This window comes from Bacillus sp. FSL L8-0528 (genome assembly GCF_038593085.1).
GTDB classification, from domain to species: domain Bacteria; phylum Bacillota; class Bacilli; order Bacillales; family Bacillaceae; genus Bacillus; species Bacillus paralicheniformis.
Genome location: NZ_CP151961.1, coordinates 1,485,146 through 1,542,665, shown reverse-complemented (window position 1 = coordinate 1,542,665; position 57,520 = coordinate 1,485,146). Strand labels below are relative to the sequence as shown.

The 57,520-nt window shown below is 44.5% G+C and carries 62 protein-coding genes (2 of these 62 cut by a window edge); 17 read left to right on the top strand and 45 right to left on the bottom strand.

The window, feature by feature from the left end:
• Both MHI30_RS07870 and MHI30_RS07865 read right to left on the bottom strand, forming a co-directional pair.
• Positions 1–881, bottom strand: partial view of a molybdopterin-synthase adenylyltransferase MoeB gene (locus tag MHI30_RS07870; protein WP_075753063.1) — the 5' portion only. Its footprint begins 133 nt before the window's first position; the window shows 881 of its 1,014 coding nt (coding positions 1–881); it begins with the start codon at positions 879–881; its stop codon lies off the left edge, out of view.
• A 105-nt stretch (positions 882–986) separates the two neighbouring features.
• Positions 987–1,574, bottom strand: coding sequence for a molybdenum cofactor guanylyltransferase (locus tag MHI30_RS07865; RefSeq protein ID WP_075753064.1), 588 nt, complete (start codon positions 1,572–1,574; stop codon positions 987–989).
• Positions 1,575–1,726: 152 nt separating this feature from the next.
• Here MHI30_RS07865 and MHI30_RS07860 point away from each other — a divergent pair, with 152 nt between their 5' ends.
• Entirely contained in the window at positions 1,727–2,683 is a 957-nt protein-coding gene (locus tag MHI30_RS07860) for a sporulation protein (RefSeq protein ID WP_075753065.1), read from the top strand.
• A 144-nt stretch (positions 2,684–2,827) separates the two neighbouring features.
• Here the strand turns inward: MHI30_RS07860 and rok are convergent, their stop codons facing one another.
• The 18 genes from rok to fadH form a co-directional block, all read right to left on the bottom strand.
• Positions 2,828–3,415 carry a transcriptional regulator Rok gene (gene rok, locus MHI30_RS07855; protein WP_020451209.1) on the bottom strand — a complete coding sequence of 196 codons (588 nt, stop codon included), beginning with the start codon at positions 3,413–3,415 and terminating at the stop codon, positions 2,828–2,830.
• Between the two features lie 546 nt (positions 3,416–3,961).
• Positions 3,962–4,420 carry a redoxin domain-containing protein gene (locus MHI30_RS07850; RefSeq protein ID WP_075753066.1) on the bottom strand — a complete coding sequence of 153 codons (459 nt, stop codon included), beginning with the start codon at positions 4,418–4,420 and terminating at the stop codon, positions 3,962–3,964.
• An 89-nt stretch (positions 4,421–4,509) separates the two neighbouring features.
• Positions 4,510–5,052, bottom strand: coding sequence for a biofilm-specific peroxidase AhpA (gene ahpA / locus MHI30_RS07845; RefSeq protein WP_020451207.1), 543 nt, complete (start codon positions 5,050–5,052; stop codon positions 4,510–4,512).
• 293 nt (positions 5,053–5,345) lie between these two features.
• Positions 5,346–5,591, bottom strand: a complete 246-nt coding sequence (locus MHI30_RS07840; RefSeq protein WP_003181323.1) for a YkuS family protein — start codon at positions 5,589–5,591, stop codon at positions 5,346–5,348.
• 62 nt (positions 5,592–5,653) lie between these two features.
• Positions 5,654–6,778 carry an N-acetyldiaminopimelate deacetylase gene (locus MHI30_RS07835; protein WP_075753067.1) on the bottom strand — a complete coding sequence of 375 codons (1,125 nt, stop codon included), beginning with the start codon at positions 6,776–6,778 and terminating at the stop codon, positions 5,654–5,656.
• A gap of 69 nt (positions 6,779–6,847) precedes the next feature.
• Entirely contained in the window at positions 6,848–7,558 is a 711-nt protein-coding gene (dapD, locus tag MHI30_RS07830) for a 2,3,4,5-tetrahydropyridine-2,6-dicarboxylate N-acetyltransferase (protein ID WP_075753069.1), read from the bottom strand.
• Positions 7,559–7,663: 105 nt separating this feature from the next.
• Positions 7,664–8,116, bottom strand: coding sequence for a flavodoxin (locus MHI30_RS07825; RefSeq protein WP_075753071.1), 453 nt, complete (start codon positions 8,114–8,116; stop codon positions 7,664–7,666).
• Positions 8,117–8,135: 19 nt separating this feature from the next.
• Positions 8,136–9,029, bottom strand: coding sequence for a sialidase family protein (locus MHI30_RS07820; RefSeq protein WP_075753073.1), 894 nt, complete (start codon positions 9,027–9,029; stop codon positions 8,136–8,138).
• Positions 9,019–9,498, bottom strand: coding sequence for a flavodoxin (locus MHI30_RS07815; protein WP_075753075.1), 480 nt, complete (start codon positions 9,496–9,498; stop codon positions 9,019–9,021). Before MHI30_RS07815 ends, MHI30_RS07820 begins: the two co-directional genes overlap by 11 nt.
• A gap of 130 nt (positions 9,499–9,628) precedes the next feature.
• Positions 9,629–10,504: a LysR family transcriptional regulator gene (locus tag MHI30_RS07810; protein WP_075753077.1), complete on the bottom strand. Its 876-nt coding sequence runs from the start codon at positions 10,502–10,504 to the stop codon at positions 9,629–9,631.
• Between the two features lie 141 nt (positions 10,505–10,645).
• Entirely contained in the window at positions 10,646–11,089 is a 444-nt protein-coding gene (gene cbpB, locus MHI30_RS07805; protein ID WP_003181307.1) for a cyclic-di-AMP-binding protein CbpB, read from the bottom strand.
• Between the two features lie 180 nt (positions 11,090–11,269).
• Positions 11,270–11,449, bottom strand: coding sequence for an antirepressor AbbA (abbA, locus tag MHI30_RS07800; RefSeq protein ID WP_006638386.1), 180 nt, complete (start codon positions 11,447–11,449; stop codon positions 11,270–11,272).
• A gap of 138 nt (positions 11,450–11,587) precedes the next feature.
• Positions 11,588–12,106 carry a ribonuclease H-like YkuK family protein gene (locus MHI30_RS07795; RefSeq protein ID WP_020451199.1) on the bottom strand — a complete coding sequence of 173 codons (519 nt, stop codon included), beginning with the start codon at positions 12,104–12,106 and terminating at the stop codon, positions 11,588–11,590.
• Between the two features lie 57 nt (positions 12,107–12,163).
• Positions 12,164–12,313: a hypothetical protein gene (locus MHI30_RS07790; protein WP_167564569.1), complete on the bottom strand. Its 150-nt coding sequence runs from the start codon at positions 12,311–12,313 to the stop codon at positions 12,164–12,166.
• Positions 12,314–12,324: 11 nt separating this feature from the next.
• Positions 12,325–12,567, bottom strand: a complete 243-nt coding sequence (locus MHI30_RS07785; protein WP_003181299.1) for a DUF1797 family protein — start codon at positions 12,565–12,567, stop codon at positions 12,325–12,327.
• Positions 12,568–13,024: 457 nt separating this feature from the next.
• Positions 13,025–13,651: a DUF3993 domain-containing protein gene (locus tag MHI30_RS07780; RefSeq protein WP_075753079.1), complete on the bottom strand. Its 627-nt coding sequence runs from the start codon at positions 13,649–13,651 to the stop codon at positions 13,025–13,027.
• Positions 13,652–13,760: 109 nt separating this feature from the next.
• Entirely contained in the window at positions 13,761–14,981 is a 1,221-nt protein-coding gene (locus MHI30_RS07775) for an EAL-associated domain-containing protein (RefSeq protein WP_020451196.1), read from the bottom strand.
• Between the two features lie 68 nt (positions 14,982–15,049).
• Positions 15,050–15,814, bottom strand: a complete 765-nt coding sequence (gene fadH, locus MHI30_RS07770; RefSeq protein WP_075753081.1) for a 2,4-dienoyl-CoA reductase — start codon at positions 15,812–15,814, stop codon at positions 15,050–15,052.
• Positions 15,815–15,959: 145 nt separating this feature from the next.
• Between fadH and MHI30_RS07765 the strand changes: the two genes are divergently transcribed.
• The 4 genes from MHI30_RS07765 to MHI30_RS07750 all read left to right on the top strand — a co-directional run bounded on the left by MHI30_RS07765 (position 15,960) and on the right by MHI30_RS07750 (position 19,485).
• Complete coding sequence (locus MHI30_RS07765) at positions 15,960–16,817, top strand: metallophosphoesterase (protein WP_065644032.1); 858 nt, start codon at positions 15,960–15,962, stop codon at positions 16,815–16,817.
• 177 nt (positions 16,818–16,994) lie between these two features.
• Complete coding sequence (locus MHI30_RS07760) at positions 16,995–17,492, top strand: L,D-transpeptidase family protein (protein WP_081303567.1); 498 nt, start codon at positions 16,995–16,997, stop codon at positions 17,490–17,492.
• 88 nt (positions 17,493–17,580) lie between these two features.
• Entirely contained in the window at positions 17,581–18,882 is a 1,302-nt protein-coding gene (locus MHI30_RS07755; protein ID WP_075753083.1) for an MFS transporter, read from the top strand.
• Between the two features lie 141 nt (positions 18,883–19,023).
• Entirely contained in the window at positions 19,024–19,485 is a 462-nt protein-coding gene (locus MHI30_RS07750) for a YkyB family protein (protein ID WP_003181285.1), read from the top strand.
• 29 nt (positions 19,486–19,514) lie between these two features.
• On the opposite strand, the gene MHI30_RS07745 is transcribed toward MHI30_RS07750, so the two are convergent.
• From MHI30_RS07745 to MHI30_RS07735, 3 genes are all read right to left on the bottom strand, one after another.
• Positions 19,515–20,432 carry a chemotaxis protein gene (locus tag MHI30_RS07745; RefSeq protein ID WP_075753085.1) on the bottom strand — a complete coding sequence of 306 codons (918 nt, stop codon included), beginning with the start codon at positions 20,430–20,432 and terminating at the stop codon, positions 19,515–19,517.
• A 73-nt stretch (positions 20,433–20,505) separates the two neighbouring features.
• Positions 20,506–21,825, bottom strand: a complete 1,320-nt coding sequence (locus MHI30_RS07740; RefSeq protein WP_075753087.1) for an MFS transporter — start codon at positions 21,823–21,825, stop codon at positions 20,506–20,508.
• Between the two features lie 96 nt (positions 21,826–21,921).
• Entirely contained in the window at positions 21,922–22,446 is a 525-nt protein-coding gene (locus MHI30_RS07735; RefSeq protein ID WP_075753089.1) for an RDD family protein, read from the bottom strand.
• 171 nt (positions 22,447–22,617) lie between these two features.
• Between MHI30_RS07735 and MHI30_RS07730 the strand changes: the two genes are divergently transcribed.
• Entirely contained in the window at positions 22,618–22,776 is a 159-nt protein-coding gene (locus MHI30_RS07730; protein ID WP_165583461.1) for a hypothetical protein, read from the top strand.
• Between the two features lie 191 nt (positions 22,777–22,967).
• Positions 22,968–24,137 (top strand): aminotransferase A, encoded by a 1,170-nt coding sequence (locus MHI30_RS07725; protein ID WP_075753091.1) that lies wholly within the window; start codon positions 22,968–22,970, stop codon positions 24,135–24,137.
• A gap of 30 nt (positions 24,138–24,167) precedes the next feature.
• Here MHI30_RS07725 and MHI30_RS07720 read toward each other — a convergent pair whose 3' ends face one another.
• Complete coding sequence (locus MHI30_RS07720; RefSeq protein ID WP_075753093.1) at positions 24,168–25,976, bottom strand: PAS domain-containing protein; 1,809 nt, start codon at positions 25,974–25,976, stop codon at positions 24,168–24,170.
• A gap of 160 nt (positions 25,977–26,136) precedes the next feature.
• A complete protein-coding gene (locus MHI30_RS07715) occupies positions 26,137–28,245 on the bottom strand; it encodes a penicillin-binding protein 2 (protein WP_075753095.1) in 2,109 nt (702 codons plus the stop codon).
• Between the two features lie 345 nt (positions 28,246–28,590).
• Between MHI30_RS07715 and MHI30_RS07710 the strand changes: the two genes are divergently transcribed.
• On the top strand, positions 28,591–29,337 hold the full coding sequence (locus MHI30_RS07710) for a CAP domain-containing protein (RefSeq protein WP_075753097.1): 747 nt from the start codon (positions 28,591–28,593) through the stop codon (positions 29,335–29,337).
• 44 nt (positions 29,338–29,381) lie between these two features.
• Here the strand turns inward: MHI30_RS07710 and MHI30_RS07705 are convergent, their stop codons facing one another.
• The 3 genes from MHI30_RS07705 to MHI30_RS07695 form a co-directional block, all read right to left on the bottom strand.
• Positions 29,382–30,254 carry an NAD(P)-dependent oxidoreductase gene (locus MHI30_RS07705; RefSeq protein ID WP_142238610.1) on the bottom strand — a complete coding sequence of 291 codons (873 nt, stop codon included), beginning with the start codon at positions 30,252–30,254 and terminating at the stop codon, positions 29,382–29,384.
• 13 nt (positions 30,255–30,267) lie between these two features.
• A complete protein-coding gene (locus MHI30_RS07700; RefSeq protein WP_075753100.1) occupies positions 30,268–31,053 on the bottom strand; it encodes an SDR family oxidoreductase in 786 nt (261 codons plus the stop codon).
• Between the two features lie 371 nt (positions 31,054–31,424).
• A complete protein-coding gene (locus MHI30_RS07695; protein WP_075753101.1) occupies positions 31,425–33,395 on the bottom strand; it encodes a methyl-accepting chemotaxis protein in 1,971 nt (656 codons plus the stop codon).
• A 119-nt stretch (positions 33,396–33,514) separates the two neighbouring features.
• On the opposite strand from MHI30_RS07695, the gene MHI30_RS07690 reads away from it, so the two are divergent.
• Positions 33,515–34,207 (top strand): GNAT family N-acetyltransferase, encoded by a 693-nt coding sequence (locus tag MHI30_RS07690; RefSeq protein WP_075753102.1) that lies wholly within the window; start codon positions 33,515–33,517, stop codon positions 34,205–34,207.
• 7 nt (positions 34,208–34,214) lie between these two features.
• Here the strand turns inward: MHI30_RS07690 and splB are convergent, their stop codons facing one another.
• The 8 genes from splB to MHI30_RS07650 all read right to left on the bottom strand — a co-directional run bounded on the left by splB (position 34,215) and on the right by MHI30_RS07650 (position 42,960).
• A complete protein-coding gene (gene splB / locus MHI30_RS07685) occupies positions 34,215–35,243 on the bottom strand; it encodes a spore photoproduct lyase (RefSeq protein WP_075753103.1) in 1,029 nt (342 codons plus the stop codon).
• 73 nt (positions 35,244–35,316) lie between these two features.
• Positions 35,317–35,550, bottom strand: coding sequence for a transcriptional regulator SplA domain-containing protein (locus tag MHI30_RS07680; protein WP_075753104.1), 234 nt, complete (start codon positions 35,548–35,550; stop codon positions 35,317–35,319).
• A gap of 120 nt (positions 35,551–35,670) precedes the next feature.
• Entirely contained in the window at positions 35,671–37,389 is a 1,719-nt protein-coding gene (gene ptsP / locus MHI30_RS07675; RefSeq protein WP_075753105.1) for a phosphoenolpyruvate--protein phosphotransferase, read from the bottom strand.
• Positions 37,389–37,655, bottom strand: a complete 267-nt coding sequence (locus MHI30_RS07670; RefSeq protein ID WP_003181247.1) for a phosphocarrier protein HPr — start codon at positions 37,653–37,655, stop codon at positions 37,389–37,391. The genes ptsP and MHI30_RS07670 overlap by 1 nt, the downstream gene beginning before the upstream one ends.
• 100 nt (positions 37,656–37,755) lie before the next feature.
• Positions 37,756–39,852, bottom strand: a complete 2,097-nt coding sequence (ptsG, locus tag MHI30_RS07665) for a glucose-specific PTS transporter subunit IIBC (protein WP_075753106.1) — start codon at positions 39,850–39,852, stop codon at positions 37,756–37,758.
• Positions 39,853–40,074: 222 nt separating this feature from the next.
• Entirely contained in the window at positions 40,075–40,920 is an 846-nt protein-coding gene (locus MHI30_RS07660; RefSeq protein ID WP_003181243.1) for a transcription antiterminator, read from the bottom strand.
• Between the two features lie 132 nt (positions 40,921–41,052).
• Positions 41,053–42,024 (bottom strand): LacI family DNA-binding transcriptional regulator, encoded by a 972-nt coding sequence (locus MHI30_RS07655; RefSeq protein ID WP_075753107.1) that lies wholly within the window; start codon positions 42,022–42,024, stop codon positions 41,053–41,055.
• 210 nt (positions 42,025–42,234) lie between these two features.
• Positions 42,235–42,960, bottom strand: a complete 726-nt coding sequence (locus MHI30_RS07650; RefSeq protein ID WP_075753108.1) for an NPP1 family protein — start codon at positions 42,958–42,960, stop codon at positions 42,235–42,237.
• A gap of 478 nt (positions 42,961–43,438) precedes the next feature.
• On the opposite strand from MHI30_RS07650, the gene MHI30_RS07645 reads away from it, so the two are divergent.
• Positions 43,439–43,573, top strand: coding sequence for a hypothetical protein (locus MHI30_RS07645; protein WP_003181237.1), 135 nt, complete (start codon positions 43,439–43,441; stop codon positions 43,571–43,573).
• A gap of 68 nt (positions 43,574–43,641) precedes the next feature.
• On the opposite strand, the gene MHI30_RS07640 is transcribed toward MHI30_RS07645, so the two are convergent.
• The 6 genes from MHI30_RS07640 to MHI30_RS07615 form a co-directional block, all read right to left on the bottom strand.
• Positions 43,642–44,736: a Xaa-Pro peptidase family protein gene (locus tag MHI30_RS07640; protein WP_075753109.1), complete on the bottom strand. Its 1,095-nt coding sequence runs from the start codon at positions 44,734–44,736 to the stop codon at positions 43,642–43,644.
• Between the two features lie 202 nt (positions 44,737–44,938).
• Positions 44,939–46,846: a heavy metal translocating P-type ATPase gene (locus MHI30_RS07635; RefSeq protein WP_075753110.1), complete on the bottom strand. Its 1,908-nt coding sequence runs from the start codon at positions 46,844–46,846 to the stop codon at positions 44,939–44,941.
• A gap of 254 nt (positions 46,847–47,100) precedes the next feature.
• Positions 47,101–47,592 (bottom strand): endospore biogenesis thiol-disulfide oxidoreductase StoA, encoded by a 492-nt coding sequence (gene stoA / locus MHI30_RS07630; protein WP_023857302.1) that lies wholly within the window; start codon positions 47,590–47,592, stop codon positions 47,101–47,103.
• A 63-nt stretch (positions 47,593–47,655) separates the two neighbouring features.
• Positions 47,656–48,996: a polysaccharide biosynthesis protein gene (locus MHI30_RS07625; protein WP_075753111.1), complete on the bottom strand. Its 1,341-nt coding sequence runs from the start codon at positions 48,994–48,996 to the stop codon at positions 47,656–47,658.
• Positions 48,997–49,176: 180 nt separating this feature from the next.
• A complete protein-coding gene (locus tag MHI30_RS07620) occupies positions 49,177–49,785 on the bottom strand; it encodes a cell wall hydrolase (protein WP_075753112.1) in 609 nt (202 codons plus the stop codon).
• A gap of 229 nt (positions 49,786–50,014) precedes the next feature.
• Positions 50,015–50,209: a hypothetical protein gene (locus tag MHI30_RS07615; RefSeq protein ID WP_075753114.1), complete on the bottom strand. Its 195-nt coding sequence runs from the start codon at positions 50,207–50,209 to the stop codon at positions 50,015–50,017.
• Between the two features lie 166 nt (positions 50,210–50,375).
• Here MHI30_RS07615 and MHI30_RS07610 point away from each other — a divergent pair, with 166 nt between their 5' ends.
• Positions 50,376–50,564 (top strand): DUF2187 family protein, encoded by a 189-nt coding sequence (locus tag MHI30_RS07610; protein WP_003181225.1) that lies wholly within the window; start codon positions 50,376–50,378, stop codon positions 50,562–50,564.
• 317 nt (positions 50,565–50,881) lie between these two features.
• Here MHI30_RS07610 and MHI30_RS07605 read toward each other — a convergent pair whose 3' ends face one another.
• The 3 genes from MHI30_RS07605 to MHI30_RS07595 form a co-directional block, all read right to left on the bottom strand.
• Positions 50,882–51,736, bottom strand: coding sequence for a DUF1672 family protein (locus tag MHI30_RS07605; protein ID WP_075753116.1), 855 nt, complete (start codon positions 51,734–51,736; stop codon positions 50,882–50,884).
• 423 nt (positions 51,737–52,159) lie between these two features.
• On the bottom strand, positions 52,160–52,474 hold the full coding sequence (locus MHI30_RS07600; RefSeq protein WP_075753118.1) for a hypothetical protein: 315 nt from the start codon (positions 52,472–52,474) through the stop codon (positions 52,160–52,162).
• Between the two features lie 169 nt (positions 52,475–52,643).
• Positions 52,644–52,985 (bottom strand): DUF1433 domain-containing protein, encoded by a 342-nt coding sequence (locus MHI30_RS07595; protein WP_065644023.1) that lies wholly within the window; start codon positions 52,983–52,985, stop codon positions 52,644–52,646.
• A 50-nt stretch (positions 52,986–53,035) separates the two neighbouring features.
• On the opposite strand from MHI30_RS07595, the gene MHI30_RS07590 reads away from it, so the two are divergent.
• The 6 genes from MHI30_RS07590 to MHI30_RS07565 all read left to right on the top strand — a co-directional run.
• Positions 53,036–54,463, top strand: coding sequence for a lipase (locus tag MHI30_RS07590; protein ID WP_075753120.1), 1,428 nt, complete (start codon positions 53,036–53,038; stop codon positions 54,461–54,463).
• Between the two features lie 11 nt (positions 54,464–54,474).
• Positions 54,475–54,807 (top strand): hypothetical protein, encoded by a 333-nt coding sequence (locus MHI30_RS07585; protein WP_075753122.1) that lies wholly within the window; start codon positions 54,475–54,477, stop codon positions 54,805–54,807.
• A gap of 599 nt (positions 54,808–55,406) precedes the next feature.
• Positions 55,407–55,889, top strand: a complete 483-nt coding sequence (locus MHI30_RS07580; RefSeq protein ID WP_075753123.1) for a DUF2975 domain-containing protein — start codon at positions 55,407–55,409, stop codon at positions 55,887–55,889.
• Positions 55,890–55,899: 10 nt separating this feature from the next.
• Positions 55,900–56,121 carry a helix-turn-helix transcriptional regulator gene (locus tag MHI30_RS07575; protein WP_020451161.1) on the top strand — a complete coding sequence of 74 codons (222 nt, stop codon included), beginning with the start codon at positions 55,900–55,902 and terminating at the stop codon, positions 56,119–56,121.
• 110 nt (positions 56,122–56,231) lie between these two features.
• Entirely contained in the window at positions 56,232–57,023 is a 792-nt protein-coding gene (locus MHI30_RS07570; RefSeq protein WP_075753125.1) for a DUF817 domain-containing protein, read from the top strand.
• Between the two features lie 424 nt (positions 57,024–57,447).
• A protein-coding gene (locus MHI30_RS07565) for a tetratricopeptide repeat protein (RefSeq protein ID WP_081379904.1) crosses the window boundary here: on the top strand, positions 57,448–57,520 show its beginning. It continues 1,058 nt past the right edge of the window; 73 of the gene's 1,131 nt are visible here — the first part of the coding sequence; its start codon is at positions 57,448–57,450; its stop codon lies beyond the right edge, outside the window.

Below are 57,520 nucleotides of genomic sequence, written 5' to 3'. Positions count from 1 at the left end.
GCATCCACTTTTCCGATGCCCGAAAGTTTTTTCATGAGTTCCTCTTTAGGCAGCCGTTTTAACATATCGCTGCGAATTTGGACGGTCTCTCTTCCGCACAGCACGTCGGCTTTTTTTTGGCTCATGTTGCTGAGAAAAGGATAAACCGGCGTTTCTCCGCACGAAGGACATGTCTCATTGCGGCCGATCTCCATTCGGAAGTGGGTGTTCGCCCATAAATCAAACGTGACAAAAGCGGTTTCAAGCGCATCTTGGTTGTCCGTTAAGATTTTTAAAATTTCAGCTTGCTGATAAGCCGACACCATTTGAACGGCCGGCGAAATAATCCCCGACGTGTCGCATGTAGCCCCGCCAATCGGAACATCTTCAAACAGGCAGGCAAGGCATGGCGTTTTTTTAGGAATAATCGTCATATACATGCCCTGACTGCTGACACAAGCGCCGTAAACCCACGGAGTGCCCGTCTCTTGCGCAAGGTCATTGATGATCATGCGGGTCTCAAAGTTATCCGTTGCATCGATGACAGCATCCGCTTCTTTGATCAGCGGTCTGAGTGTTTCCACGGTGCCGTCTGCAACATATGTACGAAGCTCAACATCGCGATTGATCTGGGAAAGACGTTCTTTGGCGGCTGCCGCTTTCGGAAGCCTTTTCTCCGCGTCTTTCTCTGTGTAGAGCTGCTGCCTTTGCAGGTTGCTCCATTCCACATAATCGCGGTCTATAATAGACAGTGTACCGATGCCTGCGCGCACTAGCCCCTCGGCAGCCGACGTGCCGAGCGCCCCGGCTCCGACGATCAAAACATGGCTCTGCCTGATTCTGTCCTGACCCGCCTGTCCGATGTTTTGATATCTGATTTGTCTTGAATACCGTTCATGCATCAGGATGATCCCCTTTACTTCCTTTTCTATATCATATCATTTTTCCGTCTGCTGTTTTTTGAAAAACACTTTCCGAAAAACCCTTGCAATCTATAATAAAATATTTCATCCCGGAAAGAACGGTTCTATTTTATCTAAATCCGACTTTTTATTGACATTTATAAATTCCCACGGCTCTGCCCCGACCGTATCAGCTTCAATGTACTTGACGCGGATGCGGTCGAGGAAACTGCTGATCTTCAGCTCGTTCTGCTGAAGCTGTTCGAGGAGGACGGATTTCACCCTTCTGCTGTAGACAGCAACAAGCGGCTGCGCCCTTCCGTCTGCAACCGGCACGACGGCGTCATCCGCTGGGGTCATCTGCCGTTTTAAAGCCGAGATTGTCTCCTTCCGGACAAGCGGAGTATCACAAGCCGAAAAAATATAGCATTCCCCTTCCGCCCGCTCCATGGCCGTGTACATACCGGCAAGCGGCCCTTTTCCTCTGAACGGTTCGAGATCTTCCAGCACCGCTTTTTCCCCGAGTTCTATAAACCGCTCCGTCAAGCCCGGACGGCTCAATATCAGGACGTCGTCTCCCAGCGCCTGTTTGCACCATTGATAAAGCGGCTTATCTTTCCAGCGGGCAAACGCCTTCGGTTCCCCAAAACGGCGCGAAAGTCCCCCTGATAATATGACATGTATTTCTTTCATGCAGCTCAACCTTCCTTCACGTGTTCCTGCCTGCGAACATCATAGCAAAACTTTAGAAATCCGAACAAGTCTGTAAAATCTCTTTTTCAAAAGGCATGCCGGGTTTCATTTATGCATATTGTAGTTGTAACATCAATAGGGGGCTGGTCACCATGAAAAAAACATCGGGTTCGCTGCCTTATTTTCATGATTTATCACAGGAAAACCTTTTTTTAAAAGGGGAGCTGGCAAGGTCACATCAATTGATACACGAGCTTGAAGCAAGCTATTTTCATCAGAAAAATCATAAGCTCAGCCGGGAAAACGCAGCGATGAAGCAGCAGCTTCAGCAGCTGTCAATCGAACTGGAGCGGGTTTCGGCAAACAAGGAAGATGAGTCGGCCGAAACGCTCAACCGGATAAAAAGCGAACTGCTGGGTAAAATCGTTGTTCTTCAGGAGCTCCTTCAAAAAGAAACCTATGCAAGAAAACAAGAGATAGAAGAAAAGCACCGCCTTCATTTAACAAATGTAAAAGCCGAAGAAGAGAAAAAAAGCTTACATAGCCAAATAGAATATGAAAAGCTTCATGCGGAAAAAGAAAAAACGCTGAGGGAAAAAAAGGAGCAGGAGCTCAAAAACGCTGCACACGAAAATGCCCGCCTGAAAGACGAACTTCATGCTAAAAGTCTTCAGCTCAAACAAATCGAAACAGATGTTGCGGTATTAAAAGAGCGGGTGACAGAAACGAAAAACCGCCTTTTGAAGGCTGAAAAAACAAAAGAAGCGCTGTTTTACGAAACGATTCTATCCTATAAAAGGCAGCTCGATGAAAGTGATAAGTGGATCGCTTCTCATTTTGCCGATATTGATACATCTCAGCAGACGGAGAAAGCGCTTGAACAAAACGAAGAGCTTTTTGAACGGTCAGAACAGATCGAGGCGGTACTTCAAACAGTTACGGAGCAAGTTGATCAGCTCCAACAGCAATTGAGCGTCATCAAACAAAATGATGCGAAAATGGATCAGAAAATAACTGAATGGAAAAAACAGACGAAAGAAGAAACAACCCCGCAAAAATGGGTCTATCAAATTAAACGTAAAGACAAAGAAACAAAACCTTTAAATTGAATGCCACTTTAAGGGATAATTTGGATTTTACAAAAAACCGCTTGAGTCGATTGTCTCAAGCAGTTGATTAGGGCGGCGGCGTATATAGCGGCCGCCTTAGTGTTCCTCAAAATGGAAACGCTATCTGGAAAAGCAAGGGTTTGACTATTGCTGCTCTGTCTCGGTAGAAATCTCACCCTCTAATATATATTGACCGCGGTATGGTTTTTTGACTTCCGGGTACATTTTAATCAGGCTTTGCATAAAGGTTGTCATATTAGGGATCTCAAGTCCGCTCTCTTTTTCGATTTCTTTTTGAAGTTCGGAGCTTTTGATGGCCGCATTATGGCGTTTTAATGTTTTAATCGCCGCTTCACGCAGTTTTGCAGCTTTTGAGCCTGGACGTGCTGTACCCCTTCTGCGCCTTGTCGTTCCATCTGGAATTCCGGCAGGCAGTGAGGAGGTTTGCGGAGAAGTCTGCTGCTGATTCTTTTGAGATGCTTGCGGCTGCTGCTGTTGCTGCTGATAGCTCTTCATCTCCTGCGCAGCTAATTCAGCTAAAACAGGGAGAGATTCCGTTTTACGCTCCGGGCGAAAATCTTTTTTTGTATCATTAAAGCTGGATGGACGATCCAATTCACGCAGCTTTGCATATATATTATCCCGCTCAATTTGATACTCCCTAATCACCTTAACCTCAGCCTCATTCAGCTGCTCCAATCTTAAACGCAATGCTTCCCTCTCGTTAAACATACCGTTTATACCCTCCTATCAGAATAAATAAACCTTCCAATAAAAATATTAGATTACCAAACTAATTTTATCAACTATTTTTTCGTTTTTCTACTGTTGCTTTTCGTTAAGAAAATAGAACTAAATTTCCGGAAAACTTGAAGCCTAAGGAGTTTTTGAAGCATTTCGGCCTACTCTAAACCCATTGTCGAAAAATGGTAAATAATGAAGGAACATAGAAAATTACTTTTCAATGAAACATAATTTAGGAATAGACTCTACTGTTTAATCATGATGGAAAGTGTGAAATATCAATGATTAATCCGGCTTATAAATCCAGAATATTCAAAATTTCCAGATTTTACTTGTCGAATTCACAGTCTGTTGTGTACGGGGAAAGTCAGAAATACTCCTGAAACAAAAACAGGACATAAGACTCATCAAATGAAATAAACAGTGTCTAATGATCCATTTGTCGAAAGAGGCGGATAGAGGAAATTTTTTTGTTTTTTTTGCGATGAGGAGCCGAATAAATAAAAAACCCCATGAAAACGGGGCTTTTCAATTTTATTCAGCAGACTGTTCTGTTTCGGCAAGAACACGGTTTACACGTTTTTCGAGCATTTTCATCCCGCTTCCTCCAGCTTGAAAATGGCGAAGCTGGCCTGTTTTATCAAAAACGTAATAAGCCGGGACATATTCATTTTCGAAAGCGTCAGTCAGCTTATGGTCGCTGTCAACAAAAACAGGCTGAGTAATATCATGTTCAGCGGCAACCTCTTTGATTTTATTCAGGTCTAAATCGTCTTCTGAACGCGGCATATGCACGGCCACCACGTTTAGTTTATCGCTGTAGCGGTCGCGGAATTCATTGACTTGCGGCATCGCCTCTTTGCACAAGTGGCAGCTGATCGACCAAAAATGAATTAATGTCGGCTTTTCTCCGATAAGCTGCTTTTTTGTCACTTCTCCGTTTAACCACTCTTTTGCGCCGGTCAGTTCCGGCATAGGCTGGCGTAATTTCATGATTTTTCCTCCATTGTCATTTTTGTCGATTAAAAAGGTCTAACAAATGTTAGACCTTTCCAATCTGATTTCTAATTTGAGAATAAAAATTAAAGAGTTGCTTGACCCGGTTTCCAGTTTGCAGGGCAAAGACCGCCTGTTTGCAGCGCTTGAAGCACGCGCAATGTTTCGTCTACATCACGGCCGATGTTGTTATGGAACACTGTTTGATATTGAAGTTCGCCTTCCGGGTTAATGATGAACAATCCGCGAAGCGCCACACCTTCTTCTTCAATCAGTACGCCGTATTCACGGGATACTTCATGGTTTGTGTCGGCAGCAAGCGGGTATTTCAGCTGGCCGAGACCATTTTCTTTGCGGTCTGTGTTAATCCATGCCAAGTGAGTGTGGATGGTGTCAGTTGAAACGCCGATCACTTCTGCATCAAGGTCTTCAAACTCGTCATAGCGGTCAGACATTGCTGTAATTTCTGTCGGGCACACGAAAGTAAAGTCCATAGGATAGAAGAATAGAACCGTCCACTTATCATTTTTCATGTTTTCTTCAAGGCTTACTTTTCCAAATTCTTTGTTTGCAAGAACCGCTTCCATTTCAAAGCGCGGCGCTTGTTTACCTACCATGCGTTCTGCCATTTTATGTACCTCCAATTGTGATTTTTGGGTTCTGCTACCCATATCAAAATGAGAATTTAAATATTAAATTCTCATTTAGTTAATAACATCACATACATCATTCATTATAATACTTACCATATTTTTAGTCAATATTAATTGATAATAAATTTAAATTAGCGGTTGTTCTTTTCTAAGCCTTTAAAAAAAGTGTAACATGCCTCCGGATAATGAAACAACCGTTTAACACCCGGCAGCCGATTTTTTGGAAAAACAAGTTAAAACCGAAGCTGGAACTTCGGTTTTATGTCTAATTACTGAAGTTTTTGCTCAACCTGCTGACAGATTTCATCGGCAGTTAAACCCGTCGCCTGAATGACAGATGCTCCGGTCATCGTATCTGAAATCCCGAGCATGTCAGTGTCCAGACCAGTGACAACACAGCAGTCGCAGCCTTTTGCATCGTCTTCGGTTTTCATCGTTACAACCTCATACCCTTTTTCCTTCAAAGCAGCCTCGACATCAGAAAGAGATTGTTCGATTCCGATTTTTTTCGACATGAAGAAACACCTCCACCAATTAAGATGCCACGTTTGCCGATTTTTTATACCAGCCGCTTGGTCTAATTGGCTTTGCAAGAAAAATAAGCCGTCATGACACGGACTGCCGTCTCAAGCGCTTCCTCTTTCGGCTGCAGTTTGGCATGGTGAAGTCCGTATGGTGAATCGACGCCGAGCCAAAACATGAAGCCCGGATACTTTTTCAGCATATAGCCGAAGTCCTCTCCTGTCATCGCTTCTTTTGAACGGACGACCTCTGCAAGGCCGTTTTCAGAAACGAACTGCATAAAGTCTTCAACTAAACCGCTTGAATTGTAGACCTGATAATATGCTGCAGGATAGCTGACTTTACCGCTGCATTGATAAGCTGTTTCCAGCCCTCTTACCATGGCCTCGATCCTTTTCTTCACCTGTTCCATTGACGCTGGGGACAGCGTCCTGATCGTCCCTTCAAGCCTTGCTTGCTGAGCGATGATGTTTTGTGCCGATCCGCCTGTAATCGTCCCGATCGTGATGACAGCACTGTCCAGCGGATCGACATTCCTGGCTACGATCGACTGCATTTGCGTAACGAGCGAACTGGCGGCGACCACCATATCTTCTGCAAGGTGGGGATATGCGGCATGCCCGCCCTTTCCTTCAAGTTCGATTACAAGCTCTGACGTATTGGCAAAGAGCAGCCCGCTTTTCGTTCCGATCGTTCCGACCGGGAGCTCAGGCGCGATATGCAGCGCTGTGATCATACTCGGCTCCCACTTTTTAAACAAGTCGCTTTCAAGCATCGGCTCAGCGCCGCCCGGTCCTTCTTCAGCCGGCTGGAACAAAAACAGCAGATCTTGTTTAACCGGGTGGCTGACGAAATGATCGATGATGCCGAGGGCAATCGTCATGTGGAAATCATGCCCGCACGCATGCATCCTGTCCTGATGAACGGAAGAAAAAGGGTATCCGGTATCTTCCCGAATCGAGAGCCCGTCCATATCCGCCCTGTACGCCAAAATCTTTTCAGGGGCTGTCCCTTTAACCTTTACAAACAGTCCGGTTCTCCACTTTTCAATTTCAATCCGGTCTTCCGGATGCTTTGCTAAGTGGTTCAAAAGATAAGCCTGTGTCTTATATTCCTGAAAACCGAGTTCAGGAATTTGGTGCAGCTCTCTGCGAATCGCTGCTAATTCGTCCAATTTCATCTTTCTAACCTCCCCGGCGATATGAAAATGCGTGGATTGTCACATCCACGCACTTTTCGCTGCCGCTTCTTAAAGCTGGCGCAATTCCTGTTTGATTTCTGTTTTGCCTTTTGTTTTTTCATCGATGTCTTTGATTTTTTTCGCAGGCGTTCCCGCGACTACTGTATAAGGCTCAACATCTTCCACAACGATCGCGCCGGCAGCAACGACGGCTCCTTTTCCGACAGTCACGCCTTCAAGTACGACGGCGTTTGCACCGATGACGACATCATCTTCAATAACGACAGGTTTTGCTGAAGGAGGCTCAATGACACCGGCAAGCACGGAGCCGGCTCCGATGTGGCAGTTTTTGCCGACGGTAGCTCGTCCGCCCAGCACGACATTCATATCGATCATCGTTCCTTCGCCGATCACAGAGCCGATGTTGATGGAAGCCCCCATCATGATGACGGCGTTGTCGCCGATTTCCACTTGATCGCGGATGATCGCACCCGGCTCGATGCGCGCTTTAATATTTTTCAAATCGAGCGTTGGGATCGCCGAATTGCGGCGGTCGTTTTCGACAACATAGTCTTCAATTTTACCTTTGTTTGCTTCGAGCGCAGCTTGAATCTCCGCCCATTCACCGAATACTACCCCAGTATGCCCTGTAATAAAAGGCTTGGCTGAAGCGCCGAAGTCAATTCCTTCAAGGTCGCCTTTCACATACACTTTAACAGGTGTTGATTTCTTACTATTTTGAATAAATGAGATAATCTCATTTGCATCCATCATTTTCATTATGTAAGTCCTCCTTCTCTTTTTCTCCTCATTACTGTATCAAAGGAAAGATTTAAAAACAAGAAAAAAAGGAAAGGGGCGTCCCGTTTCCTTTTTTATCAAATGTCATGCCGGCACTTCACATTTCTTTGCAAAATCCTTGCCGAATTGAAGCAGCATATCTTCTTCTTCATCCTCCGGATTCATTTCGATTTTGACGGACGGAAGCACCGTGTCTCCGCCAAGCTCTTTGATTTTGTCCTCAAGAATGTCGACGGCACCGCAAAAATGCTCGTAAGAAGTATCTCCGGACCCGAAAACAGCAAACGTCTTGCCTGTGAAATCCATCCCTTCCATATCATCGTAAATATCCAAAAACTCATCCGGGAGATCCCCGTCACCCCATGTATAGGCGCCAAATATCATGTGCTGATAATCGTTAAAGAGCGCCGCATCTACATCCATCGCTTCATGGCGGTCCACTTCAGCCCCGCCCTCAAGAAGGCCTTTCTCGATTAAATCAGCCATCGCTTCTGTATTTCCAGACATGCTTGCATAAACCAGCAAAACTTTCCCCATCGTTATTCCTCCTATAAAATCAGTGGGCTGCAGCAGGCTGTTCATAAGGCCTGACAAATTTGCATTCATAAAGACCTGCGCAAAAGAAGTTCTCCTTTTGATTGGCCACTCTGAATCCATGCCCTTTAATCGTGTCAAACCATTTCAGCTCTCTTTCAAAGAAATCAAGCCGGTAGATTCTTGAAAAGCCGTCTCGGTCTTGAGCCGATGTGACATAGATGATTCCGTTGTCTTCGGACACATCCAGGAATGATTCTTCATGCTCAACAAGGCCCTGCCTGATTTGGATTTCATCATTCGTGTGGATGTTGACCAAATTGACGGCACCGTGATTTCCTTTTTTGGATCCCATCGCACAAACCAGCCATTCGCCTTCAAATGCGATCATCGAGGCGGTCATGCGTCCGGTTTCTTTTTTGATCAAAAAAGCCGATTCTGCTGCCAAATCGTATGCCCAAACACCGCCGTGCACTTCATGAATCTGCGTTCCGATGTAAAGGCGCTCCTCATGGAGGCACAGAGAGCGGATCACTGGCGGATGACTCAAACCGGAAAACGGCTTGACGATTTTCCATGAGACGCCGAAATCCTCTGATATGTAAATGCAATGCTTCCCATGAGCACAAACAAAGCCGTCCCTTCTCCCTGTGATCGACCAAATCGTAGCGTTTGTCGGAAAGCTTGAGATTGACCAGGTTGCTCCTTGGTCAGACGATCTGATAATCGCTCCCCTCTCCCCTGCGCCGAATAAATAATCGCCGATATAGGTGATGGAACAAATCTTGCTTTTTAATTGAAAAAGCTTTGTCCAGCCTTGTTCAAGTGAATAGTGAAAAATCCCTTCCCTCTTGATGGCGACAAAATAACCGGAATGCTTTGCCGAAGCGACGGCCGTCGCACCTTTATGAAACATGGGTCTCAGCCTGCCGCTTTTCCTGTTCTGCCCATCTTATAAAACCTTCGGCAAATTCCTTGCAGCACTCGGCATCTTCATCCGTTTCGGGGGCAAGTTCTATTTTCAAGGTCTCTCGATAAAGATCGGCGCCGGTTCGTTCGAGCATGCTGTAAAACGTGTTGACCGCTTCACAAAAGCGGGGGTATGCATAATCTCCGGACCCGAAGCATGCCGCTTTCTTTCCTTTAAGGTCAAGCGAAGAGACCTCGTCGTAAAACGATTCCGCTTCATAAGGAAGATCCCCGTCTCCCCATGTGTAGGTGCCGATTAAAAGAAGATCGTATTCAGCCAAAGAGTCGGTATCGACATCATCCATTTCCTGAATTGCGACATCAAAACCGTTGTCCCTCAATGTATCTTTGATGATCATCGCGATATCCTCCGTGTTGCCGGACATGCTGGCATATGCAATCAATGCTTTAGACAACAGAATCACCTCTATTATTGATAATGATTTTCATTATTATATAGATACACTTTAAATGATAATGATTATCAATGTCAATAAATCATATAAAAAAAGCAGCCCTCTTTTTGGAGTCCTGCCTTTCTGGTGTTCATTCCATTGCCGTACATTTTTTCACAACCTCTACAAACGCCTGTACTTGCTTCAGCTGAAAAGCCGGCTCATAACCGAGCAGCCACGTATCTCTGCCGATTGCTTTTCCTTTAGCGTCAAGCAAAGGGATTTGATGAACATGGCTTGCGCTTCCGTGAAGCGTCACAGATGGAAGGATCGCATACCCGATTCCGTGGAAAGCCATCTGTTTGCATGTTTCAATTTGGTCGACAATAATGGTCTGTTTCGGCGATGTTTTGAACTTTTGATGCCACCAGTGCTGAATTTCCTGATAGTATGTGCTGTCGCTTTTGAACTGGATGAACGGCCGTTCCGTGTTGGCAATGTCCTCAATGTTTCGGATCTCTGTATCGACAAGGTACAATTCATCCCGCATCAAGTAGTGCTTCGGCCCTTTCCATTCCGGGTTTCCTCTGATAATGCCGATATGAACATGGTCTTCATAGAGGCTTTTCAGCATTTCGCTGCTCCAGCCGGTGACGAGTGAAATTTTCACGTTTGGATATTGTTTGACATAGGTTTTCAGAACGTTGGGAAGCCAATGCTGCCCGATGATCGAAGCGGCCGCCAATTTGAGCGTACCGTGAATCTCGCCCTCCAGCTCATCGATATTCTCTCTCACTTTTTCCTGTTCCAATGTCACATCTTTTGCAAACTGGATGATTTTTTCTCCGGCAGACGTAACGGTCAGCCCTTTTTGCGATCTTAAAAAAATTTTCGTTCCCCATGATTTCTCAATGGTCTGCAGGCGCTGGGACAAAGCCGGCTGGGAAACAAACAGGCGTTCAGCCGCTTTCCGCATATTTAATTCTTCCGCCAGAACGACAAGCATGTGGAGCTCTTGAAGCTGCATGGACATTCCTCATTCCAATAAGTTTTTCTTATCATAGATTTAATCAAACGGCTGTTTTTTAATCAAGCGGGAAGTCTGCTTCGGAGAATGTGCGGAGGGTTTGGTGGAGCGCTGCAAATAAAAAATAGGCCGCTGCCGCGCCTATTTATTCAACGTTCTCAAATGCTTATTCAGCTGTTTTAACACGACACGCCTTGTAAATATGCCTTCGAAAACCTGCTCTTCATTTTCGACACATACAAACGCGTTGTTGATGACCAGTCCGAATCCTTTTAAGATCGGGTCGTCAATTTTCAAGCGCGGGATGTCTGTCAGCATGACTTCTTCAACATGAATCTTGTCAAGCTTCTCAAATTCGATTCGTTCCAAGCCGAAGATTTTATCCATGATCATATTCGTTCCGATTAATCCGTGCAAACGGAAAGAAGCATCAAGTACAGGGATCGCGGTATATCCGGTTTTCGTCAATACGAGAAGGGCATGTTCCAGATTATTTCCGACTTGAACATGGGCTACTTTATCAGCATCGATCATAAACTGACCTACTGTCGTTTCAAGAAGTTCATCTGATTGCAAACTAATCATGATTTTTCGACTCCTTTTCAGCTTTAATCCATCAACGCATATTTTCCCTATACTACAATAATATAAACGATATCAATATTTGTCGAAAACTTTCCTTTCTTCCAAGGTCAGTTTATCATTCCATATCCTTTTAGGAAACAAAAAAGATACTCTAATGAGTATCAATTGATATAATCTGACCTAATTTTCAGACCGGACACGGTCGTATAAGGTAACCAGTTTTTTATATGTCAGGCTATCCACATTTTTGGTACCCGTTTCTATATCATTGATCTCACTGCTTAGTAGCTCTACGGCATACTCATGGTTCAAAAGTACGTTCAGCAAAAGTTTTCTCTCTTCTTCTGAAAAGCGTTCCATTCTTAACCAGCCCCCTAATTGATTTAGCTAGAGTCAGAAACGATATGTTCTCTCTAGTTTCTATAGGGCTAGAATATGAAATTGCAATTCAAACGTCAACCGCACATTTCGACATCTGTTGGATTTTCTTTCAAACAATTATTTTGTATACCGGTTTGCATAGCTTGAAGCTGTGTAGGAGTCAGGTTTAATTTTGGCGCAGATCCCCATCGAGGTGATCCGGCCCGTCATTTCCTGGATTAAATCCTTTGTCATTCCTTTTTTTCCGATATCCAAATGAACTTCAAGGGTTAAATCTGCTCCCTCGTCTGTAAACGGAAGAAGCAGATCCATAATTTCATTAAAGTAATCATTTAAAAGATATGCGGCAATCTCTTGGCTGTAAGCTGTTTCAAGCGATATTTTCTCCCTGAGGCTATGTATCGGTCTGTTGACAACCGTGTTTTTCAGACAGCCCCACGCTCCTTTGCCCTTGCGGTGCAAATGGATAGCCGTGATAAACTTTGTGCAGTTCTGATGGATTTGCGAGTCTGTTCCGACGGACAGCAGATAGCTTGCCCGCGGATCTTGGCGTATGAACGCCTTCAGTCTCCCGATCACTTCAGGAAATGTCATTTGATCTTCAGAAAGATTATAAAAAAGAAAAGAATCAGCCATTGGAATGCCCCTTTTCATTTTTGATCTGCACCGAAGATGGAACGATTCGTCTGTCTGCTATCCTTTTTTGGTCGGTATATTTTTCAAGCTGAACCCGCAGCTGTCACATCTGTAAATCACATTCTGATTGGACTGGGCTGTCAGAACTTGATCCATATGCTCGATTGTTTTGCAATGCGGACAAATAACGCTTGGAAAAGCTTTCATGCCATATCCTCCTATTGCTGAAGCAGTTCAAAGATTTCGATTGAAATCATATCGATGTTGTCAAACGGAAATGTGGTAGGCTTATCGCCTTTTTGATAAACTGTCAGCTCAAATGTTTGGTTTTTTTCAAAATATTTTACGCTGCAAATTTTTTCTCCGTTTACTTCAAAATTGCGCTGTGTCGGTTCTCCGGCAGCCTCTGCAGTCTCCTGCAGGCTCTGCAGTCTCGTGATGATACCCATTAATTGTGACATTCTAAAAAAGACTCCTTTCAAAAAAACAACTTCAGGATCAACAAGTATTAATTATAATACAAGTTCTACAAAGCATCATACCACAAAGTATCAGCCGATGACATTTTTCCTTTCTGATCATGAAAAAGAAAAACCGCTTTTCATAGTTTGAGTTTTCTTTTTTCATGTCATACATGAAAAATATTTTTTTGACTGCAGAGGAGCCTATTTTAACCACCAATTTAGATTTATGGAGGAACAGGATTGTCTTATTCCTGTCCCACACCTAAAGCCCAAAAATCCCGCAGCCATTTGCAGTGCGGGATTCCATGCAAATAAAAAACTTGGCGGGGGCAGCGCCAAGTTTTTTAAATCTTGATCTGATAGAGGGGTTGGGGAACAGAGAGGTTCATCTCTCTTAATTAAATGATAATGATTATCAGTATCATTGTCAATGAATTTTTTTAAAATTCTTTTTCTAGCTGAAAAGTTCGGACAATGTCCAGTTAATATCGATGGCAAACAGCGGGAATACAGCGTGGTCCGCTTCCTTGTTATCCGCAAAATTCGAGTTTGTTTCTTTCTCATCCGGTTGTTCGGACATCATGTCTTCTCCAGCCGGTTTTGTATCAGATTGGCCGATAGCCATTACTTTGAAGCTGCCGCCGATATTCTCCAGCGTCACCGTCTGATAATTTTTTTGATATGAAACAGGACCGCCGTCTTGATCTCCAACACATTCATATACGGTATAGCTTCCGTCTTTCACCGCCACTTTTGTGTTTTCATCATAGCTGAAGAAAGGGATTGCAACTTCCGGCGCGTCTGTCCCGTAAAAAATCCACCCCGCTTGTTCGGGAAAGGCGTTCGCCTCTACATACTTCTCTGCCATGGCGTGTTCCATATAAGGTTCCAAGAGGGATAACATGTCTGTTTTCGATCTTTCCTTTTCGGTCAGCTGAAAATGGACGTCAGATACGGATTGAAGGGTCTCAAATAACGACGCTCTTGTCGGTTTTTCTCCGGCTTCGGCAAAATCCGCACAGAGGAATACAAAAGCAGCAGTCAATAGCCCGCACAGTAAGGATGACCAAACGTTCTTCATATGATCCGCCCCTTTTTTAGCATATATATTCACATTTTCCTTTATATACGCAAAACAAACCTCTCGGGATTCATTTTTTCGAAAAGAAAAAGCGGCGAAAGGCCGCCGCTTAAATTAATCCGTCTTGTTCGTATAAATATGAGTAGGACAGGTCAATGAACAGATACAATTCTTCATCCATCGGATAGGAAAATGTTCTGATCATTTCCCCCGTTTCGATATCGCTGTACAAATCGCTGAAAAACCCTTTTCTCATCGTTCTCATCCTCATGATATTCTCGAGAAAATAAGGGCGCCAGCTCCAGTTTTTGCCGATGTACTCAGGCTGAAATATCCATGCTCCATCATGTTTAAACACGTTTTTCGTCAGCTGAATCCCGTCTTCATCGCACATGTAAATTCTAAAGCTGCAATCGGTCAGTTCTTTTCCGAGATTGAAGAGAAACTCATCGTCTGACTGAGCTGTTTTCTTTAGCGATGTGACAAGCTGATGAATCCGTTTGTAAAACTGCTCAGAGTGGTCGTACAAAATGGTTAGCTTCTTCTTCTCATGTGTGATAAATTGGTGAAACTCGGCATGCAGCCGGTCCTTTAATACATTCCGTTCGATAAATTCATCCTTCGGCACTTCAAGATACTGCCCCTGAAAATACCGGCCTCCGTTTCTCCATGCGTATTGCAGCTGAAAGCTCGCCTCAATATCCTCGTAAAGCAATGCGGCGCCGATTTTTCTGGCAAGGAGTGATATGCTGTAAAGCACATATTCATAGGATGGCGAAGGAGAAGACAGCTTGAGCGGCTGAAGGTCGATCTTTAACAGATCAGGGGAAAGAAGAGCGATTCTGTCGAGGTTGCTGCTTTCCTTTCCGATATTATCAACAGCGACTTTAATTCCGTATGTACGGTAATAGGTCAGCAAATGATGCAGCTGTTCAATATCCCCTTCAAACTTTTGCTCCGTGATTTCGATAACGAAACGGTTGAGCTCGAGCCCTTTATCCTGATATTCCATCAACAGGTCGAGGAACGATTCACCGTGATCCATCATCAGCACATTTGCATCTTGATTGACGAAGATGAGCAGGTCGCGCCCGCTCTCCAAAAAATGATCAAGCGCCTGGCGAATCACCTTGAGATCAACCTCTTTCTTGTATTCTTCAGGAATTGTCGGATCAGAAAAAAACGGCCCGAGACTCTTCACTTCAGATTCTACCTTGATACGCCCCAGCACTTCATAGCCGATCACCTTTTGTTCTTCAGCACTGAAGATCGGCTGATAGTATGGAATAACATCTTCAATGTTCGTTAAAATATCGAGTGGATCCAACATGGCATATCACCTGCTTCTAATCTTTGTCTGATTATACCATACTGGCCCGCACCTTTGAATTTGAAATCTTAAAACGGACGGGGATTCAGCCATTGGCCGCCGTCCATCGTCACACACTCCCCGTTGACATATCCCGCCTGTTCAGAAAGCAAAAATGCGGCGAGTCCCGCGATTTCTTCAGGGGTTCCCAGCCTGTTGAGCGGAACGCTTTTGATTGTCGCGTGCGCGGCTTCTTCCGATTCAAACAATTTTTCGGCACCGCCCGTCCTCTCGATCGGACCGGGCGCGATGGCATTGCACCTGATCCCGTATGCACTTCCCCACTCGACTGCAAGCGTCCTCGTCAGCGACAGGACACCTGCTTTTGCCGCCGCGGAATGAACGACACCGGCACCCGCGCCCCATGCATATGTCGCGACCATATTTAAAATCTGGCCGCGTTTTTTTTCCTTGATCCAATAGCGGCCGGCTGCCTGGCTGCAATAAAATGTGCCGTTCAGCACGATATCGATGACCGCCTTCCAGCCGTTGACCGACAGTTTTTCAGCAGGGCAGATAAAGTTCCCTGCGGCATTGTTAACCAAAGCGTCGATCGTACCAAAGCGTCCTGCCGTCTCTGTGATCATCTGTTCCACATCTTCAACAGACCTGACATCCATCCGGCATATAGCCACCTGCCCCGCAAATGTTTCAATTTCTTCTTTGGCCGCTTCAAGCGTTTCTTGCGTTCTGCCTGTAATCATCACATTCCAGCCTTCTTCGGCTTGCTTTTTGGCGATCGCTTTTCCCATTCCGCTCGACCCGCCGGTCACGATTACAACTTTTCTGTCCATATCCATCCCCCTTATCATGAATGAGTATTCATTCAATTCATAGTTTATCATATTAGTTAAAAAAAATTAACAAAACACGCGGACTGTCCTAAAACGGCTTTTCTGGATGATATAATGTAGAGATTCTATTAAAGGTTGGTTGCTTATGAAAAATCCGTCCAGAAGACAATTTTTAAAAGGCTTCTTAGGCCTTGCTGCAGCAGGGCTCTTTACCGCTGCCGGCGGCTTGGGCTATGCGCGCTATCTCGAACCGCACATGCTTGAAACGAACTTGATTCCCATTCGGCATCGGCTCATTCCTAAAGGGTTTGACCAGTTTCGGATCGTTCAGTTCAGCGACACCCACTTAAGCGAATACTTTACAGCAGACGAGCTTTCAAATGTTGTCAGCCAAGTAAACGCCCTCTCCCCGGACCTTATCGTATTCAGCGGGGATTTAATAGATAAACCGCATCGCTACCGGGAACACGAGCGTGCTGTCAACGCCTTAAAAAAGCTTGCGGCCCCCTATGGAAAGCTTGCCATATTCGGAAACCATGATCACGGCGGTTATGGAACAAAAGTCTATCAGACGCTCATGGCATCGGCCGGTTTTCGGGTGCTGCGAAACGACTTCATGAAGCTTGAATTGATAGACGGAAGCGTCATTGAGATCGCTTCACTCGATGATTTGATGCTCGGCAGGCCTGACTATGAAGGCATCCTGTCAAAGCTGAGCGAAAAAGCCTTCTCGATTTTGCTCGTCCATGAGCCGGACGCTGCTTTAACGGCAAAACAATACCCCGTCAATTTGCAAATATCCGGACACACCCACGGCGGACAAATTCAGATTCCCGTATTCGGTCCTTTAATCACGCCTCCGTACGGAGAAATTTATACGGAAGGGATGTATGAAACAGCCGGAATGAAAATCTATGTCAATCGAGGAATCGGTACTACCAGGCTGCCGCTCCGCTTTCTGTCAAAGCCCGAAATCACCGTGTTCCAGCTTGAATCCATTTAAATTTTGACCGGCCTTTTGGCTCAAAACGCAAGACATCTGCATACATTAAGTAAAAACATTCCCGCTCCTTTCATCCAATCCTCATTAAAAAAACGAAACTTCCCCAGCCTCTTTCCGTCTATATATTAGCAGCGGAAAAGGCTCTCTTTTCGTTTTGAAAAGGAGATGTGCTGATTATTGCTGATGTACCAAGTAAAACCCGGAGAAACTCTGGAAAGCATCGCCGCCGATTTCAGAACGACCCGGCAGGCTTTGCTGCAGGCGAATCCGGGCTTAAACGGCGGCCAAGTGTCCGCAGGCCAATCGATTATCATTCCCGGCATTAGAAACCCGGACACAATCCCTTACCGGATTGTCGTGTCTCTCAGCGGGAGAACGCTCAGATTATATGAGCAAGACAGACTTGTAAAAACATATCCGATTGCCGTCGGAAAAATCCTCACACAGACGCCGAGAGGCGAATTTGTCATTGTCAACCGGCAGCCAAATCCGGGCGGCCCGTTCGGCGCCTACTGGCTGAGCCTCTCAAAACAGCACTACGGCATCCATGGAACGAATAACCCGGCGTCAATTGGCAAAGCTGTTTCAAGGGGATGTATCCGCATGCACAATCAGGATGTTCTGGAACTTGCTTCTATCGTACCCAACGGAACCCGAGTGTCCATTACACCTTAGGCCAGTACATTTCCAGACAAATGCAATTTGAACAATCCAACATCTTGTATTAAGATATAATGGGACCTTTAGGGTAAGGAGCGTATATATGGATCTTTTTAAAAATCGTAACTTCGTCCGACTTTTTTTCGCAGCTTTCGCTTCTCAAATGGGAACGACAGTCGGAAATATGGCTTTCGCTTTTTTCTTGCTCGACCGGTTCAGCAGCCAGCCGGCCTACACGACAATCGCCGAGCTGATGTATTCCTTGCCGACGGTTTTTGTATTCTTTATCGTCGGGGTGGTCGCTGACCGTTTTGACCGCAAGAAAGTCGCGGAAAACTGTGATTGGATCAGAGCGGGACTGACTGTCGTTCTTTTCTTTGTACTGTATCTTCAGATCATACCGCTTGTGTTTTTAGTTCTATTTATCAGAAGCGCGGTTACAAAATTTTTCTACCCGGCCGAAGCAAGTTTGGTCCAGGCCATTTTAAGAAAGGATCAGTATGCAAAGGCAGCCGGACTGAACCAGATGCTTTTCAGCCTGTTTCTATTGTTCGGCGTAGGAATTGGAGCGTTTATGTACAAGACGATCGGCCTGCATGGAGCTATCGCTCTTGATTTTGTGAGCTTTATCGTATCCGGCTTTTTAATCCGTTCCTGCAATATTCCGCTTGAAGCGCGGCAGCCGAACGGGCAAAAAGGCTGGAAAAACTTGACCGTCAAAGATTCGATGCGCGATTTTAAGGAAGGCATCGTTTATATATTAAAAAATAAATTGCTTGCCTCACTCGTATTCGGATATTTTATCTTCGGGCTTGTCAGCGGCGGACTTTCGGTTCTCCCGATGTTTAAAATGAAGTATGAGCTGTCCCCTGACAGTTATGAGTGGCATACATCCCTCTTTACAATCGTACTCGGTATCGGACTTTTGACAGGGATTGCCGTCGCCGCTCTGCTTGAAAAAAAAGTGAAGCCGGCATACATGATGTCAGTCCCGATTTTTATTGCGGGTGGCTTTATCATTCTGCTTGGCTTTACAGATCAATTGCCCGTATATTACTCGGCTGCGTTTCTTGCCGGGATATGCATCGGGCCGATCAACACGGCGCTTGGCGGCTGGATTCCCAAAATCGTCCACCCGAGGCTGATGGGAAGAGTCAGCGGGTGGACCGATCCGCTGACAATGCTGGCGCAATCCTCAGCGCTTGGCGTGATCGCTGTTCTATTCCCGGGGATCATCGCCGATGTGGATTATATATATTACGGTTTGGCGGGAATTATTCTGCTGGCGGCGATGTACTACTTGATCGTCCTGCCTAAATTAAGCGCCGAGAGCGCGGAAATCGATGTTCAAGCGGCGCTGAGGAGACAAAAAAATACAAAAGCGAAAATAAACTCTGTGTTATAAAGATGAAAACGCGCGATTCCTTAAAAAATCGCGCGTTTTTTCTATGAGATATTTGCATTTTCTGTTCTATTTCGTATAATTTAGACATAAGCCTTGCATCTTTAGGAGGTGATCTAGAAACGAATGGATAGGAGAGAAAAGATGGACGACCATAATCATACGAAAGAATTAAAACCGACAGTTGAAAACCTTTCAAAAGCGATTTATACAGTTAATCGCCATGCGAAAACCGCGACTAATCCCAAATACCTGTATCTTCTGAAAAAGAAAGCTTTGCAAAAGCTGCTTAATGAAGGAAAGGGTAAAAAGGTAGGCCTTCACTTTTCGAAAAATCCAAGATTCAGCCAGCAGCAGTCAGATGTGCTGATTTCTCTCGGAGACTACTTTTTTCACATGCCTCCAACAAAAGAAGACTTCGCAAACCTTCCACACTTAGGTACATTAAATCATTCGTATCGGAACCCTAAAGCTCATATGTCCTTGAATATAGCGAAACAGCTTCTTCAAAACTACACGGGAATTAAGGAAAAACCGCTCGTCACAAACCGGAAGCGCCCTGCCTCAAAGCCCGTCTTCAAGAAGCTTGGCGAAAGCTATTTTTAATAAAAAAAAGCCTCGAAAAGAGGCTTTTTTTATTCCTTGAAAATATATTTATCAAGCTTTTCGATCAGTTCGTTGAGCTCTGGCTTGCTGATTTGTTCGTCAGCTCCGACTTGTTCCCCTTTATGGCGAAGATCGTCTGTAATCAAAGAAGAGAAAATCAAGATCGGCAGCTCCGAACTCAGCGGGTTATCTTTTAACAGCTTTGTGAGCCGGTGTCCATCCATCTGCGGCATTTCAATATCCGTGATCATGAGATCGACTTTTTCGTGAAGAGCTGTGCCGTCTTCCATCAATTGAAGCGCATGTTCGTAAGCCTCTTTTCCGTTTTCAAAAGATACGATGTTGTTATACCCCGCTTCATTCAGCTTTTCCACCAAAAGCCGCAAGAGGAGCGGAGAGTCTTCGACAATCATCAGCTTTTTGTCAGTCCGTCTCTGATCAAATTTTTCATCTTTCATTTGATAAGGGTCCGTACCTGACTCAGATTCAAGATCAAAAATGATTTTTTCGTAATCAGGCAGGAAAATCATTGTGCCGTCGAGCTTAATGATGCCGGTAAGGTGACGGTCCATTCCTTGATTTAAAGCGGTCGGCTTCTCGATTTCTTCCCAAGACACCCGGTGAATCTGCGAAACCGATCCTGTGTGAAAGACGATTTTCCGCTTGTTGAATTCCGTCACAATGTATTTTTCTTGATGCTCATCCTCACCGTGCTCGACGCCGAAGAAAGAGAATAAATCAATGACGGGAAGAATTTCCCCGCGCAATGTGATCATGCCCTCCATATGCTTGTGCGAATGAGGCACTTTCGTAATGTCAACCGGCTGAATGATTTCTCTGACTTTCATGACATTTATGCCGAAAATGTTGAGACCAACTTCGAACTTCACAATTTCTAATTCATTGGTTCCCGAACTTAATAAAATTTCCTGTTGGTTTGAAGACACTGATATCCCTCTCTATCCTACTTTGTGTTTACTTTTTATATCGGCGTCTTTTGTTAAAAGTTGATGCTCCGGCTCAAGCTTTTGCCTTAACATTTTGATGAATGATCAGGCCGATCGCTGCTAATAACACTAAAGATCCGAAAGCCATTCTGCTGGCCATGTTCCCGAGATCCCTGAACAGCAAAGTAATCGATCCGTAGAGGACCGGACCGAAAATGGAAGAGATTTTCCCCGACAAAGCAAACAATCCGAAAAATTCGCCTCTTTTATGCTCGGGCGTCAGTTCGATAATCAGTGTCCTTGATGCGACCCATGTGCCTCCAAGCGAGATGCCGAACAAGCTTCCCGCAATCCAAAACAAGACCGTTGACGTTGTGCATGCTCCGATCGTCAACGCGGTGATCATAATGGCGGCGACAAGGCTGACCGCATGTTTGGCACCGATCTTTTTTGTCACAAAGCCGAGCAGAAATGAACCGATGATGCTTGAGACCGTTGAAACAAGGTAAAGCAATACAAATTGTCCGGTCGTAAAACCGATGACCGTTTTTGAATAAACAGCCATCATGGCCACTGCTGTAGCAAGCGCGTCATTCAGGAAAAAGTAGGCGATCATGAACAAGAAGACCGGTTTGTACAGGCGAATGTCCTTGAACGTCTGTACGATTTCCCTGTATCCGCTGAAAAACGATTTCTTTACTTTCGGTTCCGGTTTTCTTTTCTCTTTCGTGAAAAGCAAATACGGAAGTGAAAAAAGCAAAAACAAGAGAGCCGACGGGATGAAAGCGCGGTGAAAATCCTGGTTGCCGACCAGAAGGTAAACCGTTAAGCCGGCCAAAGTGCCGATATATCCGATCGCAATCCCGAATCCTGATAAGAGAGGAATTTCTTCTTTTGTACCCAAATCAGCCAAAATCGTATCATAGAACACCAAGCTTGAATGATAGAAAAACTTTGCGGTCACAAACATGATGACGACAAGGATCAACGATAACGGAAGCCCGTATATGTCCTTCTGAAACGAAGCGCCCGCAAAAACCCCCATTAAGATGGTGCACAAAACACAAATCATCGTAAACAGACCGATGTATTTTTTCTTTCTGCCCGTCCGGTCGATCAGCACCCCGAATAAAGGTGTGAAAATGACGAGCAGAAAGCTTGCGGCTGCGTTCGAATAGGAGATAAAAGTGCTAGCCACCTGATTCATGCTGGCGTTTTCGCCGACTGCCTCCTGCAAATAAAAAGGAAAAAAGATCGTCACAATGTTTGATGAAAAAATCGTGTTTGCAAAATCGTATAACGCCCAAGATAGAATCGGCAGCGTCAAAAAGAGCTTGATTCCCGTTCTTTGCGCCCGCTTTACAGCTTGTTCACGTTCCGGCTGAGTATCCATCTGGATTGATGCCTCCTTATTTTTATTCCTGCCGTGAAACATTTTCCTGAACAAGACAGCACGCATTCATGCTGAAAGCGTGCTGTCTTTTGCCCGTTATTTTTTTACGACAATGGTTCCTGCCAACATATCATGAAGCGCCTGGCGCCTTTCTGTGAAAAAGGCCATAATGTAGCCGATCAACAAAATCGGAGAAAGAAAGCTTTTGGCCAGAAACCTTCCGGCCGCACGGCCGAAAGAGATTCTTCCGCCTTCTGCTTTCGCCACCTGAACGTTCATGATTTTCTTGCCGAGCGTCCCTTGCCATTTGGATGATTCCATCAGCGTGTAATAAAGAAAATAAACAATAAAAGTAATACTTCCAACGATCGCTATGGTTTTAAACATGCTGATGATAAACGTAAAGATTTCCTGATCGCTCAAATACTCGGGATCAGTCTCCATCATGAGCATGATATCCGAATTTCCCAACATCAACGCCGCTGTTAAAACGTACGTGAAAATATATGCGGGAATCCCGAGAATCAAATTGTCGAGCAGGGAAGCTACAAAACGCGCGCCGATTCCGGCATACTCGCTCCTTTCAGGAGCAGTTTCGTGTTTGTCTAATTCCAATTCCAATGTGCTTTTCCTCCTAACATCTTGACTTCTATATACTACTAAGATTCGCTGAATATTATCAATACGTATCACGTTTTTTTAAAGTTAAATTAATGTACGGCTCACAAGTTTTTCATTGACTTTGACATTTATCATGTTACAATGGTCAAGGATTTTTCAGGAAAGGTGTTTATGATGGGTACAATTGTAACGATTAAAAATCATGAAATGACCATTTTAGAAGGGGTCAGCCGGGCCGTTTACACAGAAATGCTCAAGGATGCTTCAGACAGTGAAGAACAAATATATATTTCGTGGAAAGAAGATGTTGACTTCGATTACGGCTACTAAACGAAATATAACGTAAGACAATCGTTTGATTGTCTTATTTTTCTACCTCCCGCCATCCGCATGTCCGCATACCTTGCATTGTTTTGCATATACTTGTTACGAGTTTTTATAAAATTGATTGATTAAAAGATGACAATTGGTCTGATGATGGTAAAATAAGATAAACCATAACATTTTTAAGGTGATGCTAAATGGAACATTTGCTTAATCCAAATGTAAAAGAAATCGAAATCTCAGGGATCCGCAAGTTCTCAAACCTTGTATCCCAGTACGAAAACGTAGTCTCTTTAACAATCGGCCAGCCTGATTTCTTCACCCCCCACCATGTCAAACAGGCCGCCAAAAAAGCGATAGATGAGAATCAAACATCTTACACTCACAACGCCGGATATCCCGAACTGAGGCAGGCTGTACAGCTTTATATGAAGAAAAAAGCCGATTTAAATTATGAAGCGGAAAGCGAGATCATTGTGACGACCGGAGCCAGCCAGGCCATCGATTCGGCATTCCGCACGATTTTATCACCTGGCGATGAAGTCATTCTTCCGGGGCCGGTATACCCCGGATACGAGCCGATCATCAAAATGTGCGGAGCGTCTCCATTGATCATTGACACCACGTCTCACGGCTTTAAGCTGACAGCAAAATTGATCGAGGAAGCGCTGACGCCGAAGACAAAATGTGTTGTTCTTCCTTATCCGTCAAATCCGACGGGAATGACGCTGTCCGAAGAAGAACTGAAGGACATCGCCTCCCTTTTAAAAGGCCGGAACGTCTTTGTGCTCTCGGATGAAATATACAGCGAACTCACTTTTGACAGACCGCACCACTCCATCGCGTCTGTGCTAAGGGACCAGACAATCGTCATCGGCGGACTTTCCAAATCCCACAGCATGACAGGCTGGAGAATCGGGTTTTTGTTCGCGCCGAAAGAAATCGCCAAACATATTTTAAAAGTCCATCAATACAACGTATCATGCGCTTCATCGATCTCTCAAAAAGCGGCTCTGGAAGCCGTCACCAACGGGTTTGATGACGCGCTGATCATGCGCGAGCAATATAAAAAACGGCTTGACTACGTGTACGACAGACTTGTGACTATGGGCCTTGATGTGATTAAACCGTCGGGAGCATTCTACATTTTCCCGTCCATCAAATCGTTTGGAATGTCTTCCTTTGATTTCTGCATGTCGCTTCTTGAGGAAGAGGGGCTTGCGATCGTGCCGGGCAGCTCGTTTTCTGAGTACGGGGAAGGCTATGTGAGGATCTCTTACGCATATTCTCCTGATACGCTAAGGGAAGGTCTTGACCGGCTGGAGTCCTTTGTTTTCAATAAGAGGCAGTCGATACAGACTACGTAAACAACGGCTTTTACGCCGTTGTTTTTTATTTTATTTTGGAAATGAAATCTTAAATGTCGTGCCTTTTTCTGCTTTGCTGTCGACTTCGATTGTTCCGTTGTGATTTTCGATGATATTGAAGGTGACCATCAAACCGAGGCCTGTTCCTTTTTCCTTCGTCGTCAAAAACGGCTCGCCGATTCGCTTCATGACATGTTCAGGTATCCCTTCTCCTTCGTCCTCCACCTCGACGATGACCGAATCATCGGTGTCTCTGACGGTCAAATGGACCGTACCGCCGTTCGGCATGGATTCGACGGCGTTTTTGATCAGGTTGATAAACACTTGCTTTAATTGATTTTGATCCCCTTTAATATAGATTTTGTCTGGGAGGATCGTATTGATCAAAATGCCGTTTAAGTTGGCCTGCGTTTCTAAAAGGGCCGTCACTTCGCGGATCAGCCTGATCAGATCTAGCTTTTCTTTCAATGCGTTTTGCTGCGGCTTTGCCAGCATGAGAAGCTCGCTCAAGATCAGTTCGATTCTGCTTAATTCGGAAAAGATAATATTAAAATAATGTTCATTTTCTTCCATCGTGGGCTTCATCAGCTGTAAAAACCCTTTGATCGCGGTGAGCGGATTGCGGATTTCGTGGGCGATCCCGGCTGCAAGCTGTCCGGCGATCGACAGTTTTTCCGAACGGACCATCAGCTCTTCTGTCTGCTTGCGTTCAGAAATATCCCTTAAAATCACCTGAACGGCCGTTTCCCCGAAAAATGTCGTAGGGATGCAAACCATTTCTGTATAGATGAGCCTTTTTTCAAATGTATACCACGTCTGCTTTATGATTTCAGATTCGGATTTTCGGTCTGTGATCCGTTTCAGCCTCGTTTTGACATCTTCGTGATCACATGGGTGCAGATGTTCGTAAATATCTTTGCCGATTAAATCCTCATACGTTTTTGCTTCAAACAGACGAATGCCTGATTCATTCATAAAGACCCATCTACCTTTATGAATAACGGCTATCGTATCGATTGAGTTTTGTATCAAGAGCTGATAGCGCTCCCTGCTTTTTTGCAAAATGGTCTGAAATTTCTTCCTTGATGAAATGTCAATGAGCAGGAGCAGCTCCGCTTTCTGGTTTTGATAAATGGTCGGCGCCGCCTTGACTTCGAGGTGAATCTGCGTGCCGTCGAGCTTATGCCACGTTTGCTCGATCATTCCGACATCAAGTCCCTGCTGCATCCGCTTGATACGGTTTTTGACGATGTCATGGTACTCTTTCTCGATAAAATCGTAGGAATACTTTCCGATAATTTGCCGTTTGTGCTCGGCTCCGAGCAGGTTGACCATGGCGTCATTGACGTAGACTATTTCCCCTTGAACGCTGATGCACAGAGGGTTTGGCAAGCCTTCTACCATGGCTTCGAATTCCTCTTTTGCCGGCAGCCTGGCAGCTTCTTCCGGTTCATCTTCCTCTTTTATGGAGCTGCTTTTCTTAGAGGGACGGTCTTCAAACACTTTCATTTTGAGTACAATCTCGCGTTCTTTTTCTCCAACATGGGTCGTCACGAAATCGATCGACGCTTCGATCCAGATCATCGTGTAGTCTTTTTTCACAAATCTGAAGGTGCAAGGCAGCAAATGATGCTCATTGTAAAAATAGCTTTCTACCAGAAAAAGATCGTCTTCGTGTAAATAGTCCTTCAAATACGTACCGATCAGTTCATTCTGCTCGTAGCTTAAGAGCTCTTTGCAATTTGCAGATATGTATATAAAACGGCCGTTAGCTGACAGGACTGCCTGTAAATTCATATGTGGCTTATATTGCTCAAAACGTTTTGTTTTTTGTTCCATCATATCCCTCCTTTATACCCTATTCATGACCAGCATTCATTAAAACTATTTTGCTTAAAAGGATTCGCTAAAATACGAGAAATCTCCTTCAAAACTTCTAGCATTCGTCAAATTTTGATAACAAAAAAAGAACCCGGAAAAAATCCGTGTTCTTTTTTGTCTAATCCTTGCTGTATTCTTTTTGCAGATCGACATAGGCTTTGACGATTTTGGCGGCGATGTTTTTGTTCATCTTCGTTTTGTCGTCAACATTCGGGACGACAACACTGAAGGCAATCTGCGGATTTTCCGACGGGTAATAGCCGGCAAAGGTAATATTGTAAGTCTTAGTCCCCCACCAGTTTCGGTTTGTACCGTAGTATTGCGTCTGTGCCGTTCCGGTTTTGCCTGATACGTCAAGCGAACCGAATGCGCCGGCTGCAGTTCCCGTCTGGGTTACTCTTTTAAATCCTTGCTTGACGATGGCGATGTCGCTTTGAGAATTGTTGATACGATTCAGAACATTGGCAGAGCGCTCTTCAATGACCGGACCGAGTTTTTCGCTTTCAGGCTGGTGAATGCTTTTCACGACTCTCGGCTGCAACCTATATCCGCCGTTGGCAATCGTTGAAACATATTGGGCGAGCTGCAAAGGCGTGTACGTGTCAAACTGGCCGATTGCTTCATCGAGAAGAAGACCCCCGACTATTTTTGGGTTCGTCTGCATCCCGGCTGACTCCTGAGGCAGATCAATCCCTGTTTTCACCCCAAGCCCAAATTGATTGAAGTAATACCTCATTTTCTTTAAGTCCTCTAGGTTCGCCGGAAGCGGGCCGTTCGGTACATACGTAATTCCTGCCATTCTCATTGCCACATAAAACATATAAACGTTTGAACTTTTTTCCAGCGCTCTAACTTCATTAGCCCAGCCGATAGTGTTTCCTCTGTAGGAACCTTTTTTAACTCCCCCTGCGAAGCTCAGCTCTTGGTCTAAATAACTCTGCCCATGCGGCATGCCGTCCTGATAGCCGGCCAGCACGGTCGCGCCTTTGACGGCCGATCCCATTTCGTACTGGGTCGTAAACGCGCCGATTGAATAGTCGGTGATTTTGCCGTCGACGATCCGCTTTCCGGCCATGGACAGAATGTCTCCGTTATTCGGGTCCATCATGACGACGAACGCTCTGTCCAGCATGTAGTTTGAGCCGCGGAATTTATTAAGCTCCTCTTCGATAGCTTCTTCGACTTTCTTTTGGAGCTCCATGTCGAACGTCAGCTGCAGATCGTAGCCGCGTCTTCCTTCATCAACCGTTTCCTGGCTGATAACCTTGCCTGAGCGGTTTTCTGTATATTGCACTTTCGCTTTTTTCGGATTTAAATATTCTTCATATTGATACTCGAGATAGCTTTTTCCCACTCTGTCATTCCGGGCATATCCCCTTGTCAGGTAAAAGTCTTCCCGGTCCTTGATAAGCCCTTGCTCAGGCGTTGTGACGCCTCCGAAAATGGAGTAGAGCGTTTTTTCATAAGGATATTTGCGGGTCCAGTCCATGATGACGTCAACGCCGGGAAGCTCTTCAAGATGCTCAGAAACGCGTGAGACTTCCTCATACGTCAAATCGTTGGCCGGCATCTGTTTTGAAGCCTTCTCATCAAGGAGCTGCGCATCGTTTTTCCCCGCGGTTTTCGGGCTCATCGCTTTGACGATTTGCGGCTCATACGCATAGCCGCCTGAAAATCTTCTGAAAATCGCGGCGACTTTAAGCTCGTCTTTGTCCTTTTCCAGCACTTTGATTTCTTCCGCCGGAACGCGGTCCACCTGCAGCTTGTATGTTTCATCAGACTTGAGGGTTTTCTCGCCGTCTTTCAGAAGTGCAGCAGCTTTTTTCGGGTGTCTGGCAAGCCAGTAATCTTTCAAATCTCTTTCTTTCAGAAATGATGTATCGATATCGATCAATTCTGCGAGTTTTTTGGCTGTGCTGATTTTTTCCTCCGTTTTTGTGCTTGTCATCATCGTATATGTGATCGCGGGAACGCTTTGGTTGTCGACAACCACCCGCCCGTATCTGTCATACATTTTACCCCGCGGTGCCGGGTATGACGCAATTTTCGCCTCGGTTTTCGAAGCTTCCTGCTCATACGCCTCTCCATTGACGATTTGCACGAGGCCCAGCTTGACAATCAGCGCAGCGAACAAAGTGAACACCGCAAAGAAGTACAGGTTGATCCGCCATAAACGCGAACGCCTGCTCTTTTTGATTTCAGCCGGATCATGTTGAGATTCTGTCACTGAAACTCTCTCTCCTCTCACAATATTCAATTTTTACATTAATTAACTGAGATATATTGTAACACTTTTGTAATGGTTGTTACAATCTAAAGTTTTTAAAAAAGCTGTCAATCTCTTTTTATATTAAAATTTAACTAACATATTTAAATTTTACCACGTTTATGACAAGACGCGTAAAAGAGCGATCTGGTTGCATATTGGCAGCAAAGGGTTTTTCTTTTTTTATGTCAAAATTAACAATAATACCTTGTCAAAGGGAATATATGGATCTATTATTTCAAAAAAGCCATGTTATGATTTTACTGTACGAAACAACAACTACAACATTTAGGAGGATTACTGTTTATGAAAAAAGCTTTTCTTTTATCAGCAGCAGCTGCAGCAACGCTCTTCACATTCAGCGGCGTTCAACACGCTGACGCTAAAGAGCAGCAGCAAGTACAAGTCAAAACCGTTCATTCCATAAATGTAACTGATCTCGCAGGCAAACTGAATATCCAAAACATGAACCAGCTTTCTAAAGCTGACCAAGAAAAAATTCAGTCCCTGCTTCATTCTTATATGAAACAAGCCACTCAACAGCCTAAAGCTTCTGCACCGAAGACTTCTGCACCTAAAGCTTCGAAGCCTGAAAGCACGCAGACTCAAAAACAGGAAGCTTCAAAAGAGCAGACTTCACAGCAAAAGCAAAATACAGCGCCTTCATCTTCTTCTGTAAGCGCGTATGAAAAAGAAGTTGTTGAGCTGACAAATGCGGAAAGAAAGAAACAAGGGCTAAAACCTCTTACTTTGGATGAGAAACTGAGCAAGGTTGCCCGCACGAAATCTCAAGATATGAAAGATAACAATTATTTTGATCACAACAGCCCGACTTACGGTTCTCCATTTGACATGATGAAGAAATTCGGCATCACATACCGCACTGCCGGAGAAAACATCGCGAAAGGCCAAAAAACGCCTCAGGAAGTTGTCAAAGCTTGGATGAACAGTGAAGGCCACAGAAAAAACATTATGAACCCTAACTTCACACATATCGGTGTTGGATATGTGAAAGACGGCAACTACTGGACTCAGCAGTTCATCGGAAAATAAGAACCAGCAAAAAACCACTTGCATTGAGCAAGTGGTTTTTTTCGTTATTTGTATTCTGTCCAAAGCTTGTACAGACTTTGGGTGCCGCTGTTTTCTTCGCCTTTTTCCACAAGGGTGTCGTAAAGGCTTTTAGCAAGCTCGAGCCCCGGCATTTTCTCGTCCATCAACTCCGCTTCTTCAAGCGCGATGCCCATGTCTTTAACAAAGTGTTTGACGTAAAAGCCCGGTTCAAAGTCGCCTTTCAGCATTCTAGGCGCGAGATTTGAGAGGGACCAGCTTCCCGCAGCGCCGGTCGTAATGCTTTTTAACACATTGTCGGGATCGAGTCCGGATTTTTTGGCGTAGGCCATCGCTTCCGCGACGCCGATCATACCTGCAGCAATCGCAATCTGGTTGCACATTTTCGTATGCTGGCCGCTTCCGGCCGGTCCCTGATATTGGATGTTTTCACCCATGATCGAAAAGATCGGGTAACATTCATCAAAGGCTTTCCGTTCTCCTCCGACCATGATGGCGAGCGTGCCGTTTTTCGCGCCGACGTCCCCGCCTGAAACCGGAGCATCTAAAGCGTAAAGTCCTCTCTCTTTTGCAGCAGCCTCGATTTGTTTGGCGAGAGAAGGCTTGGAAGTCGTCATATCGATGAGGTAAGAACCTGTTTTGGCATTTTCAATAATGCCTTCGCTTCCAAAGTAAACTTCTTCAACGTCTTTTGGGTAGCCGACCATTGTGATGATCACATCAGACGACTGCGCCAGTGCTTTGACGGATGATTTCCATTCCGCCCCTTTTTCCACGAGGCTGTCCGCTTTCTGTTTTGTTCTCGTATAGGCGCTGACGGGATAGCCTGCAGCCAAAATATGCGAGGCCATGCTGTTTCCCATTACACCGAGTCCGATAAATCCGATCGTTTTTTTCATGATGTCATCCCCCTTAAATTGCTTTTACCATTCCGCCGTCTATCAGCAGTGTCTGTCCAGTCATATATGTATTGCATTCTGATAAAAGAAAGCTTGCATACTGTGCAAAGTCGTCAGGTTTTCCGTAGGAGCCGAGCGGAATCTCTTTCTCATAGCTTTCCTTCACCTGCTGCTCGGAAAGGCCTGTTTTCTCGGCTTTGAGCCGGTCAAGCTCTGCCACGCGATCTGTCGCGATTCTCCCAGGTGCGAGCGTGTTGATCAAAATGCGGTGATCGGCCAACTCTTCAGCAATGGATTTTGTCAGACCGACGATTCCCATTCGAAACGTGTTGGAAAGCAGCAGCCCCGGAATCGGTTGCTTGACTGATGAAGAAGCGATATTAACAATGCGGCCTCCATCCTTTTTTAGATATGGAAAAGCTTCGCGGATTAAACGGACATAGCTGAGCAGATGTAATTCAAATGACGAAGTCCAGTCAGCGTCTGTCAAATCCAGCAGGCTGCCTCCCTTCGGTCCTCCGACATTGTTGACGAGCATATCGATCGTTCCAAATGTGTCAGCGGTCTTTTGAACGAGCGCTTTGATCCCGTCGGCGTCTGCAAGATCGCATACTTGATATGAGATAGATCCGCTTCCGAGTCCGCCCAGCTCTTCCGCAGCTTTTTTCAAGTCTGCTTCGTGTCTCCCGGACAACATGACATTTGCACCTTCATTCGCAAGGGCTTTTGCGATCGCATTGCCGAGTCCTTTGCTGCTTGCTGCCACAAGCGCTGTTTTGCCATTCATCTTTAAGTCCACACTCATCACTCCCTTCATACTTATAGTGTAACACGTATATTCTGAAAATTGGGATTGTGAGCGTTGAAAAAGGGGAAGTCCCTCTTTCAACAAGAGGGACTTCCAGATTGTTGACAAAATCCCAAAACAGCTCTTAGTTTTGGGATTTTGTCATCCTTTCAGCGTGATTGAAAACCCTTGCAGTCTAGGAAGGCCGAGCATCGGAGCGGACTTTCACAGGATGTGATGACGGCGGCGTTCAGGCAGGACGCCTGGACGGTTAGCCGCCGATCCTTCTCCTATTCGTGAGCACCGACGCGCAGGCCTGACAACGAATGCGAGGGTTTGTCGACACGCTGAAAGTCCCTCTTTCAACAAGAGGGACTTCTTTATTACACATTAAACTTATTGATCGCATTTAATAATTCTTGGTTGGCCTCACTCAGCGCTTCAGCCGATTTGGCGATGCTTTCCAGCGCTGTCAGCTGCTCGTTTGTCGAAGCACTGACCTCTTCCGCAGCCGCTGCTGACTGCTGGGAAATAGCTGAAATGCTTTGGATCGAATCGGACATTTTTTGCTGTTCTCCGCTCATATCAGAGATTTCAGAGTAAATGTGGTCAATTGAGTTGACGAGCGCCTGCATTTCTGCAGTAATTTTGCTGAGCGCTTCTCCTGTCTCGTGAATCATACCATTTTGCTCTTCATTCATCTTGCTTGCTTCCGTCATCGCTGAAACAGCTTCTTTCGTTTCCAGCTGAATCTGCTTGACCGTTTCGCTGATATGCTGTGAAGAAACCGCTGATTGTTCGGCCAGCTTTCTCACCTCTTCTGCAACTACCGCAAAACCGCGTCCGCTTTCGCCGGCACGGGCTGCTTCAATGCTGGCGTTCAGAGCAAGAAGGTTTGTTTGATCAGAGATCGCCGAGATGGCTGTAACAACGTCTTCGATGTTTTTCGTTTTTTCTTCAAGCTGTAAAAGCATATGTTCCACTTTCTTCGTCTCCGAGTTGGCTTCATTTGATTTTGCAAGCAGCTGCCCGAGGGCATCGATTCCTGTATAGCTTGCATCTTCTGATGTTCTCGAAAGCTTCTTGATGCTGTCGGCATGATGTTCAATTTCTTTAATTTTGACAGACAGCCGTTCGGATTGTTCATTTACATTTTCGACCTCTGCCGCTTGTTCTGTCGCGCCTGTCGCCACTTCTTCGATCGCTTTGGCGATCTCATCGCTCGCAGAAACTGTTTCTTCTGAAACAGCGCTTAATTGATCGGTCGTTTTCGATACTTTTCCGGACGAGGTTCCGACTTGCACAATCATTTCTTTCATGTTTTCGACCATCTTGTTGAAGTCTTTTGTTAATATGCCGATTTCGTCTTTTGAGGCAGCGGTTGTCTGGACAGTCAAATCACCGCCCGCGACTGCCTTTGTTTTGGCAATCAGCTGCTTAATCGGGCCTGTGATCGTTTTGGCAAGGAAATAGCTTAAAATGATCGCCGCTGCCAAAGCAATGATTGAAACGATGATGACCATTTTGTTCATTTCCTGTGCGACCCACATCAGCTTCGCCGTGTCGAATTGCGTACCGACTTTCCAGCCCGTACCGCCAACGGTTTGATAAGCGATCACCGTATCTTTGCCTACTTTGATTCCGTCTTTGGATGACGGGATGTCCCGATATATTTTGTCTTTCGATATATCGTCACCTTGTTTTGACGGGTGGGCGAGCATTGTCCCGTTTTGGTCCATAATAAATGCGTAGCCGTCATATGGCATCTTTTGATTGTCGATGATTTTGTTTAATGAATTCAGTGAAATATCAAAGCTGATGACGCCTAATACTTTATTGTCGACAACGACTGCTTTAGCCGCCGCGACCATCATCTCTCCAGACACGACATCTTGATACGGCTCTGTCCAAATCACTTGATCAGGCGTTTTGGCAGCCGATGTGTACCATGGCCGTGTCGTCGGGTCAAAACCTTTATCAAATTCGGCTTTCGGGTATATCCATATATCTTTTTTTGAGGTCGCTATATACGCATTGGTGACAAACTCGTTTTTATCCTTGATTTGCTTTAATTCGTCGTTGATCAGTCTGCCCAATGATTTATTTTGATCATCTTCTAAAAATGACTGCGCCATTTGGCTGTCGCTCATACGATTTAAAGCGATTTCATAGTTTTCTAATTGAAGCTCGATATTACCTTTGATCGAGTTAAGCAGACTTGAAGTCGATTCTTTTGCTTCATCTTCAAGCATCGATTTCAACAAATGTGTTGTGGAAAACTGTAGGACGATAACCGTCAAAATCAGCAGGATGGCAACAAATCCGGCAATTTTGACATGCAGTTTTTTAAACAAATGAAACCCTCCTTTACATGCACCTTCATATTCTTTTTATCGGCCAAAATTTCGCAAAATTAAGATAGCCTGCTAAAATAACGGTATAATGAAGGAAATATCAAAAGGAGTGATGGGCGATCTATAAACAGTTTTACGTCGATAACGGCACTTCTTATCAGCAGGTGGACATCCGCAATTACAGCAACAAAGATATTCCCGATTTGATTGCACTCCAAAGAGAATGCTTTCCGCCTCCGTTTCCGGAAGACCTTTTGTGGAATGAAAAGCAGCTCTATTCCCATATTGAACGATTTGCCGATGGTGCGCTTTGCGCGGTTTCCGAAGGCCGAATCATCGGTTCGATGACGGCGCTCATGACTAATTTTGATCCGCATCATCCTCACCACAGCTGGGACGAAGTGACGGACAACGGGTATATCGGCACACATCAAAACGATGGAAACTCCCTTTATGTCGTCGATATTTCCGTGTCCCCGCACTATCGAAAACTCGGCATCGGAAAGCGGCTGATGCAGTCCATGTATGAACTGACGGTCTTTAAAGGGCTCAAGCGGCTCATTGGCGGCGGACGGATTCCCCATTATCACAAGTCGGCTGAAGAAATGACGCCCGAACAGTATGTTCAAGCTGTATTGGACGGGGAAAAGCGCGATCCCGTACTCTCATTCCTGCTTCAGTGCGGCCGATCGCCGGTTTGCGTGATTCCCGGCTACATTGAAGATGAGGAATCGCTTCATTATGCGGTCTTAATGGAGTGGAAAAACCCTTTTCTAACATCTCAAAACAAAAAACAGAGCTTTTCCAACTAAAGCTCTGTTATGTGAAATATTCGATTTTTGCTTCGGGAAAATAGTTATCAATATACGTTTCAAGGGCGCTGCGAAGCTCTGCTTCTTCATCTTTCTGGTATATATATTTGCCAATTCCGTATCTGCCCCATTTATAGCGCCGTTTTTCTTCATCCAGTTCGAGCTTTGTCTTTGGATAGTTTTTTTCAATGACTCTTTTTGCCGGTTTCGTGAATCTATGCTGGATCATTTCAAAGGTAATGTCGCGCCTCGTATGCTGCGGCAGCGCACGATCGAGCTTTTCGAGGAGCACTCTGTAGCCATCCTGCCAGCCGTCATGAATATAAATCGGAGCGATGATAAAACCGAGCGGATAGCCTGCTTCCGCGACTTTCACGGCGGCTTCGATCCGTTTATCCAAAGGGGATGTGCCGGGTTCAAAACTTTTGATGACATAATCGGCATTCACGCTGAAGCGGAAACGCGTTTTTCCGTTGTGCTTGGCATCAAGCAAATGGTCGACATGATGGAATTTTGTCACGAAACGCAGTTTACCGTGCTCGGATTGACCGAAATGCTCAATTGCACGTTTTAATGTGTGTGTCAAATGGTCAATCCCGACAATATCAGATGTGCAAGAAGCTTCAAACCGCGTATCCTCGGGAGCGCGTTCTTTCATATACTGATCCGCCTGTTCAAGTATTTCCTCCACATTGACGTACGTTCTGATATACGGCTTGCTGCCCATTGTCGTCTGCAGGTAGCAGTAATGGCAGTGACCCATACACCCTGTTGCAAACGGAATCGCGTATTCTGCGGACGGTTTTGACGAATCGAATTTCAATGTTTTTCTGACGCCGATGACCAAAGTGGATTTCGCATTTCTGTATTTTTGCAGGTGGCCTTCCCCCGGGATATTCCTTACCTGGTTGTGTGAAGTCGTTTCCCTGATCTCAAGCCCCATGTTTGAAAATTTATCCCTCAGCTCTTTCCCCAGCGGATATTCCAGCGCTCTCGGTTCAATATAGACGAGCTGGGGAACAAACGGTTTTACCATTGGAAACAGACACATCCTTTGCTTATTTCCGTTACTTTTTGCAATTAGAGGATGCGGTATACCGGTAAGATCTTCATATCCCGTCAAATAATTCACGGTAAAGCCGTTCCGCCTCTTCATATGAAGAACAAACGGCATCATCTTCGGCAAAGGCGTGATATGTATCATACATAAACAATGCCAGTTCACCTTCGTGAAGCGGGTGATCAACGACTTCAGCTTCCTTTATATGCGCGACATTGGCGGCATGCGGGTTCCGGTAAATAACATAGACCTCATCACCCGGTTTGAATGGCTGCCTGGGCATATCAAGATCCCCCTTTCTAACAATTGGTCACATGTATTATTTCCGCCGCAGCCGAGATCATTCAGGTCAACAAAAAAACCCGGACGGGCATTGGTTATGCCGGTCCGGATTTTCAATCGCTTATGCCATATTGAAGGTTTCTTTTACGAATTGTACAACCTCTTCTGTTGTGCTCATGGACAGAATTTGCTCTTTGAACGATTCCGTCTCTTTTTTAGAAAGCTTGCTGATTTGCGTTCTTGCCGGCAGGATTGACGTCGCGCTCATTGAGAACTCGTCCAGTCCAAGACCCAGCAGGATCGGGATCGCAATTTCATCTCCCGCCATTTCGCCGCACATGCCGACCCATTTTCCTTCTTTATGAGCCGCTTCAATGACAAGCGTGATCAGGCGGAGAATCGCAGGATTGTACGGCTGGTAAAGGTAAGATACCCGCTCATTCATCCGGTCAGCAGCCATCGTATATTGAATCAGGTCATTCGTTCCGATGCTGAAGAAATCGACTTCTTTAGCGAATTGATCAGCGATCACCGCTGTTGAAGGGATTTCAACCATCATACCAACTTCAATGTCGTCGGAAACTTGTTGACCTTCAGCTTTCAGCTTTTCTTTTTCTTCTAAAAGAATCGCTTTCGCTTCTTTAAATTCGTTTACAGTCGCGATCATAGGGAACATAATTTTTAAGTTTCCATATGTACTTGCCCGAAGCAGCGCACGAAGCTGCGTTCTGAAAATCTCTTGCTCATCAAGGCAAAGACGGATCGCTCTGTATCCTAAGAAAGGGTTCATTTCTTTTGGCAGTTCTAAATATGGAAGCTCTTTGTCTCCGCCGATATCAAGAGTACGAACGACAACTGATTTGCCTTCCATACGCTCAAGAACGGTTTTATAGGCATCAAATTGCTCCTCTTCAGTAGGAAGCTGGTCTCTGCCCATGTAAAGGAATTCAGTTCGGTAAAGGCCGACTGCTTCTCCTCCATTTTCCAGAACGCCTTTTACATCATCAGGTGTACCGATATTAGCGGCAAGTTCCACATGATGGCCGTCATTCGTGACAGTCGGTTCATTGACGAGCTTCGCCCATTCGGCTTTTTGCGCCAGGAAGGCTTGATGCTTTTCTTCGTATTCGCTGATTGTTTCCTGGGCAGGATCAACGATGACATCGCCATTGATTCCGTCAACGATCACTGTTACGCCGTTTTGAATGCCTTTTGTTGCCGCTTTTGTGCCGACAACGGCCGGAATTTCAAGCGAGCGCGCCATGATGGCTGAGTGGGACGTCCGTCCGCCGATATCTGTTGTAAACCCTTTAACAAAGTTGCGGTTTAGTTGCGCTGTATCAGACGGTGTCAAGTCTTCGGCCACGATGATGACCTCTTCGGAAATCAGGCTCGGGTTCGGAATTTCAACGCCGAGAAGATGCCCTGTAACACGCTTGGTGACATCGCGGATGTCTGCGGCGCGTTCTTTCATATATTCGTTATCCATCGACTCGAACATTGTGACGAACATGTCGGCCGTTTCTTTTAAAGCGAATTCCGCGTTGACGGAGTCCGATTTGATTTTGTCTTTAATCGGGTTTAACAGTTCCGGATCGCTTAATACTAACAAATGTGCAGAAAAGATTTCCGCTTTATCTTCTCCAAGCTCTTTCAATGCATGGTTTTTAATGATTTCAAGCTCTTTTTTAGAACGCTCGATGGCGTCTTCAAAACGATTTACTTCCGCATCAGAATCAGAGATGTTTTTCTTTTCAACCGTTAGATCAGGCTCCTCAAGCCGATATGCTTTTGCGATCGCAATACCGGCGGAAGCGCCTATTCCTTTTAGTTCAAGCATTATTCGCCTAAACCTTCGCTTTTCATTGTTTCTTCAAGTGCGGAAAGAGCATCATTTTCATCAGCGCCGGAAGCAGAAATCGTAATTTCAGCACCTTTGGCAATACCTAGTGACATAACACCCATAATTGATTTAAGGTTGACGGTTTTTCCGTTATATTCCAAATTGATATCTGCATCATATTTGCTTGCTGTTTGTACAAGAACAGTCGCTGGACGAGCGTGGATTCCAGAATCTGCAGTTACTTTAAACGTTTTTTGTGCCATTTTTTATCAATCTCCTTTTAATTTAAAGCTTTTAGTACATTCACAATATTATATCATACAGCCGTACATGTCATCTGACAAGTACGGCCATTTTGTGAATTTATTTTTCAACGCGGACGATATCGTCCTGTGTCAGGCTGACATTGCCTTCTGCCTTCAAGCTCACGCTTTCGCCTTCTTGAAGGTTCGTGAACACGATCGGCGTCATCAGGGAAGGTACGCTGTCCTTCACTTTTTCAATGTCGACTTCAAGCAGTTTCTGGCCGGGCTCAACCCGGTCACCTTCAGAAACAAATGCAGTGAAGCCTTCGCCTTTCAGGCTGACCGTATCGATTCCAAAGTGGATCAGAATTTCTCTGCCGCCGTCAGACTGCAGACCGATCGCATGCTTTGTCGGGAACACGTTCAGCACTTTCCCTCTTACAGGTGACACAACTGTGCCTTCTGCAGGAAGAATCGCGAATCCGTCGCCCATCATTTTTCCGGAGAATACTTGATCCGGAACATCTGTAATCGGATGAAGCTCACCAGCAAGCGGTGAAACGAATACTTCTTCACCTGATTCGTTTTGAAGAGGCTCGACCATGGCTTCTTCGATTTGCTGCTCTACTTCCTCGGCAGCGTTTGGCGCTTTTTCAGGACGTGGCGTGCGGCCTGACATAATGTCTTGCATTTGCGATTTTAAATTGTCGGATCTTGGTCCGAAAATCGCTTGGATGTTATTGCCGACTTCCAGCACGCCGGATGCGCCGAGTTTTTTCAAGCGCTCTTTGTCAACTTTCTTCTGATCGTTGACTGTGACGCGAAGTCTTGTGATACAAGCGTCAAGGTGCTTGATGTTTTCTTGGTCACCCATCGCCTCAAGAATTTGATAAGGAAGATCTCCTGCTGCTTCTTTGCCTTCATCAGCGGATTCTGCAGCTGCATCTTCGCGTCCAGGCGTTTTCAAGTTGAACTTGCGGATGGCAAATCTGAATCCGAAGTAGTAGACGACAGCCAGGACTAAACCGACAGGAATGACAAGCCACCAAGCTGTACGGTTCGGCAGAATTCCGAACAGGAAGTAGTCGATCAAACCGCCGGAGAATGTCATCCCGATCTTAACATTTAAAATGTCCATCATCATGAATGACAGGCCGGCAAACACGCAGTGAATCGCAAACAGAATCGGAGCGACGAACAAGAATGAGAATTCGATCGGCTCAGTGATCCCTGTTAAGAATGATGTCAATGCTGCTGAACCCATAATACCGGCAACAAGCTTTTTGTTCTGCGGTTTTGCTTCATGATAAATAGCGAGCGCTGCCGCAGGAAGACCGAACATCATGAACGGATACTTACCGGTCATAAATGTACCCGCTGTCAATTCGACGCCGTCTTTGATTTGCGCCATGAAAATTCTTTGGTCACCGCGGACAATTTCTCCCGCCTGGTTCGTATAGCTGAAGAACTCATACCAGAACGGCGAGTAGAAAATATGGTGCAGACCGAACGGAATCAGAGCCCGCTCAATCATTCCGAATATGAGAGCTGCGACCGCTTCATTTGCTGCAAGCAAGTTTGTCGAAAAGCTGTTCAGTGCGCCTTGGATCGGCGGCCAGATAAACAGCATGACAAGTCCCAGCAGCAATGCACAAATCGATGTAATGATCGGAACAAAGCGCTTTCCGGCAAAGAATCCTAAATACTGCGGAAGCTCGATTGTGTAGAATCGGTTATACATGGCAGCGGCCAGGACACCGACAATAATACCCCCGAATACCCCCGTTGCCAATGTCGGTATGCCGAGCATTGTCGTGTATTCCGGATGGTTTTGAGTAAAGAACTGTGCTCTTTCAACTGCGTCGCTTGGAATCGAACCGTTTTGAAGAAGCACTGCACTCATCGTGACATTCATAACAAGATATCCGATAATAGCGGCGATTCCGGCAACACCGTCGCCGTTAGCCAAACCGATGGCAACCCCGACTGCGAAAAGGAGCGCCAAGTTGGTGAACACGACGTCACCTGAACTTTCCATCACTTTCGCAACAAGCTGAACGGTGCTGTTCGTTAAGAATGGTGCGACTTTTGTCATCTGCGGATTTTGCATGGCATTACCAAGCGCGAGCAGAATCCCTGCAGCCGGCAGGATCGCAACAGGAAGCATCAGCGCCCGTCCAATTTTTTGCAGAACGCCAAATAGCGATTTAAACATGTTTTAACCCCCTCTAAGGATAGTTTGACCTTACAGCAAAAATTCATGACAACTTCGTTCAAAAGACTGCTTTTTCATCCAAATAAACCGTTTACATTTCGCCTTTAGAACGACAAAAAAGGCATGGTGAAAGCGGGTACACTAAGAAACAAAAGACAGCGTCTTCATTTCTTCCCTTTTTTCACTCATGCCTGATCGAATCAGTAACACGTTATAAAGGCGTTATGAAATTTTATTAGTTAAACGGTACAAATGCAATGTCAAATAAACGGCTTCTGCCTCATGAACCGGTTTCTTGAGCGCTTGCTGCAAGATCTTGATCATCTTCCAAGCAGTATTGTAACACAGCGGATATTCCGTTTTCAACAACAACATTAATTTTTCCGGCTCCTGAATCGGCTCGTCCCGTTTAATCCTGTCAATCGTAAAGCGCAAGTGCCTGATCAGCCGCAAATAGTTCACACTTTCCCTGTTGACCTGCATCTGGAACGAATCTTCGATGACCTGGACAAGCCTGGAGATCAGTTGGGAATGCTGATTGACTTCAGAAAGCGGACGGTTCGTCATCGCACTGTGGATATGAAGTGCGATAAACCCGATTTCGCCTTCAGGCAGCTGAATGTCGGATTTTTCATTTATCATATCGACGGCTTCTTTGGCGACTTCGTATTCCTTCGGATAAAGCGATTCCGTCTCAAGCAAAAACGGATTCTTCATATCAAATCCCTTTTCTAAGCGCTTAACCGCAAATGCGATATGATCCGTCAGCGCGACATGAATGTGTTCGTTCAGCGGCTGGCCGATTTTTTGCGCGATATGGTAAATAACATCATTGGCGATATCAACCATTTTTTCATCGACATAAGTGAGGAGCTTCTTATACTGCGATTGTTCCTTATCATTTTCCAGGATAAACATTTTTTCATAGTTCTCATGTTCGATAAGATCTCCGCGCTTTTTGCCAAAACCTATTCCTTTGCCAATCAAGACAACTTCTCTGTAATCATCATGGAGAGCGATTAAAACGTTGTTGTTGAGTACCTTTTCAACGGTAAAGGATCTGTTCACGATCCTCAGCTCCTTTTTGTCATCAATCTCTCATATCGTACAAAACTCATGAAAGCGCGTCAATTTATTTTGACCTTTTTGATGAAAAATGTCGAATTTTGATCACTGTCTGGAAAATGATTGATGTTTTGATTACACAGTCGCCCTTTTGATCAGCTTGTAAGGAACGGTCTGTTTTTCCGGGCCGGCACCGCCGATTCTCTTTCGCAAAAGGCGAAACGCATGCTTCCCCATTTCCTTTATATTAATTTTGATCGTTGAAATGCCCAGCACTTCACTGATTGGCTGGTTGTCACAGCTTAAAATGGCGAGGCTTCCGGGAATATCCACCTGATGACGCTGCGCTTCAAGAAACATACCGGCTGAAACTTGGTCGTTGGCGATAAATACAGCTGTCGGCTTCTCCTTCATCTCTCGCCATTCAGAGAACAGCTTTTGCCCGTCGGTAATCGTCAGCGACCGCTCGAATACCCATTCTTCCCGGTAAGGCTCTCCGATCGCGGCCAAAGCTTCCTTGTATGCCTCGAGGCGAAAGTGGCTGTTCATGCCATTTTTCCTTGCCAAACCAATGGCAATTTTTGTGTGCCCCTTTTCAATCAAAAAATCCAGTCCTAATCGGAAAGCATCTTTATGCGGAATGCTGACCGTTGAAAAATGCTGTTCGCTTGAGTCCTGGCATAGGATGAACGGACCGGTCTCATGCCAGTCCAAAAGCGCTTCATCAGACATCGCTTTTGAACAGAAAATCAGGCCGTCCACCTGTCTTTGTTTCAGCTGCTCCAATGCAAAAACTTCTTTTTCCAATTGATAATTTGTTTGATAAAGCGAAAAGTGAACGCCTTCCTTCGCAGCTTCTTCAGCGATTCCTTCCAGCAGATCGCCGAAATAAGGGAGGCCGATGGTCGGCAGCACAACACCTATCATATTTGAAAAGCCTTTGGATAAATGAACGGCATGCATATTCCTTGCATATTCGAGCCGTTCAATCGTCTCAAGAACTTTTTGGCGTTTTTCTTCTTTGACATACGGGTGGCCGTTGAGAACCCTTGAAACAGTCGTGATGGAAACCCCTGCGGCTTCAGCTATTTCCCTGATATTTGCCATTCGTTTCCCTTCTTTCTTTCAAATCTTTTCATACATGCCGGATCATTTCGCGTCATAAAGAAATTATATCGCTTGGAGCCGCGGATTTTGATCGTTTTCGGGATTTTTTTCGGGGTTCTATAAATATGAAGAAAACAGTGAAGAAGATGTACGGAGAAAAAACCGGCTGATATGAAAATATTTCACAATCAGCCGATACACGAAATATTTTTATCTAAACCATGCTTTTCTAAGGTTATTCGTGAAATTGTGATCATTGAAAAGAACGTTTGCACTTCCGAAATCCGTAGTGTTCAATGCGTTTCTTGCGGCAGGCGTCAAATCTTCCCATCCGATGAGAGGCTGGGTTCCACCCTTTGCGCTGTCCACATATAAGCTGTGGTTGATCGGTGGTTGCGGAGCATCATAGCGGATCTTCGGATGATCGCCTTCCATAATCTTGTTGTTTGGAGCTGTTTTTTGAAATTTACCGTGTTGAGAATAAGCGATAGAAAGCACTTTTGGATTTTGATTTGCCGGATTATCGATCCATACGACGATTCCTTCCCAATCATGTCGATGGCCGAATGCTTTAAAAGGCAGAGGTGAATCTTTAGGAAAATACCATGCGTACATAATCGCCCATACTCCATTGTACCATGCAGAGCGGGAGTACACTTGTCCTACGCTTTTGCTGCAGTGTCCTTCGGGCGCTCCGGTAGGCTCCAGGCCTCCGCTTGTATTGCCTTGTGCGTCAACTGCGGGAAAAGGCACGCAGCCGCTTGCGACCTTTAAATAAGGCTGAAAACGTTTGGCCGCTTTTTGAGAAACCGTCACAGGGGTTACTTCACTGAAGCCTTGCACTTTGTCATGATCAATCACTTTCGCGTCAGCTGCCGGTACGATACTGACAAAAGCAAATATCGACAAAAACAGTACATATCCTAATGTTTTCACTCTTTGCTAGCTTCCTTTCATTGGTAATGGACTTCAAATCATTAGAAAAGTCTTAATTCTTATTTGTGTGGGGGTGAATCCGCAATCATTGCGGGGACTGAAATATCTGAGTGAGAGATGAAAAGATATTGTCTGCGGCAGATTTAATTTGTCAGCGCTTTTCCCATTTAATCCCTCCCTTCTTCTGAGCTTAGTATACAAATTTTTCACATGAGAATAATGATGCAATCCGATTATCTTTTGATCAATCTAAATCACCATAATAAAAACAAAAAGGCGCTGTAGATTCATTCATCAAACGATCATCACAGGACTTTTTCAGCGTCAATCATATTAAGCGGCCCGGCAAAATTCCTAAAAACCCTGACATCAGGGTTTTCTTTATTAATTTAGGGCTTGATATGGAAAGCGTTTCATAATTTAGAATGAAGGCAGCACCGGTGCTGAACACGTTTTCATTCCAGAAAGGGGAAGAAAAATGGGTATCTTCATTCTGATTCTATTATGTATCGTTATCGTACTGTCTTCAAAAGCAGCGATGAAACCGCTCAAAGAAAAACACGAGATCAAACCATTCCGTTCCTTTGATGATTTTTTCATTTCAAAGGATTGATGCGGGTAATAAGACAAACGATTCACGTCAGCATAAAAAAGAACCCGCGCGGGCGCGGGTTCCGTTTTTTATGAAATGACAGTCAGCTCTTTTGGATACTTTGTCAGCGCTTCTGCTCCATCGGCAGTGACAAGTACATCATCCTCGATGCGCACCCCTCCGATTTCCGGCACATAGATGCCGGGTTCAATCGTGTATACCATACCTTGTTTTAATAGCTCGTCATTGTTCTGGCTCATGGACGGGTATTCATGAGGCGAAATCCCGAGCCCGTGCCCGAGACGGTGAGGAAAGTAATCGCCATAGCCCGCTTTTTCGATGATGCCGCGCGCTTTTAAATCAAGATCGCCGATTCTGACGCCGGGTTTGCTCATCTTAAGCGCCTCTGTTTCGGCCTGAAGCACCGTATCATATATTTCTTTTTGTTTTTCACTCACATTTTGATACACGAGCGTTCTTGTAATATCAGAGCAGTATCCGTCAATGATCACGCCTAAATCAAAGAGGACGAAATCACCCGGCTTAAGCGTGCGGCTGCCCGGGTTTCCGTGCGGCTGTCCTGACTTTTCTCCGAAAAGGACCATTGTGGAAAACGACATCCCCTGGACTCCTTTTTTCTTCAGCTCATACTCGATTTTAGCGACGACATCGATTTCCGCTATCCCCTCTTTTAATGCGGCGGCTCCTGCTTCGACTCCGTAGTCGGCAAGCTTGGCCGCTTCACGGAGGATGCTGATTTCTTTTTCGTCTTTGATGACGCGGATTTGGTTCAGCCTTTCTTCTGCAGAGACAAGCTCCGCACCGTTTGTGACCGCCTGCAGCATTTCGGCGCGCGAAAGAGCAAGCGTTTCTTTTTCAACCGCCACTTTTGAACATTGGCCGTTTCGCTTTTGAAGCGCTGAGGATATGAGTTCCCAAGGGTTTTGATGATCCCCGTATCCGATGATCTCATACGCCCAGCCGGCTGCTCTCGCCTGACCGGCCTCCATTTGCGGACAAACAAAAAACGGCTCTTCATCTTGAAAAATAAAAACGCCCATCAGCCGTTCGTGCGGTTCTGTATAAAAGCCGGTAAGATAAAATACGTTTTCTTTTGAATGAATAAAAGCCGAAGATATGTTTTTTTCTTTCAGCCAGGAAGAGATTTGTTCAATTCTTTCCATGCTCTTTTCACTCCTTGAGACAGTTTCCGTACCATACATTTAACATGTAAAAGCATCACATCCATTGTATCAGTTTTTCCCGTCTCTTGCTCACACCTTATGTATCGTTGGGATGCCACCCGCTTCTATTATTGCCGCCTCTTCCTCAAACAGCCCTCTGATGTGAAAAACGGCTGCCGTTAGCATGCAGCCGTTTCTTTGTTTAGGATTTCAGCAGCCTGAGACCGTTTAAAATAACAAGCAGCGTGCTGCCTTCATGTCCGATGACACCGAGCGGCAGATCAAGAATTTGAAGAAAGTTGCTGCAGATTAAAAGACAGATCACACAAAGAGAGAAAATCACGTTTTGTTTAATGATCATATTCATTTTCCGGGAAAGCCGGATCATTTTGGTCAGTCCTGTCAATTCGTTTTTCATTAAAACGACATCTGCTGTTTCCAGTGCGACATCTGTGCCTCCCCCCATTGCGATCCCCACATCAGCGGCGGCAAGGGCCGGTGCATCATTGATTCCGTCTCCCACCATAACGATTGTTCCGTATGTTTTTTTCAGCTTTCGTGCTTCCTCTACTTTTCTGTCAGGAAGGCATTCTGAAACGACGATTTTCAAGCCCGCTTCTCGTGCGATGGCCGCTGCGGTTTCAGGCTGGTCCCCGGTCAGCATCGCCGTCTGAACACCAAGCGCATTCAGCTCTTCGATCACCGCTTTAGCTTCCGGTCTGATTTGGTCTTTTAATGCAAAGCACCCCGCGATTTTTTCGCCTTTTTTCACGAACACAATTGATTTTCCCTGCTTGGCAAGCTCCTGAACAGCCGCCGTGAGAAATTGCCCGGCTGCCTCTTCCCCGACAAATCCGGCTTTGCCGATCAGCCATGTCTCTCCATTGTATCGAGCCTGAACGCCAAACCCTGACGTCTCCTCGATCGACACATTCGCGGCAGGCTCGATGCCTTTTGCTTCTGCATACTCGACAATCGCTTTGGCAAGCGGATGGCCTGACTGCTTCTCAATCGCAGCAGCAGCCTCCAAGCATTCGCGCTCCTCGATATCAGCAGCTAAAAGCATATCCTCCACGCCGGGCTTTCCGTTCGTAATCGTTCCCGTTTTATCCAATGCAACAATTTTGCTGTTGCCGAGCTTTTCAAGGAAGACGCTGCCTTTAACAAGCAGGCCGTTTCTTGCGCCATTCGAGATCAAAGACAGCGCGGCAGGCATGATCGAAGCGACAAGGGCACACGGCGAAGCGACGACCATGAACACCATCGCTCTGTAAAATGTCTCGCTCCAGCTCCAGCCAAGCAGAAAATGCGGCAGAAAGAGCAGCAGTCCGACAGCAAGCAAAACCCCTTTAACGTAAATATTTTCAAACCGCTCAATAAACGCCTGTGACGGCGAAACGCTGTTTTGTGCAGACTCAACGAGCCGAATGATCTTTTTGAACAACGAATCTTCATTTGTCTTTGTGACCCGGACGGTGAGCGATCCGCTCAAATTGACCGTACCCGCAAAAACCGCGTCTCCGAGGGTTTTTTCCGCGGGGATAGATTCGCCCGTTAATGCCGATTCGTCGATACTCGTTTTTCCCGATTCGATCTCCCCGTCTGCCGCAATGCGTTCCCCGGGTTTAATAAGAATGAGGTCGCCCGCTTGAAGATCGGCCGCCGCCACGGTTCTTGTTCTTTCTTCTTCAAGCAAAACGGCTTCCTCCGGCTCCAATTTCATCAGCGATGTCAAATCGCGTTTGCTTTTATTTAATGTATACGTTTCAAGCGCTCCGCTGAGAGAAAAGATAAAAATTAACACGGCCCCTTCAGCCCAGTAGCCGATCAGCGCAGACCCGACCGCCGCAAAAATCATCAGGAGTTCAACATTCAGCGTTTTTTCCGCCAGCGTTTCTTGTATACCTTCTTTCGCTTTGGCAAAGCCGCCGATACAAAAAGCTAAAATAAACAGAACAACGGACAATGTGTCATTGCCGGACAACAGCCAGCCTGCAAGAATCAACAAACCCGACAAAAGCGCAGCAATCAATTCCCCGTGCTGCCTCCAATTTTCAAAGTGAAACGTGTGACGGTTCTGCTGCGATTGTTTCCCGATCTCTAATTGCATCTCCAATATCCTCCCTAATTGAGAATGTAATTCATCGTCAATTTCCTTCTTAAAAAACAAATTGCCGCCTCATCGGCAGCATAAACATCGAGTATTTTATTTATATAAAGGGTATGACTGCTTCTTGTCCATTGAACACACCCTTTTCTATTTCTCATTATAGCACGGCTTTCCACGTTTTCAAATAATAATTATTATAATTTCTTCATGATAGTAATTATCATTTACATTCCAAAAAAAGCTGAACTCCCGGCTCAGCTTTTCCCTGCCCATTCTTTCATTTGTTCCACAGTAATGGGTCCGACAACCGATTTCTCCAGCTCTCCCTTTTCGTTAAAGAAAAATGTTGTTGGAATCGTCATGACATTGTAGGCTTTCATCATTTCGCCCTTTTTGTCAAAAACGATCGGAAATGTCAGCTTGTTTGCTTTAATAAACTGTTTCACCTTCTGTTCGTTTTTTTCGGCATTCAGCAGATTCACGGTCACGAGCTTTACTCCGGATTGCTTGCTTTCATAGTAGGATTGGAATCGCGGAAGCTCTTCGCGGCACGGCGGGCACCAGGTCGTCCAAAAATGAACGATCGTCTTTTGGCCTTCGGCGGGAATGACGACGCGCTGCCCCTCCACCGTGTTCATCTGCATGACTGCAGGAGAAGCATGTTTTGCAGAGGCCTGCGGCTGAAATACGAAGGCTCCGAAAAAAAGCACCAGGATGAGCGGGTAAATAAGACTGATTCTTCGCATATGAACTCCCCTTCTTTTTAGTATTAGCTTCCCCGCAAAAACCAAAACTATGAAGAGGTTCAATCAGCGGCTTTCGATTCTCGGAGAGCGGGATTTGTTTGTCAACAAAAGCGTGACGCCCAGCTCTTTGCAAATCGTCACATAATGCAGCGCCGTCAGCAAAATCATACCGGTATTCATCGCAAGAATGATCCCCGTCATCTGCAAAGTCTGCATGGACCCGAGAACATACATCATCAAAAACGACAAGACACTGGCCCAAACGTTATGATAAAAAGCATCTTTGGCCAACCCCATTCCGATTAAACAGGCCTGAAACGGCATCGCAAAAAAGTGGAATAAAAAATACGGCCACAGCATTTTAAGGTAAAACGACGCCTTGACCGAATCGAAAAATAAGTGGGTCAGCGGCTCTGCAAAGTGATACATTACCATAACGGACGGTATGCCGTAAAACAGCGTGATGAAGATTGCCTGTTTAATCCGTTTGATCACTCTTTCGTATTGTCCGTAAGCGTAGCTTTCGGAAATGCTCGGGATCATGACGACCATCAGTGAATGGGCGATAAAAGCCGGAAAAAAGCCGATTGTCATCGCCACCCCCGAAAGCATGCCGAACTGGTCGATGGCCGATGTTCTCGATACGCCAGCGGCAAGCAGCGTCCCCTTCACCAAAAAAGGTTCAACGGCGTTTGTCACAGCGTGAAAAACGCGCAGTCCCGTCGTCGGGATCGAAACAGTGAGCAGGCGCTTTAAAACATCGTTTCTCCGCAGGTGGATCTGCTGGCCTTTTTGAGCGGCGCGCCTGACCAAAACAAACTGCGAAAACAGATAAACAAACACGACCACTTCACTTGCAACGAGGACAAACAATGAGATCAGAAGAGAAGTATCCAATTCAAAGGAATACCATTGAAAAAATAAAAACAAGCCGATGAGCTGAAAGATTTTTTTCAGGGCATTCGCCGTTGCGATTTTACCCATTTGCTGAACGCCCATGAAGTAGCCTCTCGCGATCGATGTAAATGCAACCGTAGGGATCATCCCGATCACAAGCCCTCTGATCAGAGGGTGGTAAGAATCAAAAACTGGAATAAATGGAAGAATGATCACTGCAGCTGCCGTGGAAAAAACCGTGCAGACCGCAGTCATCCGCAATGCATGTTTCAGCATGCTTTCGTGCAGCTTCGGGCTGGACTCGGCGATAAACTTCGATATCGATACAGGCAGCTCAAGGCTCGCAATCACCACAACTAAAAAAATGGAAGGCAAAACACTCATGTAGAGCCCCATGCCATGCTCGCCAAGCTCCCGTGCAAGAATCATGTTGATGACGAATTCAAGACATTCTGCAAAAAAAGCAGCTAGCGAAAGAAGAACGATTCCTTTTACAAAACGGTTCATGAGGTCTCTCCTTGTCTCACGGGTTTATCCCATCATATGAGACAAGTCTAAAAATTATTTTCTTTTTCATTGAAAATTGATTTTCATAAAGGATCAAAAACAATTTTTTTCTTAGGCTGTGAAAAGTGAGAAAGAATCGCATATAAAAAGCAGCCAAGGCGGATGGCCCTGACTGCTTTTTTAGATCGCAAAGACATGTTTGCCGATGCGCTTCACGACTTTTCTTGTTTTAATCCAGTCATCAGAAGCGATGTCGGGATTATAGAAAAATAAAGCGTCTGTTTCTTTTTTATTTTGATCTACCGCTTCTTCCACAGCTTCAACTGATTCGCGGTCTGCTTTTTTCTCGATGCTGCCGTTTAGAACGGGCTCAAAAGCGTTTCTTTGATAGATCACGCTTTTTACGCTGTCAGGAAATCGGCCGTCTTCCACCCGATTCAGGACGACATTGGCGACAGCCACTTTTCCTTCAAATGACTCGCCTTTCGCTTCGGCATGTACAAGCCTTGATAAAAGATCTTTTTCTTTTTGTGTAAGATCTGTCGTCTCTTCTTCAACTTCTTCTTTTTCCTGCTCCTCTTCAGCTGGCAGATACGCGGCTTCAACGAAGCTTTTTTCATCTGTCAATTGAAAAGCAGGATTTTCTTCTTGTTTAAGGCTTTCCATCAGCCGTTCCATTTCCTGTTTATCTTTTTTCGAGAACAACATGACAGCTTGAGCATGCTCGATTCTTGCTGCCGGCAGCATGCAGATTAAAAACGCAGCTAGCGCAGCAAATTTCGATTTCATTTCCTTCCTCCTTGTCAAATCTTCATCGAAAAAAACATATGTTTTACACTAACAAGACGAATCGCTGATTTCATTGCCAAAATGTTGGCATGTCTTCCATCAAACCGTCCGGTTGTCACATTATTGCAGACAGCCGGACGATTTCATGCAGAAAACACCAAAATCTCCAGAAACATATGGCTTCACGCAAATAAAAAAAGCTTTCTCAGCCGGTCTGAGAAAGCCTTTTTCAGCTTCTTGCCTCTTTCATATATTGAAATATAATATTTCCGCCATGCTGGGCAATGCCGCGAAAATGCTTAAAATCTTCCTGCTTTGTTAAGATGGCTCTGAAAGAAAGAAAATCTTCTTTTTTCACATGGAGTTCATGAATGCTCCCTGACCTTAATTGCTCGATCTGATCGATGGCATTTTGCTCTGTCACCTGTTCTCTCCCCTTTTCTCTCATCATCTTTAACTAATTAACTATAACATTAAGTCACACCAGGTACAACAATAGTGATGCCGCTTCCCAAATCGCTTTACTTCTCCAAGAAAATATTGCAAAATACTTTCAATAGGTTAATTTACTTTAAAGGAGAGGAAGTCACTTGAAAATTGCAAAAGTCGGGAACGTCATCGAATTTAAAAACGGACTCACCGGAATCGTAGAGAAAGTAAACGAAAACTCTGTGATCGTCGATGTCACGATTATGGAAAACTACAGAGACTTGGAACTGGACTCCTTAACCGTCGTCAATCATAAAAACTATAAAATTATTAAAGATTCCCTGCATTAATCAGCCGCCCTTTACAGCTAATTTTCACGATTTCCACGCAGCTTTATTTCCACAAGTTTTTCTACAAAAGGAAAAACCGCCTGCCACCCGGCTCCGGCGGTTTTTTCCTCTGTTCCCACATCGTTCCGAAGAAGTTTGCGCAAATCGCCGTAATCGACTTACTTTTAACTAGACAGCTGAAAAAGCCGGCGGCCGTGCGGAATGAAATGAAATACCGACCGCTTCCCGGCTCCTTAAACATTATTTTAAAATAGATGACTTTATCTTTCCGACCCGTATCAGTACATTTTCAATCTCATTATCAGTATAGGAAAACATTATCGTCCAAGCGTGCTTTTTCTTGGATTATATCCTAAGTTTTTATCGATTCTATTGTCATTCAAGTAAATGCTGTAAGTCCCCGGGGCCAGCTCTTCCATGTCTTCAATATCCTGCACCACTTGATTATAAATGCGTTCGCTTGGCCTTGTATGTGCTTTTTTCATATATAACTGTATGTTGATATCACATGATTTTGGGGTGATTTCTTCATCCTCTAATTTCTCTTGCCAGTCTTGTTTGCTTCTTTTCGGGTTTTCTAAATAGGCTGAATAAAGTTCATCCTTCCAATCAGCATTTAAAGAAACAGCATAATAAGGCGTCTGATATCCCTTACCGCTTGTGTTATCAACGGCTGCCTGCGTTTTACCTACAACCGGCTCTTCTTCTGTCAACTTCTCTAAATAGTAATCTAGCGCGGCAAATTCGTCTTCAAAAGCCAATGCGTATATCGCGCTTGTAATCGAGTCTTTCACGTCCAACTCCGATGAGCTGATCGCGTCAGTCTGCACCTTTTTCTTGTCCAAATCAATTTTAATTTTTGCGTTTGTGTAGAAATGCAAGTTTCCGACTGATTCGGCATACACAGTAACAAATCCGTGCCCTCCGACAATGTTATGGATTTTTACCTTCGTTCTATATTGGTCCAAGAAATAATCTTTTACCGTTTTTTCAACTTCATCTCGATGCGCTTCTGCAATCTCAGCGGTTTCTTTCTGATAACCCTTACTATGAATATGAAAGTCTTGTCCTTTGTAATCTTGGACGCTAATTTCAGAATCCTCTCTGTTCTGACATCCGCCTATAAATAAAAGTAAACCAATTCCAAGTGCTGCTGCTTTTTTATATTTCAAAAATGTATCCTCCAGTTCATACTGCAATGACCTTATACGTTTTTATTGAATCCCGTTCCATTTTGCTAATTCTTAGGCCCGCTTTATTATAAATCATATGAAGTGTATTTTTGGTATTCGATACAAAAAATGAGACAATGGGACTAATAAACTTTGTGTCATTCTCGCTTTTTAAGTTCTTTAGTTCTGGGTAAAAATCCTTTTCAAAAGGAATAGACGTGCAACGATGCACGCCTGCTCAACACGAATATCTTTTTATTATTATGAACTTGGACGATTTTGAAGGTAATTTCCCGATAACCAACTATGCATATTAAAGCTTAAGCCATATAATCTGAAAATGGATTCACCTTTCGTTTATTACACTTCACACTATAACTATGTAACAAATTATTATAAATCAAAATTTCGTTGTTTTACAGATTATCCTATTTCCGCATGCAAGTTATCTTCCCATCTTAAAAATGCCCAAAACTGCAATTTATCCATTTTTAACGGAAACTTATGATTGATATACTCTTCTTCGCAGTCCTTAATGAGTGGAAAGTCAGCAAGTACCTCTGTACAAGCTACGCTCAGCATTTCTTTTTCATCGTCTGTAGGCTCCCCGTTAAAATAACCTTTCCAGTATAACGTTTCATTTTCTAACTTTACTGCGAGTCCCCTTAATTTATATGGGATTGCCCCCAATAAAGCGTAATGACAACTGATGATTAAATTATTCATTGTCGAATCCATATTTTCAATATCCACCTCAATATAATAAGCTTTTTCTAAAGTATACCCTTCCTCCCACAGATTGAGTTGAGCTAGATCGCTTCGGCTATTCATTGTTTGAAGGTCGGGAATTTTTGGGAACGTTGTAGAAGTAAGTAAAAAAGGGGGTGCTCATTGTTAAGCGGATCCTTTAATATCCGCAATCTTTATCTCTACACTCTTTTTTCATAACAGCATCAACACTATGACTCATTATCTTATCATTAGACGGATCGTATATACCATCAAATTTGTTATTTTCATCTTTATTATAATACCCAAACACCTGTACGCCACCCATTGGATCTATTTCATATCTATCCTCGAACTGAACACTATCTATTCCTTCATAATTTGCCTTCAAGAATTTTTCCATATGTATTTTTGCAGTTTTAAACTCTTCAATTTCTTCATTATGTTGTGCGTTGTTCTTCACAATAAAACCCCCGACTGCTATAATTACTAAAGCTAGAATAATAAGGTATTTTTTCAAAACAATTCATCCTTTCAAGACCATTTTACACTAAATTTGCGAGGTTTTGTATGAGTAAAAACATAAAAGTTCCAAATCTGTCGGATAGCACTTATTATTCATTAAGCAGAAATGCGTATAAATATGATCAGCTTAAAGAAAAATTAAAAAGTAACACGCTAATTGTAACAGAAAACAAGATTGGTTGGTACGTTGAGCGCGTACGAAACGACGACGATACCGGACTCGATGCGGTTGTTCTGTCACAAGCCGAAAAGAGAAACGGCAAGTGGATAAAATCAGATAGCCCGAAAAATGTCGTTGTAGCTTTTGCTGGAACAGATCCAGGGAAGGATCCGTTAAGTGACGTAGAACAAGCGGACGTTAATCATATCGTCTTAGGAAACGATCCGAAAGATAAAACACAATATGTCGTCAAGAAAGATGCGAAAGATACGTCTAAGACACTTGGGAGATATACAGGTTCGATGGAACAAACTGCAATGCTTGAGTCCGGAGATTATAAATTAATTACAAAAACATCACAAATCGATCAAGCCGATCAACTTGTGCGGGAAGTCAAACAAAAGTATAAAGGTACCTCAACGATTATTTCAACAACCGGACACTCTCTCGGAGGAGCAGAGGCGGAATACAGCGCGGTCAACAATGATATTTACGCTGTTTCATTTAACAGCCCATCAATTGTTAAATTACATTCAGAAGAAAAACAAAAGGAAATTAATAACGGAGACTATAATCCTTATGTAAAGTCAATTGTCAATCCGGATGATATGGTCGGTGCCGGTTGGTGGGACGAATTTGATCGCCACAATGGGACTACCATTTACACAAAAGATCCTTCTATCGCAACGGCTAATCGCGAAAAAAGGCTTGACGGCAATAAACTCCAACAGGTCGGAAGAAACCTTCTGTATTTCGCTAATACGCTAATCTTTCAAAATCCCGATACACACTGGGTCGGCAGCAATAATTTCTCTTTCGACAAAAACGGCAACGTTCAAAATATAGAAGGCGATGAGCTCGTTTATGACAAAAATTTAAAAGCGATGCTCCCACCGGAAGTTGCCTCCGGAAGTGGCGCAATTAAAGTAACGCCCGAAGTCGCTAAGCAGCTCGCGAAAAAAGTAAATGCGATCATTGATGACTTGCGAACGATGAAACGGGAAGCCGAAAACGCCTATCAGGAACACGACGCTGCGATCAACGACCTGAAACATGATACCTACCGTCAAGTCGGCCACGGTTTATACGACAAGCTGACGCTTGACGATGTAAACAATACGCTGAATAACTTGGCACAGTCGTTTGACAAAAAAGGAAATCCGCTCTTTTACGATGTTCATGCCGAAAAAGCGTACATCGCCTCATTAAAAAATACGATTTCAGATTTAGAAGACATCAGCGGGTACCTGACGCAGATTGCAAAAGATTTTAAATCGAAAGACAAAATGCTGGCAAATTGGCTTAAACTTTAGGAGATGAAACAATGGAAAATTTCAATAAACTGGCTTCACTCAACAACTTAAACGGCGATCAAGAAGATACACTCCTCATACGGCGCAATCAGCTTCAAATGCTGAAAACGGGCATGAGGGTAACAGCCGCAACTAAGCTTGAAAGCATTAAAACGACACTAAGACCGAAGTTTAAAGTAGACGATATACAAAAAGAAATGAACAGCGTCTATTCATCGCTTCTCTACAGCTTCGAAGGAAAAGCGCAGCAGGCGCTCGCTCAGCGAATCAGCCAAAGCGCTCAGCAGCTTATTAATACGGAGCAGGACGGAGAAAGTTTTGTGAATGGATTTAAGACGAGATGAAGGCGTCTTAATTGGCGTCTTTTTTTTATTTAAATCTAACAACATGTTCTGTTTTCACCACACTACCCGTCTTCGGTCTTCACCTCAAATTACTCTTCGGCTTCACCCCGAGTCTTCACGTTAAGAGCTTTTTTATTTTTGCAAGTCCCCTTGTTGACACATATTCCTTTATGGCTATTCCATTAATAGTCCTTAACCTTTTAAGCATTTCAATATACCCGATAAATTTAAAATACGTTTAAGCTTTTTCACCCTAGGGGGCTTTATTTGGCGAAATGGTTGTGCCGGATCCCGGTTTAACAATCGCATAACCAGCGTTTTTCAATTCTTTGACTGCCTCGAACCTGCGCTTATAGAGTTATCGTTCGAAAGACGCTTTGCTTTAAGCTTGATCGTTTCGTTTGGCGGAAGCCGCGGAAGGCCCGAAAGAGGTGATGTATACTCCGCTGACGTATTGCTTTGCATAGCTTATAAACGCTTGTCTAAAATCAAAAGGATCATCCATAACAACAATAAAATCATCTTTATCAATATTTTTTTATTGTAAAACGATAAATAATATGTTAAATTCAAATCGACAAATAAGTGAGGTGCTCTTTATGAAACGTGGATCAACACTCTTTTTAAAGATGGCTGTTATTCTTATTGGAATCCCAGTTATTGCTTTGTGCATATTTTTCGTGCCAAAAATAGCGAATTTTGCAGCTGATTTGTACCCGGATATTTCTTATCTGAAATATCTCGTTTATATCGATTTGTATGCAGCGGCGATACCTTTTTACTTTGCTCTGTATCAAGCCTTTAAACTTTTAAGCTATATTGACCACAATAAAGCTTTCTCGAAATTATCTGTACGGGCTTTAAAGAATATAAAATACTGTGCAATCACCATCAGTATTTTATTAGCCGCCGGCATGCCGCTCTTCTATCTCATCGCGGAGATGGACGACGCTCCTGGTATCATACTTATCGGACTGGTCCTTATTTTTGCTTCAATGGTTATCGCGGTCTTTGCTGCTGTTCTCCAAAGGCTATTGCAAGAAGCGATCGATATAAAATCAGAAAATGATTTAACAGTCTGAGGTGAAAACAATGGCAATTATCATCAATATTGACGTGATGCTGGCTAAAAGGAAAATGAGCGTAACGGAACTTTCTGAGAGGGTTGGAATCACAATGGCGAATCTTTCCATATTGAAAAACGGAAAGGCAAAGGCCATTCGATTATCAACTTTAGAAGCGATTTGTAAAGCTTTAGAATGTCAACCCGGAGATATTTTGGAATACCGAAGTGATGAAGACACCCATGATTAAAAATTTAACCTATTCGGCGGTGATCTTATGTGCATACCCGTAAGTCTGTTTAGCTGCAATACAAAGCCGGCCTCGCATATATTCAGAAAAAAACTTCGGAGGCACACATGATGAGAGCACTAAATCAACTCGTTCGTTTTGGTTGGGAGCAGTCCTTGTCATGTTTATTTCCTGTCGTTATTTTTGCCTCTTTGGCAATTACACAAACCATCCCTCTTCCCTTCCTGCCGCGGTATGACTGGCTGCTCATCATCTGTGTTCTCATGCAATGGTGGATGGTGCGTTCCGGTCTTGAAACATGGGATGAATTAAAAGTGATCACATTGTTCCATATTATTGGACTAGCTCTTGAACTTTTCAAGGTGCAAATGGGCTCCTGGTCTTATCCGGAGGAAGGTTATTCCAAAATCTTTGGGGTGCCTTTATATAGCGGCTTTATGTATGCAAGTGTCGCCAGTTATCTTTGCCAGGCATGGAGGAGGCTTAAGGTTGAACTGGTTAAGTGGCCGCCGTTTTTCGTCGTTGTACCTCTTGCCGCTGCGATTTATTTGAATTTTTTCCTCCATCATTATTGGATTGACGTCCGCTTTTGGTTATCTGGACTTGTGATAATTGTTTTTTGGAAATCATGGGTCATATACGAGGTTAATGGAATTCATTACCGTATGCCGCTCGCACTTTCTTTTGTGCTCATCGGATTTTTTATATGGATAGCCGAAAATATCGCAACGTTTTTTGGAGCCTGGACATATCCAAACCAAACCAGTGCGTGGAGTCTCGTTCATGTAGGGAAAGTGAGTTCATGGCTCTTATTGGTGATTGTCAGCTTTCTAATCGTAGCCACGTTAAAACAGATTAAGGAGAAAGATTCCACTAGAGTGGATGCCGGTCAATTTTTATAAACTGTTTATTTTAAAGGGTTTCGAGGAGCTGTGGAGGCTGTTGCAGGCCAATAAAAAATAATCAATATTTTCTTTAAGCTGATCATTCACAAATCGAATTATTCCTTTATTAGGTCAGAAGACTTGATCACCAAGATTCATTTTCATGGAGAAAACGTTGAATCCTCTGTCCTCTTACGTATCCTATTAGTCGTAGATCGGTGGCGAATGGATTACGAAATAATCGGTGAAGGACGGAATTTACCTTCGAGAATGCTGCAGGTGTGGCATGAAAAAGAGAATATAGAATATCAGGCGCCTTAACAGGCGTCTTTTTGTATTGCTTTAATTGCGGCATACCGAAAATTTTTTCACTTTTCAACCTATTATCGCTCTGAGTATAGTAATATATTTACAAAAAGGAAATAAAAAGGGAGAGGTGGAAGTGAAACAGTTAATACCCTCGTCAAAAGTCGGAGTGAAAATCCACGAATGGTATAAAATGATAAGAGAGTTTA

Coding starts and splice junctions, on each gene's coding strand:
- MHI30_RS07865 (WP_075753064.1), bottom strand. CDS start 1,574: ATGAAAGAAATACATGTCATATTATCAGGGGGACTTTCGCGCCGTTTT.
- MHI30_RS07860 (WP_075753065.1), top strand. CDS start 1,727: ATGAAAAAAACATCGGGTTCGCTGCCTTATTTTCATGATTTATCACAG.
- rok (WP_020451209.1), bottom strand. CDS start 3,415: ATGTTTAACGAGAGGGAAGCATTGCGTTTAAGATTGGAGCAGCTGAAT.
- MHI30_RS07850 (WP_075753066.1), bottom strand. CDS start 4,420: ATGAAATTACGCCAGCCTATGCCGGAACTGACCGGCGCAAAAGAGTGG.
- ahpA (WP_020451207.1), bottom strand. CDS start 5,052: ATGGCAGAACGCATGGTAGGTAAACAAGCGCCGCGCTTTGAAATGGAA.
- MHI30_RS07840 (WP_003181323.1), bottom strand. CDS start 5,591: ATGTCGAAAAAAATCGGAATCGAACAATCTCTTTCTGATGTCGAGGCT.
- MHI30_RS07835 (WP_075753067.1), bottom strand. CDS start 6,778: ATGAAATTGGACGAATTAGCAGCGATTCGCAGAGAGCTGCACCAAATT.
- dapD (WP_075753069.1), bottom strand. CDS start 7,558: ATGAAAATGATGGATGCAAATGAGATTATCTCATTTATTCAAAATAGT.
- MHI30_RS07825 (WP_075753071.1), bottom strand. CDS start 8,116: ATGGGGAAAGTTTTGCTGGTTTATGCAAGCATGTCTGGAAATACAGAA.
- MHI30_RS07820 (WP_075753073.1), bottom strand. CDS start 9,029: ATGTTTCATAAAGGTGCGACGGCCGTCGCTTCGGCAAAGCATTCCGGT.
- MHI30_RS07810 (WP_075753077.1), bottom strand. CDS start 10,504: ATGCAGCTTCAAGAGCTCCACATGCTTGTCGTTCTGGCGGAAGAATTA.
- cbpB (WP_003181307.1), bottom strand. CDS start 11,089: ATGATTAGTTTGCAATCAGATGAACTTCTTGAAACGACAGTAGGTCAG.
- abbA (WP_006638386.1), bottom strand. CDS start 11,449: ATGGAACGCTTTTCAGAAGAAGAGAGAAAACTTTTGCTGAACGTACTT.
- MHI30_RS07795 (WP_020451199.1), bottom strand. CDS start 12,106: ATGGCTGATTCTTTTCTTTTTTATAATCTTTCTGAAGATCAAATGACA.
- MHI30_RS07790 (WP_167564569.1), bottom strand. CDS start 12,313: ATGAAAGCTTTTCCAAGCGTTATTTGTCCGCATTGCAAAACAATCGAG.
- MHI30_RS07785 (WP_003181299.1), bottom strand. CDS start 12,567: ATGTCACAATTAATGGGTATCATCACGAGACTGCAGAGCCTGCAGGAG.
- MHI30_RS07780 (WP_075753079.1), bottom strand. CDS start 13,651: ATGAAGAACGTTTGGTCATCCTTACTGTGCGGGCTATTGACTGCTGCT.
- MHI30_RS07775 (WP_020451196.1), bottom strand. CDS start 14,981: ATGTTGGATCCACTCGATATTTTAACGAACATTGAAGATGTTATTCCA.
- fadH (WP_075753081.1), bottom strand. CDS start 15,814: ATGGACAGAAAAGTTGTAATCGTGACCGGCGGGTCGAGCGGAATGGGA.
- MHI30_RS07765 (WP_065644032.1), top strand. CDS start 15,960: ATGAAAAATCCGTCCAGAAGACAATTTTTAAAAGGCTTCTTAGGCCTT.
- MHI30_RS07755 (WP_075753083.1), top strand. CDS start 17,581: ATGGATCTTTTTAAAAATCGTAACTTCGTCCGACTTTTTTTCGCAGCT.
- MHI30_RS07750 (WP_003181285.1), top strand. CDS start 19,024: ATGGACGACCATAATCATACGAAAGAATTAAAACCGACAGTTGAAAAC.
- MHI30_RS07740 (WP_075753087.1), bottom strand. CDS start 21,825: ATGGATACTCAGCCGGAACGTGAACAAGCTGTAAAGCGGGCGCAAAGA.
- MHI30_RS07730 (WP_165583461.1), top strand. CDS start 22,618: ATGATGGGTACAATTGTAACGATTAAAAATCATGAAATGACCATTTTA.
- MHI30_RS07725 (WP_075753091.1), top strand. CDS start 22,968: ATGGAACATTTGCTTAATCCAAATGTAAAAGAAATCGAAATCTCAGGG.
- MHI30_RS07720 (WP_075753093.1), bottom strand. CDS start 25,976: ATGGAACAAAAAACAAAACGTTTTGAGCAATATAAGCCACATATGAAT.
- MHI30_RS07710 (WP_075753097.1), top strand. CDS start 28,591: ATGAAAAAAGCTTTTCTTTTATCAGCAGCAGCTGCAGCAACGCTCTTC.
- MHI30_RS07705 (WP_142238610.1), bottom strand. CDS start 30,254: ATGAAAAAAACGATCGGATTTATCGGACTCGGTGTAATGGGAAACAGC.
- splB (WP_075753103.1), bottom strand. CDS start 35,243: ATGGTAAAACCGTTTGTTCCCCAGCTCGTCTATATTGAACCGAGAGCG.
- MHI30_RS07680 (WP_075753104.1), bottom strand. CDS start 35,550: ATGCCCAGGCAGCCATTCAAACCGGGTGATGAGGTCTATGTTATTTAC.
- ptsP (WP_075753105.1), bottom strand. CDS start 37,389: ATGCTTGAACTAAAAGGAATAGGCGCTTCCGCCGGTATTGCGATCGCA.
- MHI30_RS07670 (WP_003181247.1), bottom strand. CDS start 37,655: ATGGCACAAAAAACGTTTAAAGTAACTGCAGATTCTGGAATCCACGCT.
- ptsG (WP_075753106.1), bottom strand. CDS start 39,852: ATGTTTAAATCGCTATTTGGCGTTCTGCAAAAAATTGGACGGGCGCTG.
- MHI30_RS07655 (WP_075753107.1), bottom strand. CDS start 42,024: ATGGCAAATATCAGGGAAATAGCTGAAGCCGCAGGGGTTTCCATCACG.
- MHI30_RS07645 (WP_003181237.1), top strand. CDS start 43,439: ATGGGTATCTTCATTCTGATTCTATTATGTATCGTTATCGTACTGTCT.
- MHI30_RS07640 (WP_075753109.1), bottom strand. CDS start 44,736: ATGGAAAGAATTGAACAAATCTCTTCCTGGCTGAAAGAAAAAAACATA.
- MHI30_RS07635 (WP_075753110.1), bottom strand. CDS start 46,846: ATGCAATTAGAGATCGGGAAACAATCGCAGCAGAACCGTCACACGTTT.
- stoA (WP_023857302.1), bottom strand. CDS start 47,592: ATGCGAAGAATCAGTCTTATTTACCCGCTCATCCTGGTGCTTTTTTTC.
- MHI30_RS07625 (WP_075753111.1), bottom strand. CDS start 48,996: ATGAACCGTTTTGTAAAAGGAATCGTTCTTCTTTCGCTAGCTGCTTTT.
- MHI30_RS07620 (WP_075753112.1), bottom strand. CDS start 49,785: ATGAAATCGAAATTTGCTGCGCTAGCTGCGTTTTTAATCTGCATGCTG.
- MHI30_RS07600 (WP_075753118.1), bottom strand. CDS start 52,474: ATGGATTCGACAATGAATAATTTAATCATCAGTTGTCATTACGCTTTA.
- MHI30_RS07590 (WP_075753120.1), top strand. CDS start 53,036: ATGAGTAAAAACATAAAAGTTCCAAATCTGTCGGATAGCACTTATTAT.
- MHI30_RS07585 (WP_075753122.1), top strand. CDS start 54,475: ATGGAAAATTTCAATAAACTGGCTTCACTCAACAACTTAAACGGCGAT.
- MHI30_RS07580 (WP_075753123.1), top strand. CDS start 55,407: ATGAAACGTGGATCAACACTCTTTTTAAAGATGGCTGTTATTCTTATT.
- MHI30_RS07575 (WP_020451161.1), top strand. CDS start 55,900: ATGGCAATTATCATCAATATTGACGTGATGCTGGCTAAAAGGAAAATG.
- MHI30_RS07570 (WP_075753125.1), top strand. CDS start 56,232: ATGAGAGCACTAAATCAACTCGTTCGTTTTGGTTGGGAGCAGTCCTTG.